The following is a 56,020-nucleotide window of genomic DNA, read 5'->3' as shown; positions in this document are numbered from 1 at the left end:
GTGCACCCATCGTGATCCCCACCCTGCAATGGCGGATCGGCGATCAGATCTACTGGCACGGCTCGTCGGCCAGCCGCACGCAGCGCACGGCGAAAGATGCGCAAGTCTGCGTCACCGTCACCCTGACCGACGCGATGGTGCTGGCGCGTTCAGGGCTGGAGCATTCGGTGAATTTCCGCTCGGTGATGGTGTTTGGTGAGGCCCGCGCCCTGACCGATCCGGCCGAAAAGGCCGAGGCGCTGCGGGTGATGATGGAGCAGATGTTTCCCGGCCGCTGGGATCAGCTGCGCCCGATGACCGCGCAGGAGCTCAAAGCCACCGCGATTCTCTCGCTGCCGTTGACCGAGGCTTCCGCGAAAATCGGCAGCGGCATGCCCACCGACCCACCTGAAGACCTCGCCACCCCGGTCTGGGCGGGCCTGTTGCCGATAGAGTTTAGCATGGGCGCAGCCATTCCCGACCCGAATCTAAGCCCGGATCTGGCGCTGCCTGCCCATGTCAAAAATTACCGCTTCGGAAAGGTGTAGGGTGGGTGAAACCCACCGCTCCGTCTCAACCGCCGCAATAGGCCTGCGCCTGTGCGCCAAACGCCTTGTAACGATCCCAAAACGCATCATCGTTGTCGTTTTTCGACATCCAGACTTTATGCGCCTTCTCGGGGTCTTTGAAGAACGCCACCGCGCGGCGCTGATCCGACCCGCGTAGGGTCATATCGGCAACCTGCTGGATACAGGCGCACAGCTGCCGATTGGCTGCCTTGCGCTCTGACCGGTTGCACGCATTCTCAATTGGCCCCGCACTTGCAATGCTGCTTAGAACCGGAAGCGCCACGGCCAGACTGACCGCCCACAGGATAGATTTTTTCATCGCTCTGCCTCTGCCCGCCCACGACCGGGTTGCCCTCAATCGCGGATCATTATCTGGAATCAGTATGACGGCAAGCGCGGGTTTTTTCAAGAACCTCGCACAAGGCGGCAGACCTTGGGGCAGGGCGGCCCTCCGGCGTCAGGCGGCCAGCAACTGCGCGCTGTTTTTCAGGTGCCGCGCCGCCATGTGGCGGCCATCGCTGCCGCGCACCAAAGGCCGCGCCGGTGACAGACGAAAGCTGTCAAATTGTGCCAGATCGGGGAACAGCTGCATGATTTCCCCCACCGCCGCCTCACCCAAAGCCCGCAGGGTCATCGGCCCGGCATAAAGGCTTTCTGTCGGCGCGCCATTGGCGAACACCACCTCATGCTGATCGCACAGGAAATGCACATAAGTCACCTCGGCCAGATCCTCGGCCACCGCGATGCCCGGCAATCCGACCAGATGCTTCGCCGCCACCAGCACTTCATCGGTGTCAAACATCCGCTGTGCGATTCTCGATCGCACCAGCATCCGGTGTTGCGGCGAGACCAGCAGATCAGCCTGCGGGCAACCCTCGCCCAACGCACCGGCCTGAATACGGATCGGGCGCAACTGCGGCGCATTCTGCAAGCCGGCTCCGCTGACCCGGCGTTGATTGATCCAGCGCAGCACCTGCGCGCCGTGATCCGCCGTTCGCACCAGATCCCCCACCGCAAGGCTTTCGACCGCACGCAACCCCTCGGGCGTGTCGATCAGCGTGCCAAGGCTGAAGCATGGCACCTCAATGTCAAAAATATTGGGCGAGAAAGAGATCGTCGAATTCAGCACAGTGTTCTGCGCAAACGGCAGCGCCGAGTCGATGGTGATCGAGCGCACGCCAACAATGCCATCCCAGTCCGCCACAAAGCTGGCATTCGGCCGCAAGAACAGATCGCCATTCGCCATCTGCACGATGGTGGCTACCTGTTGCTGAAGGCTGCCATCGGGCAATTCAACCGAGACATTGCCGCGAAAGAATGAAGAAACCGTCTGGTTCGTCACCACCCCCGCCGTGCTGGGGCTGTCAAACGAGAATTGGCTGACAAAGCCACCGCTCGGGTTGAACGGTGCGGTGAAAACCTGCGCGCCACCACTGGCCGTGGTTGAACCCGTCACCGCAACCGGCGCAAGCTGACCTGGCCCGAAAGCCGTGTAGCCAGTCATCCCCGCCGCATTCAGTTGCGCCTGCGTCACGTTGCTGGATGGCGACGCATCCACCAAAGGCTGATTTCCAATCCACAACCAATTAACCGTACTCGTTGGCATGTTATCCCCCATACAAAACGCCGGGGGTGGCAGCCCCTGATCAGCGCGCCCCGTGGCAGCGGGGTAGGGGGCGGCATATCGGGCGGTCTGCGGCGCTGTCAAATTGAGCCAAAGTTACGGCAAAACAGCGGAATATCTTGGATGCGGCGCTAAGGTGTTGAAAATATAGGGGAAACAATTCGGGTTATTGTTTCCAATATGGCAACACTACAAAGATGAGCATTCTCAGCGGAAATTCCCCCCTGCCAAACCGCAGCCGCAACGCGCTTTGGCGCGACTTTTGACGAAAGGCCCGCAATGCGGCCCAAGCAAAAGCCCGTGGTCCGTCATCTCAAGGCACCGTTCAACCCTGCTTCCGTGCCGCAAGAATCGACCTCCCCGCTGGGTGAGGCGGGCTGACCTCAGGTGTACCGCTGTTGCTTTGCGGCATTAAAGCGTTACGGCCCAAAAGACTACCAAGCTGGCCCCAACGCCAATTGCACAAGCCCAAGGCCAGACAGCCGTGCGCACCTGTGAACAAATCCTTAACGGACCCCGGCTAACCCATTGAAATTGCATAGCTGACCCCCCTGTCCACGTGTGGACACAGACCCCGCGCCACAACCCCCTTCCCGGCCCCCCCAAACCAAGCTATATCGCGCGCATGACCCAGCTTGATCTCATCCGCAACTTCTCCATCGTGGCCCATATCGACCACGGTAAATCCACCCTCGCCGACCGGCTCATCCAGATGACCGGCACGGTGGCTGCGCGCGATATGAAGGCGCAGATGCTGGACAGCATGGATATCGAGCGCGAGCGCGGCATCACCATCAAGGCCAACACGGTGCGGATCGAATATCCGGCGAAGGATGGCAAGACCTACATCCTGAACCTGATCGACACCCCCGGCCACGTCGATTTCGCCTATGAAGTCAGCCGCTCGATGCGCGCCGTTGAAGGCTCGCTTCTGGTCGTCGATGCCTCCCAAGGTGTGGAAGCCCAGACGCTGGCTAACGTCTACCAAGCCCTCGACGCGGGCCACGAGATCGTCCCGGTCCTGAACAAGATCGACCTGCCGGCAGCCGAGCCCGACCGCATCCGCCAGCAGATCGAAGACGTGATCGGCCTTGATGCGTCCGATGCCGTGCTGATCTCCGCCAAATCCGGCCTCGGCATCCCGGATGTGCTGGAAGCCATCGTCACCCGCCTGCCGCCCCCGAAGGGCGACCGCGACGCGCCCCTGAAAGCCATGCTGGTCGACAGCTGGTATGACGCCTATCTCGGCGTCGTTGTTATGGTGCGCATCATGGACGGCACGATGAAAAAGGGCGACCGCGTCCGCATGATGCAAACCAACGCCGTCTATGGCATCGACAAACTCTCGGTCCTCAAGCCGCAGATGGTCGACATTGCCGAGCTTGGGCCGGGCGAAATCGGCATCTTCACCGCAAGCATCAAACAAGTCCGCGACACCCGCGTCGGCGACACTATCACCCACGAACGCAAAGGCTGCGCCGAGGCACTCCCCGGCTTCAAACCCGCGCAACCCGTGGTGTTCTGCGGCCTTTTCCCGGTCGATGCCGCCGAATTCGAAGCCCTGCGCGACGCGATCGAGAAACTCTCGCTCAACGACGCTTCGTTCAGCACCGAGATGGAAACCTCGGCAGCATTGGGCTTCGGCTTCCGCTGCGGCTTCCTTGGCCTTCTCCACCTCGAAGTCATCCGCGACCGCCTTGAACGCGAATATGACATCGACCTGATCACCACCGCTCCTTCGGTGGTCTTCAAACTCCACATGAAAGACGGCACCGTGCAAGACCTGCACAACCCCGCCGACATGCCCGACCTGACCTATATCGACCATATCGAGGAACCCCGGATCAAAGCCACGATCATGGTTCCCGACGACTACCTCGGCGACGTGCTGAAACTCTGCCAAGACCGTCGCGGCATCCAGATGGACCTGTCTTATGCCGGGTCGCGCGCCATGGTGGTCTACGATCTGCCGCTGGCCGAAGTGGTGTTCGATTTCTACGATCGCCTGAAATCGGTCACCCAGGGCTATGCCTCCTTTGACTATAGCATCTCGGAATATCGTGAAGATTTCCTTGTCAAAATGTCGATTCTTGTCAACGAGGAACCCGTCGACGCGCTGTCGATGATGGTCCACCGTGATCGTGCTGAGATACGCGGCCGCGCCATGGTTGAAAAACTGAAAGACCTGATCCCCCGCCACATGTTCAAAATCCCGATCCAAGCCGCGATTGGCGCCCGCGTGATTGCGCGTGAGACGCTGTCGGCCATGCGCAAAGACGTGACCGCAAAATGCTACGGCGGCGACGCCACCCGGAAGAAGAAGCTGCTAGAGAAGCAGAAGGCTGGCAAGAAGCGGATGCGGCAGTTTGGCAAGGTGGAGATTCCGCAGGAGGCGTTTATTAGCGCTCTAAAAATGGACAGCTAAGCTGTCCAGCTTTAGAGCGGGTGGGCGAAAGAGAATGGAAAATCCATTCGCGTGCCCACACAGTGTTGGAAGATTGCCGTATTTCAACTGATACTAGATTTTAACGCAGTGTGGTTCAAATCTAGTAATCAACTAGATGTTGACTATTTTTCAGGGCCAACAGATAAATATCGGATCTGTTTTTGGCCGTCATTCTGGGGCGCTTTTGTAGCGTTTACTTGCAATCCGCGTTCTAAACCTTGCAAGAAATAATCAAAAACACCGGGATGAATCCACTCCAAAAATTCTGAATTGCTATTGTTACGCAACTTTCTGGATTTTGCAATTTTTGCGACCGTTCGGAAACGACCAACATCAGACGGAAGGCTCAACGCCAACCATTCGCCTAACGCCTCAATGCGATACTCTTCTACGACAGATCGCCGGGCAGCGCTTCTAAGGAAAATACGGAGTGCTAGATTTAACTTGATCGGATCTCTACGGGCGATTTCATATATAGCAACCAGATCTGATTTTCGGAAAGTGTCGAAGCGTGATGCAATCCCTCTAGCCTCAGATTGCATTTCAGTTGAAGATGTCATTGTGGCAACCTCACATCAGAGTTTGCTTGGCTAATGTCGTCAATCAAGTCTAAGTAAACAGATCTACCCATAGCTATGGCGAATTTTTTCGCCGCGTTCGAAATCTGCGCTACACTCGGTCGTCTTGCAATTTCTCTATGAAAGCGTCCAGAACGAGCATTGATAGTCCATGCAAGTGTTTCTTTTTCACCGGTCGAGGTATCGATGTAAATCTCTCCGGCTATACGAGCGCTATCATCCATCATCAGACATGGATGACCGAGCTTCTTATCTAGTGAGACATCCGCGGGCAGGCCCCTTCGCGCACAAAATCCTTTTGGGACAGGCAAACTATTGATTTGTGCAACCTCTTCAGCAGATATCCAAATCTCTCCTCCAGCATCCATGCCCCAGATGAAATTAGCCGACCGTGCCAGCCCGGTGATCGGCAATGACGCTGCCGCATCAAGGAGATCCCCCATGGCTTGCCCTACCTTATCATTCAACACGCAGCGTGACGAAGGGCTGCACTCACGTTCCCATTCATATCGTTCAGTTGCTTTTCTGACTGGTCCAAAATCGTCATCCAAACTCATTTCAATGCCCAATCAGACACACAAAAGTATGTTCAAAGTATGATTGATTGCGCGCGCATGAGCAAGATATTTGAGCTCACCTCGCGCTGGTCGGCTATGAGTGACTGACTTCTATCACTTATCTCGACATCCCGATACGTTGAGATCACGGCAAGAACACTCCGCGCATTGCCGCCCTTCGCACCCGCCAAGCCACGCTCGTTGTCGTTCGACCGCTCACCGCACAAAATCAGGGCAAGCCCTGACCTCCACGCCCCCCCCCTCACAAACCTCCGCAGGTTGTGGTCGCGAACCACTTTACTCGCCTCAAGGGCGCGCTACATTCTTTGAGCGCAACTGCGATGAGAGGTTCATGATAAATCGGCTTCGATACTCTGTGTCCAAGTACTGCCCACGGCCCTTGCAGTCATTGGCCTATAACGTCTTGTATCGGCGACTAGCGCATGAATACGCGCTCGATCCCAATCAGTTTCGAGGCAAAAGTGTGCTGGTGGTCGGCCCGGCCACCTCGGTCTATGATGATCTTCAAGCCTTGGAATCTGGCGGCTTTGACATCATCGTTAAGATGAACAACGCCATTCACACCGAGTTTAACATTGATGCAAGCAACCCGCTGCGCTGCGATGTTTTGTTCCACAGTTTTCGCGGCACCACAAAATCTGTGACTGCCGATGATCTGCGCGCCGCCCATGTAAAGACGATTGTGCACAGAACGTCGAAGCGGCGGGCCTTCCTTGCCACGCTTCGGTTGGAAGAAAAGTTTAGCGCTGTCGCTCAGGTGCGGATCGTTCCCGTGGAAAATTACACCGCCCTGTCAAATCAGCTTGCGGGTCGAGTCGCCAGTACCGGTCTTATCTGCGCTGAATATTTTTTGCGCGCGCCAGTGTCGCGGCTTGCGCTTGTTGGCTTTACGTTTTTCGCCACACGCTATGTGAATGGATATGACGATACGGTTGTCTCCGACGAAATTGCCCTCACCAGAGTTGAAGCCGCTGACTACCATTCCCCAATTCATGAAGCTCGACTTATGCATGAGTTAATAACCGCGGCGCGGGCAGCAGGAAGAAATATCCATGTCAGTGAAAGCATGCAGCGCGCCATGGAGAGTATGCGATTGCGAGATCACCATAAATCTGCGCAGCAATGAAGTATTTGAAAAGGAGTTATAACGAGTAACGGGTAGATTTAAATCGCCACGGTGGCGCTATTCCTATCTTATTGATCGAATTTGGTTCCAACCCACGAAAGCATAAAAGCGGGTTGAAACTTAGCCTAGATGTTCATCATTCCGTTTGAGTTGGACTCAACACGCCCACGAGAGTGTGGTGAATCACCGGTTCCGGCAACCCGGTACGTTCAGGTCGCGGCAGAAATAACCACCTGCGCCGCCGATTACGGCACCCGTCACCGCATTGCCGCCTGTGGCCCCCGCGATCACCGCGCCGCCCGCCGCACCTGCCAAGCCGCGCTCGGCGTCGCTGGCCAAGCAGCCCGATAGTCCGAACGCCGCGATACCGACGAGGATGTAAGATTTGATGGTCATGGAAGCCTCCTATGAAATTGGCTGATGCCTGTTAACGCATCAGCTGCGGCTTCGTTCCCTGACAAAATCAAACGAGGCGAAACGCTGCCGTTAACCTGGTCTTAACCAATCCTGGCCAAACTGAGGCCATGAAAGCCCTCATTCCCCTGCTGATCCTATGCGCCTGTGGCGCGCAACCCGCCCCGGAATTCTTCAATGCCAAGCGCGTTGACGTCACCCGAGATGGCCGCCAATACACTGTTTTCTATACCGAAAAGCGGGTCGAGGTGATCCGGCAAGGCTATGCCAAAAAGGCCGAGCGCGAAGACATCCGCGCGCAGATGATCGCCCTGATCCCCGAGGTGACAGGCTGCACGTTGCGCGAGACCTCGCTTACGGGGGATTCCGGTGAAATGCGCGGCTCTATCCGTTGTCCACGCGCTTGATGATCAACATATAGAACGCGTAACCCCCTGCGACCAAAAACAAAATCCCCCAGCCGGGGCTGTTGTAATAGAATTCCACCAGCCCCCAGAGCATCGGCAACACCGATGTCGCCCACCGCACCCAAGCCTTTGCAAAGAAAGGATCATTCGGGTCTAAGATCTTCATATCACACGCCTTTTTCTACCAACCCCTACAATGCCGCGAAAACCTGTCGCTGCCAAGTCCCTTGCCCGACTCACCGCCACCCCCTAGCCTTGCGGAAAAGGAGCCCGCCATGACCGAAATCTCCGCCAGCTTCCAAGGCCAGACCATCATCACCACCTTTGAGATGACCCCCGCCACCGCCCATGATCTGATCGAGGCGCTGCAATCTGCTTACGACGAATTTATCCGGCATCAACAGGGGTTCATCGGCGCCGGGCTGCATATGAATGACGCGATGACGCGGGTGTGCAACTACTCCAAATGGCAGCGGCGCGAGGATTATCAGGCGATGCTGCGCAGCCCGGAAATGCGCGAGCGGAACCGCGCGATCAATACGCTGTGCAAGGGGTTCGAGCCGGTGATGTATGAGGTGATCGCGGCGTTTTAGCCTGCCTACTTCCGCCGCCGTGCCTTGCCACCGCGCATTCCGGCCCGGCCCCCGGTTGAGCGTCCCGACAGTTTCACAGCCTCTTCAACGGCTTCTTCCACCACCGACTGCCGCGCCAGCGGATCGTCGGCAATGGTCAGTTCCACCGCCTCCAGCCGTTTTACTTCATCTCGCAGGCGCGCGGCCTCTTCGAACTCCAGGTTCTCTGCGGCTTTGCGCATCGCCAGACGCAAGCCGTCCAGATGGCTGGCGAGGTTATGGCCAAGCATCGGGCGGTCGATCTTCGCCGTCACCCGTGCTTGATCGGTGTCGCCCTGGTAGATGCCCAGCAGCACATCCTCGACATTTTTCTTGATCGTGGTGGGCGTGATGCCGTGCAAGGTGTTGTAAGCAATCTGTTTGTCGCGCCGCCGTGTGGTCTCGCCAATCGCGCGCTCCATGCTGCCGGTGATCCGGTCGGCATACATGATCACCCGACCATCCGAATTCCGTGCCGCGCGGCCAATCGTCTGGATCAACGAGGTTTCCGAGCGCAGAAAACCTTCTTTGTCTGCGTCCAAGATCGCCACCAGCCCACATTCCGGGATGTCCAATCCTTCGCGCAGAAGGTTGATGCCAACCAGCACATCAAACGCACCAAGCCGCAAATCCCGAAGGATTTCAATGCGTTCAATGGTGTCGATGTCCGAGTGCATATAGCGGATGCGGATGCCCTGTTCATGGAAATACTCGGTCAGATCCTCGGCCATACGCTTGGTCAAGGTCGTCACCAGCACGCGCAGGCCAAGGGCGGCCACACGGCGGATTTCGTCCAGCAGGTCATCCACCTGCATATCCACCGGGCGAATTTCGATCTGCGGATCGACCAGCCCGGTCGGCCGGATCACCTGTTCAACAAACACGCCGCCGGTTTGCTCCATCTCCCACGCCGCTGGAGTGGCCGACACAAACACTGTTTGCGTGCGCATCGCGTCCCATTCTTCGAACTTCAGCGGGCGGTTGTCCATGCAGGACGGCAGGCGGAAGCCATGTTCTGCCAGTGTCATCTTGCGTCGGAAGTCACCCTTATACATGCCGCCGATCTGCGGCACCGAAACATGAGATTCGTCTGCAAAAACAATAGCATTGTCGGGGATGAACTCGAACAGCGTCGGTGGTGGTTCCCCCGGCGCGCGCCCCGTCAGATAGCGCGAGTAGTTTTCAATGCCGCTGCAAACCCCGGTGGCCTCCAGCATTTCCAGATCGAAGGACGTCCGCTGTTCCAGCCGCTGCGCTTCCAGCAACTTGCCTTGCGACACCATCAAATCCAGCGTCTGCCGCAGCTCTTTCTTGATGCCGATCACCGCCTGATTCATCGTCGGGCGCGGCGTGACGTAGTGCGAATTGGCGTAGATGCGGATTTGCTTGAAACTGTCGGTCTTTGCCCCGGTCAGCGGATCAAACTCGACAATCGCCTCGAGTTCCTCACCAAAGAACGAAAACCGCCATGCCCGGTCTTCAAGGTGGGCCGGCCAAACCTCGACACTATCGCCGCGCACCCGGAAGGTGCCGCGCTGGAACGCCTGATCGTTGCGTTTGTAGGCCTGCGCCACCAACTCGCCCAGCACCTGCCGTTGGTCATAACTTTGCCCAACCAGCAGATCTTGCGTCATCGCCGAGTAGGTTTCCACCGAGCCGATACCGTAGATACACGACACCGAGGCCACGATGATGACATCATCACGCTCCAGCAGGGCACGGGTGGCCGAGTGGCGCATCCGGTCGATCTGCTCGTTGATCTGCGATTCCTTCTCGATGAAGGTATCGGTGCGGGCAACGTAGGCCTCGGGTTGGTAGTAATCGTAGTAGGAAACGAAGTATTCCACCGCATTGTCGGGGAAGAAGGTCTTGAACTCACCGTATAACTGCGCGGCCAAGGTTTTGTTGGGGGCCAGAATGATCGCCGGGCGCTGGGTTTGTTCAATCACCTTCGCCATGGTGAAAGTCTTGCCGGTGCCGGTGGCCCCCAGCAAAACCTGATCATGCTCGCCCGCCAGAACGCCGCGCGACAGTTCTGCAATCGCCGTGGGCTGATCGCCTGCGGCTTCAAACTGGGTTTTCAGCACAAACCGCCGCCCGCCTTCCAGCTTGGGGCGGGTCAGCACCTCGGGGCGCTCAGACAGGGCATTGATGTTGTTATGGGGCACGGTGATTCCCTCCGAAGCACAATCTATTCCGTTTTTGTTCACGGGGAAGAGCTGGGAAAGCAGTTGTTAACCTATCTTTCGCTAAAGTGAAGAATGGCGATGCAATTTTAACGAAAATGCAGATCAAAGATGCACTTTATGGTTGTTTTGAAGGGGAGGCTGCGGCAATCTCACCCTGCAAGCAGCAAACTCAGCTGTCGGTTGGTCGCACCACACACCCCACCTACACCCCTCGCGACCAATCGACAGCCCCTTCCGGGCTTGCGTTTTCCTGTCAATTTCGGAATAAACCTACCTAACGCTTAGGGAGTTTTCATCATGCGCGCCCGCATCTATCAGCCCGCCAAGACAGCCATGCAGTCTGGCACAGCGAAAACCACGGGCTGGGTGCTGGAATTCGCCCCGGCTTCGGCGCGTGAGGTTGACCCGCTGATGGGTTGGACCAGTTCTTCAGACACCCAGGCACAGGTCAAACTGCGCTTTGACAGCCGTGAGGCCGCCGAAGCTTATGCTGTTGCAAACGCTATTGAATTTGATGTGACCGAGCCGCAAAAACGCAAGGCTCTGATCCGCCAGCGCGGCTATGGTGAGAATTTCGCGACCGACCGTCGTGGTGTTTGGACCCACTGACGCCGCAGCAAGCATTACCTGTGTCCAGAACATTTGGGCGTTTTCTCTCCGCTATTTCAAACAAGAAAGGTTCATCGATGCGTTATTCTTCATTCATTGCCCTGCCGCTTAGCCTTTGCGCCAGCCTCGCTTCGGCAGAAGCGACGCCGGAAGGCGCGGCTGCTCTGACCGCCACCTTCCAGAACTACCTTGGCACCACTGAGGGCGTGGTTGCTGTCGCGGTCGATGGCGACTCGTATGTCGTCACCATCGACCCCGCGCCGCTGGTCGCCAAGATCCCGGCCGAGGGGCTGACAGCCACGGTGTCGCCGCTGAACCTGACGCTGACCGATAACGAGGACGGCACTTGGGATTACAGCCTCGATCAGCCGGTGTCGCTGGCCTATACGATGCCCGGTGTAATGAGCACCAAGACCGAATACGGCTCTGTTCAACTGACCGGCGTGTTCGACGAGGCTTTGGGCGATACCTCGGAATACCACTTTGAGATGTCGGATGTTGTTTCCGAGCAGACCCAACCCGATCCGATGGGCGGCGAAATCGTCGTCAAGGCTACGCAAGACAGCATGGTGATGGACGGCACGGCTGTGGCGGCCACGATGGGCGTCGATGGCCAGTTCACCACCGAAACCAGCGGTATTGTCTATGAAATGACGATGCCGATGGGTGAAGGTGCCCCGCCGATCAACCTGACTGCAACAATTGCCGAGGGCAGCGGTTCGGGTGGCATCAAAGGCTACAAACCGCAGGCGCTCTATGGGTTGCTGGCGTGGTTCGTTGCGCATCCCGATGCAGCCTTGATCGAGGCGGACAAGGCCGGGTTGAAAACCCAGCTTCAATCGGCGCTGCCCATCTTTGAAAACCTTGCTGTGACAATGTCTTACAAGGATATCACCGTGGCTTCGCCCGTGGGCGAGTTTGGGCTGGACGAGGCGGCAGTTGTCGTTGACATGAACGGCGCTGTGACAGACGGCAAGTTCCGTGAAGCCTTCACCCTAAGCGGCCTGACCGTGCCCGAAGGTGTGTTGCCGCCCTTCGCAGCACCACTGGTGCCGACCGACCTGACGCTTGATTTTGCGGTGTCGAAGTTCGATCTGGCTGCTGCGGCGAGCCTTGGCCTTGGTCTGCTGGATCTGCCGACGGGCACCCCTCCGGGCCCCGAGTTTGAAGGTCAGATGCTGGCCGCATTGCTGCCCGAAGGTGTGGTGGACATCACCCTCGCACCGGGTGGTGCCACGGCTCCGGCCTATACCTTGGGCTTTGAAGGCGCGATGACCGCTGGACCTGCGATGCCGATGCCGGTTGGCAAGGGCACCGTTACCCTGAAAGGCTTGGAGGAAATCAAAGCTGCGCTGATGGCAAGCCCGCCGGAAATGGGCATGCAAGAAATGGCGCCGATGTTGGACATGGCGCAAGCGATGGCCAAACCCGGTGCCGATGGCGCATTGGTCTGGGAAGTCGAATCCACCGCGACCGGCGGATTGCTGGTCAATGGCACCGACCTGATGGGCGCGCCTCAGTGAGTTTGACGCAATGAGTGTGACCATCACCAAGGAAAGCCCGCTCAACGCGGATCTGGCGCTGCTGATGCAGCGCCACAGCGAAGACATGCACGCCGATACGCCGCCGGAAAGTATCCATATGATGGATGCCTCGGAACTGGCGATCCCCGAGGTGGATTTCTTCGTGCTGCGTGATGGGGGGCAACCCTTGGCGATGGGCGCGTTCAAACGCATCGACGCCAGCCATGCCGAGATCAAATCCATGCATGTGCTGACCGAGGCGCGGGGCAGGGGCCTGTCACGCACCATGCTTGATCATCTCTTGGCCGAAGCCAAAGCCGCTGGCCTGAAACGCCTCTCGCTTGAAACCGGTGTGCAACCCACTTTCGTCGCCGCCCGCGCGCTGTATTACAAAGCCGGGTTTGAGGATTGCCCGCCGTTTGAAGGCTACACGCTGGACCCGAACTCGCTTTACATGACGCGCAGCCTTGCGTAACGGCCCATCCTGCCGCACATAGGCATTCTGCGGCTCCGTAGCTCAACTGGATAGAGCACGGACCTTCTAAGTCTGGGGTTGAGGGTTCAAGTCCTTCCGGAGTCGCCATTTCTCTGCCACAAATCAAACCGCCCGCCGTTTCGCACGGCGGGCGGTTTGATGTTTCAGCCTTGGATTGGCCTTAGTCCTGCCCCTCCAGCCATTCCCGAAACGCCGCCACCACGTCAGCGTCACTATCCACCATATACTGCGGCGCGGGATACGCCCCGTCATGCACGTCGCTGGCAAATGCCGTCATCGCGGCGATCCGCAACTGCTGCAACCGCGCGTGTTCGCTGGCGAAATCGGCGTAGCGTTTGGCATGGCGCGGCACATGGCCACTGGTTTGCCCCAGCACATCATCGCTGAACAGATATTGCGCATGGCCCGCAGGCCCAGCCCCCATCGAGATCAGGAACAGTCCGGTTTTGGCGGCTATCGCTTCGGTGATCGAATGTGGCACCACCTCAATCTCCACCGCGAACGCCCCCGCCGCCTCCAGCGCCTTGCATTGCTGATAGACCAGCTGCGCCGAAGCCAAAGTCTTACCGACCGCCTTAAATCCACCCGTCCATGTCCGCTTCGACGGGATCAACCCAACATGGCCGCAGACCGGCAAACCGTGATCCGCCATCGCCTTCACCGTCTGCAAAGACCCCGAGCAATAAAACCCATCCGCCCCGGCCTTGAACAGCGGAAACGCCCATTTCAGGAAGTCCGCCGTATCGCCGATTTCGTAGAAATTATCCCCCGGAAAGGCGAAAGCATTCGGCGCGGCATCGCGAAACTGCCGGTCCAAAATCATCGCAGGCGGGATCGACAGCAACTCCACTCCGGCCTTTTCGGCAGCCTCTGCTTCCTGCAACGTCTCCACCCGCAGCATGGCGAACTGGTGCTTGCCGCGCGCATCCAGCAAATCCTTGACCGTCAAACGTGCCATCAGGACACCTGAATGAAGACGCGACCGCCCTCAACCTTCACCGGATAGGTTTTCAGATTGATGCACACCGGCGCGCGCTTGGCCTCGCCAGTGCGGTAATCAAACTGACCATTGTGCTTCGGGCATTCGATCACATAATCCATCACCAACCCATCTGCCAAATGCACCTCTTCATGCGTGCATTTGCCCGCCGTCGCGTAAAATTCACCATCCGGCGCATGGTAAATCGCATAGGTCGCCCCAGCATGATCGAAGCGGATCAGATCCTCCGCGTCGATGTCATCAGTGGCACAGGCGTCAATCCATTGGGTCATGTTCTACTCCGCAGCAGTCGGGGCGGCCCCAAGGGCTGCCAGATGAAAGTCTTCACGGTAAGGTTTGGCGGTGGCGGGAAGCTCGCGCTTCAGGAAATAATCCTCATAGGCCAACTGCCGCCGCAGCGCGGGCCACATCTCGCGAAACGCCTGCGCAATCGAAGTATTCGGCGCGGGCAGGTCATGTTTGATCGCGTCATGCAGCCGGGGCAGGGCGTGATACGGCACCATCGGGAACATGTGATGTTCGACGTGATAGTTCATGTTCCAATAGATGAAGCGGCTGACCGGATTCATATACACCGTCCGCGAATTCAGCCGGTGGTCGATCACGTTGTCGGCCAGCCCGCCATGCTGCAACAGCCCGGTCATCACATGATGCCACGCGCCATAGATCCGCGGCAGGCCGATCACCATCAACGGCAGGATCGAGCTCATCCAGAGCGCCAGCGCCAAAGTCGCGCCATAGATCACGGTCGAAATCCGCGCCACCCGCACCACCTTCGGCCATTCGCTTTCCGGCACATAGGTTTTCTCGGTCGGATGCACGCCGATGAAGGCATTATATAGCATCCGCGGGAAGAACGCCGCCACATCCGGCAAACCAAAGAACCCGGCGATCAGCTTGGCAAAAGCCGGAGGCCGCATCACCGCAATCTCGGGGTCACGCCCGACGATATAGGTGTCGGTATGGTGGCGGGCATGGCTCCAGCGCCAGGTCGCCGAGTTGCGCATGATCATGAAACTGGCAATCTCGTAGACCGCATTGTTCATCCACGGGATCTTGAACGCCGTGCCGTGGCTGCATTCATGCCAACGGCTGTCGCTGGCCGAGCCATAAAGCACCCCATAAGCCAGCCAGAACGGTGCCGACCACCACGACGGCCACAGATAAATTCCGATCCCCGCGAAGGCGATCATCAGCCCATACAGCAGCACGGTATCGCGGATCGCAGGCGCGTCACTGCGCTGCATCAGCGCCTTCATTTCTTTGCGTGGCACCTCGGTGTGATACCACTCCGCCGCCGCCAGACCCGTCTCCACCGCCCGCGCGCCGTCCGGCCCCAGCAGCGAATAATCGCGTTTTGTCATGGAAGCTCCCCCTCTCTGACCAGTTCTGCACACTAAATAGAAGATAAATTCTATTTTTTGCCAAGCCAAGCTCTGGCATTTCTCATCATATTTCGTCAGAATGACCGCATGGGTGATGTAAACTCATCAGGAGAATGCGATGAAACGCTTGGGAATGGCAGACTTGGCGCGCGCGGCGGGGGTTTCGATTGCCACGGTAGATCGCGTGCTGAACGGACGCGAACCTGTGCGCGAAGACACCCGCGCCCAGATCATCGCGGCGGCGGAACGCATCGGCCACCCCGCCGCGCGTCGTTTGTCGCCGCGCCCCACCGATCTGCGCGAAATCCGCTTTGGCGTCGTGCTGCACAAGCAGGGGCAGGATTTCTACAAGGCCTTCGCCGAGGCCCTGCACCGCGCCGTCGCACAGGCCCCCGGTGTGCAGGGCCGTCTGGTGCTGGAGTTTTCCAGCAGCCAGGCCCCCGGTGAGATGGCCACCGCCCTGCGCGCGATGGCGGGGCGCTGCGATGTGCTGGCCGCCACCGCCGTTAACCACCCCGAAGTGACGGCGGCGGTTGAGGAGCTTTCCAGCAAAGGCCTCGCGGTGTTTTCGCTGCTGTCAGATTTCGCCCAAGGTGCCCGCGCGGGCTATTTGGGGCTGAATAACCTGAAAGTGGGCCGCACCGCAGGCTGGTTCATGCATCAAACCGCTCGAAAGCCCGGCGTGATGGCGCTGTTTGTCGGTGGCCATCGCTGGCATGGCCACGAGCTGCGCGAGACCGGATTTCGCGGCTACTTGCGCGAATGTGCGCCGCATCTGACGGTTCTCGATACGCTGGTTAACCTTGAGACGCGGCAACTGACCTATGAGGCCACCCTCAACCTGCTGGCCCGTCAACCTGATCTGCGCGGCATCTATGTGGCCGGTGGTGGCATGGAGGGCGCGATTGCCGCCCTGCGCGAGGCCCGCGCGCCGGGCGAAATTGCATTGATCGTGTCGGCCCTCACCCCCGAATCGCGCAGCGGTCTGGCCGAGGGTCTGATCACCCTGACCGTCGATACCCCGCTGGAAAAGCTGTGCCGCGACCTGATGGTGATCATGACCCGCGCTGCCACCGAAGGCCGTGGTCCCGGAGGCTTGCAGCATTTTCTGCCGCCTGATCTGCATGTGTCCGAGTCTATCTGACACCGGCTTTGACCTGACATTTCGTAGCAAAGCGCAAGGCCGCGAAAGTAATCTCGGCAAAACACATCATCTCGCGAACCTCACGGTAGAACTAATGGATGATTTACGGCTTGAAATAGAATATCAATTCTACGACAGTTGCAGAACTGGCCCGAGGAGGGGCCGTGAGTCGAGGAATTTCCAAACATGCTGCCTTTCGCGCTGAACCATATGACCACACCAAAACTGGGCTGGCTGGCCTTTCTTGATCTGGCGCAGTCCTTAGGCTGTGAGGGTGTCGAATTCCGCAATGATTTCCAGACCCCGCTGTTTGATGGTGCAGACCCCGCCGAAGTGGGCAGCGCTGCCAAAGCGCGCGGGTTGCGCATCCTCGCGCTGGCCGAGGTTAAAATGTTCAACGATTGGTCCGATGCCAAACGCGCCGAGGCCGAAGCCCTGATGAAAATCGCCAAGGCTTGCGGCGCCGAAGCCATCAGCCTGATCCCGCGCAATGACAATGTGGCGACCTCACGTGCCGAAAGCCGCCAAGTCACCGAAACCGCCCTGCGCGCCCTGCTGCCGATGCTGCAATCCTACGGTCTTAAGGCCATGGTCGAACCGCTGGGGTTTGAGGTCTGTTCCCTGCGCTACAAAGACATTCTGGCGGAAGTCATCGAAGCCGTCGGCGGCAAAGGCACCTATTTCATCGTGCATGACACCTTCCACCATGCCCTTGCTGGCGGTGGCCCGATCTACCCCGATCTGACTGGAATCGTGCATGTCTCCGGCGTCAAGGACAGCCTCTACGTCAATAACATGCGCGACTCGCACCGGGTTCTGGTTGATGCCGATGACCTGTTGGGCAACGTCGCTCAAATCCGCGCCTTGCGCGCTGCGGGCTACACCGGCGCCATCAGCTATGAGCCTTTCGCCGCATCGGTCCACGATCTGGCTGACCCCAAATCCGCGCTTGCGGCATCTATGGAATTCATCCGCGCGGGCGTTGCTGCCTGACCCGGACAGAATACCGCCCTTGGGAGAGGGCGGTCCGGCCAAAAACGGTGTGCCGGACACCGACTTGTGGAGGAGAGACACATGAAAAAGACCCTTATGACCGCCAGCTTTGTCGCCCTGATGGGCACTTCGGCGATGGCGGATGGCATCGGCGTGTCGATGGCGCTGTTTGACGACAACTTCCTGACCGTTCTGCGCAACGGCATGGATGCCAAAGGCAAGGAACTCGGCGTGTCGCTGCAAATCGAAGACGCGCAGAACGACGTCGCCAAGCAGTTGGACCAGATCAACAACTTCATCGCCTCGGGTGTGACCGCGATCATCGTCAACCCGGTCGACACTTCGGCGACCCAAGCGATGTCGGACGCCGCCGCCGCTGCCAACATTCCGCTGGTCTATGTCAACCGCCAGCCGATCAACGTCGACACGCTGCCCGACAACCAAGCCTTTGTCGCCTCGAATGAGGTCGACTCTGGCACCTTGGAAACCATCGAAGTTTGCGCGCAGTTGAAAGCCGCTGGCAAAGACAAAGCCAATGTGTACGTCATGATGGGCGAGCTTTCCAACCAAGCCGCCGTTCAGCGCACCGCTGACATCCATGACGTGATGGCCGCTGGCAAATGTGTCGTCGAACTGACCATCATCGACGAGCAAACCGCCAACTGGAGCCGCGATCAGGCGCAAACCCTGATGACCAACTGGCTGTCCTCGGGCACCGCGTTTGATGGCGTCATCGCCAACAATGACGAAATGGCAATCGGCGCGATCCAGGCGATGAAAGCCGCCAATATCGACATGGCTACCGTCGTGGTCGGCGGCATTGACGCCACCCAAGACGCGCTGGCGGCGATGCAAGCGGGCGATCTTGATGTGACGGTGTTCCAGGACGCCGCAGGGCAGGGCGCGGGCGCTCTGGATGCGGCAATCAAGCTGTCGAAAGGCGAAGCCGTTGATCGGAAAGTCTATGTGCCGTTCCAACTGGTGACCCCGGCGAACGTCGCCGATTACGCTGCCAAGAACTGATCCCTGACGGGAAAGAAGGGCGATACCGCCAAGGTGTCGCCCTTTGTCCGCATCCGCGCCGGGAAACGCGGGGGACTGTTTTCATCTGACAAACTTGGGGGAGAGAAGCCCGTGGCAGAACCGACGCATGGCCTAGGTGGCCTGAAATACGATCCATCGAAGAAAGCCCGACCGCAAGAATTGAACGTGTTCATCGCGTTTCTGATCATCGTCGTGGCGTTTGAGGTTTTGGGTCGCCTGATCATCGGCGACAGCTTTCTGTTCAACACCCGTGAGGGCACCACAGGCCTGTTCAACACCCAGCGCCTCTCGATCATCATCCTGCAAGTCGCCACCGTCGGCATCATCGCCATCGGCGTGACGCAAGTGATCATCACCGGCGGGATTGACCTGTCTTCCGGCTCGATCGTCGGCGCCAGTGCTATGGTCGCGATGAGTTTCGCGCAAACCGCCCTCGTCAACGGTAACCCCAACCCGAAAGCCATCTTTGGTGATTGGGCGATGGATCTGCCGATCCTCATTCCCATCCTTGTCGGCCTAAGCTGCGGCCTGATCGCAGGCCTGATCAACGGCGCATTGATCGCCTATACCAAAATCCCGCCCTTCATCGCCACGCTTGGCATGATGGTTTCGGCCCGTGGCTTCGCTCGTTGGTGGTCCACCGGCAACCCGATTTCCTTCCCAACCGAAAGCTACAACGCCATCGGTTCTGGCATGCGCCCGGTGTTCGTGTTCATCACCTTGGCCGTACTGTTTCATCTGATCATGACCTACACCAAATACGGCAAGCACAGCTATGCCATTGGTTCCAATGAGCAAGCCACCCGGATGTCGGGCATCAACGTCGACCGTCATAAGGTGCTGGTCTATGTCATCGCCGGGATGCTGGCCTCAGTCGCCGCCATCGTCGTGTCGTCCAAGGGCCAGACCGCACAGGCGAACATGGGGGTGATGTATGAACTCGACGCCATCGCCATGGCAGTGATCGGCGGCATATCCCTGCAAGGCGGGCGCGGCTCGATCATCGGCACGGTGATTGGCGCGCTGATCTTCGGCGTGATCATCTCGGGCTTCACCTTCCTCAGATTGGACGCCTATTACCAAGAGATGGTGAAAGGCGCGATCATCATCGGCGCGGTGGTGCTGGATCAATGGCGGCAAAAAAGCCGGGGGGCACGGGCATGAGCGAATTTATCCTTGAAACCCGTGGCCTGACCAAACGCTACGGCGGCGTGCACGCGCTGGAAGACGCCAATTTCACCCTGCGCCACGGGGAACATGTTGCCGTGGTTGGCGACAATGGCGCGGGCAAATCGACCTTCGTGCGCCAGATCACCGCCGTGGAGCAACGCTCGGCAGGTGATGTGATCTTTGACGGCGCACCCGTGAATTTCGCGGGCCCGCTGCAAGCCCGCGAATCCGGCATTGAAACCGTGTTCCAAACCCTCGCCTTGGCAGACGATCTTGACGTGCCGTCCAACCTGTTTCTCGGTCGCGAGCTGTTCAAGCTGAAACTCGGGCCGTTTTCGATCCTCGACCGCAAGGCGATGCGCGAGAAGACGATGGAGGCGCTGAAGACGACAGCGGTGAAAATCCCCAACGTCGACAACCCGATCCGCAACATGTCGGGCGGTCAGCGCCAATGCGTCTCGATTGCCCGCACAGCGGCGTTTGCGTCGAAACTGGTGATCATGGACGAACCCACCGCGGCTTTGGGCGTGCAGGAAACCGCGCAGGTCGAAAACATCATCCGCGGCTTGAAAGAACGCGGTGTGCCGCTGATCCTTGTCAGCCATAACCTGCGGCAAGTCTTTGATCTGGTGGACCGTATCGTGGTGTTTCGCCGGGGCCGCATCGTCGCGTCTTTGCGCAAGGATGAAACCGACGGCAACGACATCGTCAGCTACATCACCGGCGTCAAAGGCGGCGTTGAGGTTTAAGCCCATCACCCTGCCCGTATAGGGCAGGGCCACCCCTTAAGCCAAAGCCCCCACCACAGGCGGCTTGGCGAAAGGCCGAAACGTTATCGCCACCGCAAAAGCCGCCAACCCCAATGCAAAGCAGGTGATGTAAAGCCCGCCATAGCTGCCGGTGGTGTCAAAAATCCAACCGCCCAACACCGGCCCGGTTGCCATCCCCAAACTGCCCGCCATGCCGATGCCACCCATGATGGTGCCCATCATCTTCATCGGGAAATTCTCGCGCACCAGCACCGAATACAGCGGCATGATCCCGGCATAGATAAAGCCAAACAGCGCCGCTATCGCGTAAAACTGCCCCAGATCGCGGGCAAAGAAATAGCCCAAGGCCCCGAACGCCTGCACCAGCAGCCCCGCCACCAGCACGCGTTTTGCCCCAAACCGATCCCCCATCACGCCAAACCCAATCCGCCCGAACATCCCGGCGATACCTTCGACCGAGTAAATAGACACCGCCGCCAGCGCCGCGATGCCGCAAATCTCGGCATAGCTGACGGTGTGAAAGATCGGCCCTGAATGCGTGGCGCAGCAGAAGAAATTCGTCGCTACCAGTACGACGAACTGCGGCGAGCGCACCGCCCCCCGCACCGTCATCGTCGTGTCCGGCGCATCAAACCCCGTAATCTCGTCTTGCACCGGCGGGCGCTTCAACAGCACAGCCAGCGGCAAAGTCACCGCCGCCACAAGTCCCGCCAAGATCGCCAGCACCGTGCGCCAGTCGTAACTCTGCACCAGCCATGCCGCCAAGGGCGACATGGTGACAGGCGCCATCCCCATCCCCGCCGACACCAGCGACACCGCCAGCGCGCGCTGCGTGGAAAACCATCCCGTCACCGTCGCCATCAGTGGCGCAAAGAACGCAGCCACCGATCCACCGACCAAAACGCCAAAACAAATCTGAAACATCAAAAGTGAGGTCGCTTGCCCCGCCAGCCACAAACTCACCGAGAACAGCGCCGCCCCTGCCATCACCACGGGTCGTGCGCCATAGCGATCCGACAGCGCCCCCCAGATCATCGCCATCGCCGCCATCGCCAGAAACGCAAAGGTCATTGCCGCTGAAATGCCCGTCCGCGACCAACCGGTCGCCTCGACCATCGGTGTCAGCAAAACCGGCAACGAGAACAACGCCCCCATCGCGACGCAACCCATCACCCCGCCCGCCGCCACGATCACCCAGCGATACCCAGAATCCGCCATGCTTCCCCCCGTGCAGGCTGGCTGCGACAACCCGCCGCTTGTCCTGCTCCACATAGTTTGATATCAATATAAAATGCAGCAATCAAGCCTCCCCATCGAAACCGTTCTTCAGATCCGCGATCAATGCCTGTGCCTTGCGGCCCAACGCGCGGCGCGCAAACTGGCCCGCCGTTTTGACCGGTTGTTCGCGCCTTTGGGCCTGACCAATGGCCAGTTTTCGATGCTGGTCGCGCTGAGCGGCCAATGGCAGCCGCGCATGGGCGAGTTGGCCGAGTTTCTGGCGATGGATGCCACCACGATGACCGCCGCCGCAAAAACCTTGGAAAAACGCGGGTTGTTGCAGTTGATCCCCGATCAAACCGATGCCCGCGCACGCCGCCCGGTGCTGACCGAAGCAGGCCGCGTTCTCGTCGGCCAAGCGGCCCCACTCTGGTGTGCCGAGCATGGCAAGCTTCATGCAGAACTGGCCGAAACCCACGCGTCAACTGATCCGAAAGCCTTGGCACAGCTGTTGTCGCAGCTTGGCTGAACAGGCCTTAGCCAGAAACTGGGCTCAGCCAGAAATCTTTTCTGGCTCTACATTTTCCAACGGTGGCTCAATTTGCTCTTCCAGCCCGCCGCGCTCGGCTCCCGGCAACAGCGTCTCAAACGCGGGCTTGCCCAAAATCTCGGCGAATTTCACGATCAGTTTCTGATCGACCTCTGCCGTCAACTCGCGCGCCCGCGCCACATAGGCGGCATTCTCAAAGTTCGGAATCTTCGGATCATAGTGATCGGCCATTGCGCGCATGATCTTCTGATCCGCCACATGATAGACCTGCCGCATCGCCTCGGCCTGCTCGGGCGTCGCGCCCAAAGCCTCGAACGCCGAGCGCCCCATGCGGATCGAACTGTCATAGGTTTCGCGGATAATATCCCGGCACCCCGCCGCCCACAGATCATACACATGGTTCCGATCCACCGCCCGCGCGATCACGTGCAGGTTCGGATAGGAGGCCACCGCATGGCGCACCATTTCAGTGATCTGGTCGCGATCATCAATCGCGATCACCAAAAGCTTGGCCTCGGCAATGCCCGCCGAATGTAGAATATCGGGGCGTGAGGCATCGCCGAAATAGGCCTTCACGCCAAATTTTGCCATCATTTCCAACTGCTTGCTGCTGAAGTCGATCACCGTGGTATGATAGCCCGCAGCCCGCAGCATCCGGTTGACCAAGCCGCCAACCCGGCCAATGCCTGCGATGATGATATGGCTGGGGTCCGTGATCTCGTCGGCCTCGCGCTGCGATGTTTCGGCAAAACGAGGGGCGATCACCTTGTCGTAAAAAATGAACAACCCCGGCGTCAGCAGCATCGACAACGCCACGATCAGCAGCAGCTTGTCAGCAATCTCGGGCGGCAGCACGGCAGACGACACCATCAGTGAGATCAGCACAAAGCCAAACTCCCCCGCCTGCGCCAAGGCCAGCCCGAACAGCCACTTATCTGCCCCCGCCAGTTTGAACACCCGCCCCAGCACCAGCAACACCAGCACTTTGATTGCGATCAGCCCAAAGGTCAGAGCCAAAATCTGCCCCAGATTGCCCCACAGCAGTGCAAAGTTCACCCCCGCGCCGACGGTCATAAAAAACAACCCCAGCAGCAGCGCCTTGAACGGGTCGATGTCGGATTCCAGCTCATGCCGATACTCAGAGTTCGCCAGCACAACCCCCGCCAGGAACGTCCCCAAGGCCGGCGACAACCCCACCAGCGTCATCAGCAGTGCGATGCCAATCACCATCATCAGCGCCGTCGCGGTGAACAACTCATGCAACTGCGCCGAGGCCACAAACCGAAACACCGGCCGCGTCAAATAGCTGCCGCCCAAAATGACGCCAATGATCGCGGCAATGTTGACCAAAGCCACCTGCCAGCCGTTCAGCCCGGCCACCAGCGTGAACGCTTCGGCATGATCGGTCACACTGTGGCCGCCCTGCAACTCCGGCAAAGCCAGCAGCGGGATCAGCGCCAGCATCGGGATCACCGCAATATCCTGCGTCAAAAGCACCGCAAAACTGGCTTGGCCCGCATCGCTTTTCAGCAAGCCCTTTTCACCCAAACTCTGCAAAACAATCGCCGTGGACGACAGCGAAAACACCAAGCCCACCGCCAGCGCCACCGACCAGCTCTGACCCACCGCCATCGCCACCGCCATCACCGCCAGTATGGTCAAGGCCACCTGCCCACCGCCCAAGCCCAAAAGCCGCGCCCGCATGTCCCACAGGTTCTTCGGCTCCAGCTCCAGCCCGACCAGAAACAGCATCATCACCACGCCAAACTCGGCAAAATGCTGGATCGAGATCAGATCCACCTGCAAAATCGCCAACACCGGGCTGATCAAAATCCCCGCGATCAGATAGCCCAGCACCGACCCAAGGCCCAACCGCGCTGCAATCGGCACCGCAAACACCCCGGCGACAAGGAAGATGAAGGCCAGCAACAGAAAATCGGTCATGAACGCATCCTTTGGGGGGTGGCCCGTTCTACGCGAGAATCGTTACCGCAAACAGCCGATTTTTGAGAAAAATCGTGGCCCCGCCACAACGGAGCCACTTGCGCACCGAAGCGGCGGATCGCTGGAGGATCTGCCGCAATATCAGGCGGTCAAACCGTGGTTGGTGCAGGCGCTCCGCCCTCAAACCGATTGCCGTGGCGATAATCGCACGGCGCTTCCTGCATCTGCAAATGCAATGCCGTCCCGGTATAGGGATGCGCCCGCGCCACATCCTCATCAAACTCGATCCCCAAGCCGGGCGCTGTCGGCGGCAGGATATAGCCATCCTCCCATTTCAACGAATGCTTGATCAGCTTCAGATGAAACGCGCCCCCGGTCTGAATGGTCTCTGCCATCAGGATGTTCGGGATCGACACCGCGAAATGCACATTCGCCGCCCATTCCACCGGGCCCGCATACAAATGCGGCGCCATCTCGGCGTTGAACACCTCGGCCATCGCGGCGATTTTCTTCGCCTCCCAAATACCGCCGACACGCCCCAAGGCAGGCTGCAAAATCTTCACCCCACCATGCCGCAACAAAGCGCCAAACTCGGCTTTGGTGGACAACCGCTCGCCGGTCGCCAGCGGCACCCGCACCGACCGCGCCACTTCCGCAAACTCGGCCAGATTATCCGGCGGGATCGGCTCTTCATACCACAACGGATTATACGGTTCGATCGCCACCCCCAACCGGATCGCCCCCGGCGTGGTAAATTGCCCATGCGTGCCAAACAACAGATCCGCCTTGTCGCCCACCGCCTCACGGATTTTCTTGCAGAACTCGACCGAGCGCGAAATATCCGACATCGCAGGCTCATGCCCGCCGCGAATGGTATAGGGGCCCGCCGGGTCAAACTTCACCGCCGTAAAGCCCTGCTGGACACACAAAGCCGCAGCTTCGGCGGCCATATCGGCATTTACCCAGAAATCCGCCGGAATCTCTCCGGGCTGCGGATAGAGATAGGTGTAAGACCGTACCTTCTCATTCATCATCCCGCCGAGCAGTGCCCATACCGGACGATCCCGCGCCTTGCCCAAAATATCCCAGCAGGCAATCTCCAGCCCCGAAAACGCCCCCATCACGGTCGGGTCAGGCCTCTGCGTGAAGCCCGAAGAATAGGCGCGGCGATACATCAACTCGATGTTTTCGGGGTTCTCGCCCAGCATATGCCGCTCGAACACATCATGGATCACCGCATCCATCGCGCGGGGGCCAACGGTCGAGGCATAGCACTCGCCATAGCCAACGATGCCGTTGTCGGTGGTCAGCTTCACAAAGGTCCAATAGCGCCCGCCCCAGCCCGGCGCGGGCGGAGCCACGGTGAAAATCTCCAGATCTCTCAGCTTCATATAAGCCTCCCTGTTTCGGGTCAGGCTAGCCTAGGGTCGCGGCGCTTCGCGCGTTCGCGCGACAAAGATTAGCAAACCCGCGACCATAATTGTCGCAGACAGCAGAAATGGCGCACCCGGAAGGTAAAACGGTGCCGACGCAGAGGTGAAAATCCCAAACACCCACGTCATCACCAAAGGGGCTACAATCATCGCCAAAGCGTTCAGCGATGAGTTCACCCCCTGCAACTCGCCCTGCTGATTTTCCGGCACCGCGCGCGACATCATCGCCTGCAAGCTCGGCCCGGTCACCCCGCCCAAAGCCGCAATCGGCGTGAACACCAGCGCCCAGAAGCCCGAGGTCGCAAGGCCGTAAAACCCATAAGACACCACCTCCAGCCCCATGCCCACCGCCGCCGTGCGCCGCTCGCCCATTCGCCGGATCATCGGGGCCACCAGCAAGGCTTGCGTCAACGCCATGCACACCCCGAACCCCGCCAGCGCAAAGCCGATCCACCGGGCATCCCAGCCAAACGCCGCCTTGCTGTAATAGGCCCAGATCGCTGGCCAGACGTTGAACGTCACCGCATACAGGAAACTGACCAGCAACAGCGGCTTCAACCCCGGCAAGGTGCGGATCGCGCGCAGCGAGGCCAACGGATTGGCGCGCCCCCAAGTAAAGCCGCGCCGATGCGCCAAAGCCAAACTCTCTGGCATCACGAACCAACCAAACACCAGATTGGCGAAGGCCAGACCCGCCGCCGCCCAGAACGGCGCGCGGGTATCAATTCCGGCCAGCAGCCCGCCCAGCATCGGCCCTGCCACAAAGCCAATGCCAAACGCCGCCCCGATCAAGCCAAACCGCTTCGCCCGTGCGTCCGGGGCCGAGATATCCGCCACATAAGCATTCGCCGTCGAATGCGTCGCCGCCGCGACCCCCGCGACAATCCGCGCCGCCAGCAACAGCCAAACCGTATGCGCCAAGGCCATCGCAACATAATCCAGCGCCATTACCGCCAAAGACACCAGCAACACCGGCCGCCGCCCGTATCGGTCCGATAGGTTGCCCACCAAAGGCCCGCACAGAAACTGCATCACCGCAAAAGAGGTCGCAAGCAAGCCACCCCAAAGCGCCGCCTCGCCTAAACCGGAGTGGGTCACTTCCTCCATCAGATCCGGCATCACCGGAAAGATCAGCCCGATGCCGATCGCATCCAGCGCCACCGTGAACAGAATGAACAGCAAACTCAGATTGGCGCGGGCGAACATATGGACCTCAAATCAAACGAACGCCTGACATAAACCAATTCCCTGACAATTCGATTAAAATTGTCATCCTCTGCGCGCAAATATCCCACGGGGGTCTGGGGGTGTGAAACACCCAGTTCAACGCTTCACCCAAAGGCCCGCATCATACCGGCAATCTCCGCCGCCAACCGCTCCGGCATCGCCAAAAACGGCGAATGCCCGCAAGGCAACGCGCTCTGCATCGCAATCCCCCGCGCCATATGTGCCTGAAACGCTGGCGGAATAGCCCGGTCGTCCAGACAGGCAATATACCCCCGAGGCAGCGCCTTAGCCGCCGTCACATCCGCAAGCGCCGTCTCCATCGGCTCCAAAGCCTCAAGGTACAACCGCCCGCTTTCATCCGCACAATCATGAAAAAATAAATCCTTAGCCCGCGCCGGATCAAAGCCAAACACCCCGCGCGCCCGGTCCACCACGAAAGCCCCATCCAAAGGCCGCTGCTCCCAGCCCCGGCGCATCTCTGCCAAAGACCGCTCCGCCTCGGGCATATAGCCGCAGACATAAATCAACCCGCGCACCAAAGGCGACACCGCCGCCCCTGTAATCGCAAACCCGCCCGCCGAATGCCCCACCAACACGCTCGGCACGCGCAACCCTGCCACCAGCGCCTCCACCTGCGCCCCGAGCGAGGTCGCTTCGCCACGCCCCGGCAAATCCACCGCCCGCGCCGTCACGCCCAAGGCAGCCAAAGCCGGGATCACCCGACCCCAAGCCCAAGCGCCGTGGCAGGCACCATGCACCAGCACAACCTCAAACATGACCAATGCTGCGCAAAAACTCGGCAATCACCCCGGCATATTCGGCTGGCTTCTCGACCATCGGCAGATGCCCCGCCCCGCGCATCAGATGCCACCTGCTGCCCAAGATCAAATCCGCCGTCTCGCGCACCAGATCCGGCGGCGTCGTGCCATCCAGCACCCCGGCGATCGCCAACGTCGGCAAGGTCAGCCCCGCCGTCGGCGTATAAAAATCGGTCCCGGCAATCGCACTCGCACAGCCCACCCAGCCGCGCGGATCCGTGCCCTCCAACATCGCCCGCACCCGCGGCATCCCCGCCACCTCGCGCCAGCGCCGCCCAAACATCCGCTCCATCGCCCCCGGCGCATAAGCCGCGAGCCCGTCAGCCTGCACAGAAGCCACCCGCTCGCCCCACATCGCCGCCGAGCCGATCTTGGCGGCGGTATTCGACAACACCATGCCGCGCACCAGATCCAGCCGCTTCACCGCCAGACCCTGCGCCACCAGCCCGCCCAAACTTAAACCAACGACAACCGCATCCCGCATCCCGAAATGCGCCATCATCCGCTCGCCATCGCGGATCAGCGCCCCCATCGCATAGGGCGGCTCTGGCACGTCCGACAGCCCATGCCCGCGCTGATCAAACCGCAAAATCCGGCAACCCGAGGGCAATAGCCCAACCACCTCATCCCAGATCGTCAGGTTCGTCCCCAACGCATGCAACAGCACCACCGCAGGCCCGCCCACCGGCCCCGAGACCTCGGCATTCAACCGGATATCGTCGAGATAGACCAACATCAGCCAAACCGCTCCATCGCGCCCTGAAACACCGCCGGATCGACATTGCCGCCCGAGGCCACCGCAATCACCGTATCCGGCAATCCGTCGTGGAACAAAGCCGCCGCCAGCGCCACAGCACCCCCCGGCTCCAGCACGATGCGCAGGTGCTGAAACGCCAGCACCATCGCCCGCAAAGCCTCATCATCGCTCACCACCAACCCCGGCCCGCACAGCCGCTGCATGATCGGAAAGGTGATCTCGCCCGGCATCGGCGTCACAATCGCATCGCAGAGCGACCCCGCCAATGTTGTATTCCGCAGCCGCGCGCCCGCTGCCAAAGACCGCGCCACATCGTCAAACCCCGCAGGCTCCACGGTGCGCACCCGAAACCGCCCTTCACAGGCCAGCGCGATGCCGCTCGTCAACCCCCCGCCACCGCAACAGGTCAGCACCTCCGCCTCACCGCCAAAGCCGGCCTCAAACTGCGCCACAATCTCCAGCCCAACCGAGCCTTGCCCCGCAATCACCTCCGGCTCGTCATAAGGCTTCACCAGCACCAAGCCGCGCTCGGCAGCCAGTGCCGCGCCAATCGCATCGCGGTCCTCGGTCTCGCGATCATAGAGAACCACCTCCGCGCCATAAGCCCGCGTGTTCTCAATCTTCACGCTCGGCGCATCCGCTGGCATCACGATCACCGCGGGCAAGCCGTGCTGGGCTGCCGCCAAAGCCACCCCCTGCGCATGATTGCCCGAGGAAAACGCAATCACCCCCTTGGCATCCCGCAACGCCGACACCGCCGCCCAGCCGCCACGATACTTGAAGCTGCCGGTCCATTGCAGACACTCTGCCTTTACCAGCACCCGCCGCCCGGCAATGCGGTCCAAGAGCGGCGCATTCAGCAAAGGCGTCAGCCGCGCATGGCCTTCAAGCCGCTTCGCCGCCGCCCGGATCATCTCGATATTCATTTGCCCACCTTCGCGCCACAAGCCGCCAGAAACGCTCCGATCACCGCCAAACTCTCCGGCTCATCCAGAAACGGAATATGCGCCCGATCCGGCACCTGCCCAAAAATCATGTCCGGGCGCCGCTTCTGCATCTCAGCCACCGCCGCCATGCTCAACAGATCCGAGTTCGCCCCCCGGATCAGCGCCAAAGGCAGCCCGACGCAGGCATCAAACAACGGCCAGGCATCGCCCACCGGCCCCTCAAACCCCGCCAGAAAACTCTCGCGCAGCGCCGGATCATAGGTGATCCGCAACCCCTCCGGCCCCTCGGTGTAATGCAGCCGCGCCTCCTCGGCCCACCGCTCGGGCGAGACCACAAACCCCGGCATCGCGCCGGGCAACCGCTCTGCCAGTGCCGCATGGGTTTTCACAAACGGATTGCGCCCGACATAGTCGAAAATCCGCTCCAACCCCTTGCGTTCGATCACTGGCCCAATGTCATTCAAGCACAGCCCGAGCAGCCGATCCTTCGCCAACACCGCCAGCAGCATCCCGATCAACCCACCGCGAGACGTGCCCAACACCGCCGCCCGCTGAACCTCCAAGTGATCCAGCAACTCCAGCGCATCCTTGCCTTCTTGCGGCACGGTGTAGGTTGCAGCCCCCGTCCAAGCACTTGCCCCCCGCCCGCGATAATCCATCCGAATCCAGCGCACGCCCGACACATGCGGGCGCAAATAGTCGAAATCCGCCATCGTCCGCGTCAGCCCCGCCAGACACAGCAGCGGCAAACCTTCGCCCTCATCGCTGTAAGCCAGCTTCGCGCCATCTGAAGTAGTGAAGAAATCGACCATATCAGCCCCCTGTTTGCCGCAACCTGCCACGGGCCGCCACGGTGGGGAAGGGGGCCAGTCATCTTCTGGCGATCTGCCAATGACACCACGCCCGCCGTTCTTGCCCGATTTGTTCCCAAACAAATCGGGGCGCGCCTGCCTGCCCCCGGCAGGCGCGAAATGCGCCAGCCCAGTCAGGCGCGCCCCTATTTCCAACTGTCGGTTTGTGGCACAACACCCCTTGCTCAACGGCTTTCAGCCTAATGAGCAACTCACCGCAAAACTCTGCCCCGCAGAGTTTTCTTTCGGTTCGGCCCCCGCCCAACCAAAAGCCCACGCGACATAGCGCCGCTTGCGGCCCAGCCCGCGCGGCCTTAGACGCTTGACCAAGCTAACAAGGGCGAGATCATGGCCGACACCACCACCGAACAACGCGCAAAGTCCAAAAAAGTCGGTGCCCTGCGCGGCCTCTGGCCTTTCCTGCGCCCGTATCGCCCGATGATGATCACCGCTGGCCTTGCGCTGATCCTCACTGCCTCGGTCAGCCTGATCCTGCCCATGGCCGTCCGTCGCGTGATCGACAACTTCAATGAGGGCGACCTTGGCCTTGTCGACAAATACTTCGGCGCGGCCTTGCTGATCGCCGCCACCTTGGCGCTGGGCACCGGCATCCGCTATTACTTCGTCACCCGTCTGGGCGAGCGTGTCGTCACCGACATCCGCCGCGCCCTGTTTGATCGCGTCATGGGCATGAGCCCCGCGTATTTTGAGAAAATCCTGACAGGCGAAGTGCTTAGCCGCATCACCACCGACACCACCCTGATCCTGTCGGTGATCGGCAGTTCCGTCTCGGTCGCCCTGCGCAACATGCTCACCGTCCTCGGCGGCATGGTGCTGATGAGCCTGACCTCGTTCAAACTGACCGGCCTCGTGCTGCTGATCGTCCCCGCCATCATCATCCCCATCGTCATTCTGGGTCGTCGCCTGCGCAACCAAAGCCGCGAGAACCAAGACTGGATCGCGCAAAGCTCCGGCAAAGCCTCCGAAGCCCTTTCCGCCGTGCAAACCGTGCAAAGCTTCACCCACGAAACCCTGACCCGCGCCGATTTCGCCGCCGTCTCCGAGCAAAGTTTCATCTCCGCCAAAACCCGCATGGCCACCCGCGCCGCGATGACGGTGATCGTGATCTTCCTCGTCTTCGCAGGCGTTGTCGGCGTCCTCTGGATGGGCGCGCGCGATGTCCGCGACGGCACCATGACCCCCGGTCAACTGGTGCAGTTCGTGATCTACGCCGTCCTCGTCGCAGGTGCAGTCGGCTCGCTCTCCGAAATCTGGGGCGAACTCCAACGCGCCGCAGGGGCAACCGAGCGCCTTGTGGAAATGCTCGACGCCACCGACCCCGTCGTCGAACCCGCACGCCCCGCCACCCTGCCAAAACCCGTCAAAGGCGCCATCACCCTAAACAACGTGGCCTTCCACTACCCCGCCCGCCCCAACGCCCCCGCCCTGCACGGCATCTCGCTCCACGTCCAACCTGGCGAAACCGTCGCCCTCGTCGGCCCCTCGGGCGCTGGCAAATCCACCGTCCTGCAACTCTTGATGCGGTTTTACGACCCGCAATCCGGCAGCCTTTCCCTCGACGGCCAAGACCTCAAATCCCTCGCCCGCCAAGATTTCCGCTCTGCCATGGCCCTCGTCCCCCAAGACCCCGTTATCTTCGCCACCTCCGCCTTGGACAACATCCGCTTCGGCCGCCCCGACGCCACCCAAGCCGAGGTCGAAGCCGCCGCAAAAGCCGCCGCCGCCCACGACTTCATCACAGCCCTGCCAAACGGCTACCAAACCTACCTCGGCGAGCGCGGCGTTATGCTGTCGGGCGGCCAGAAACAACGCATCGCCATCGCCCGCGCCATCCTGCGCGACGCCCCCGTCCTGCTGCTCGACGAAGCCACCTCCGCGCTCGACGCTGAATCCGAACGCGCCGTACAAGCCGCCGTCGATCATCTGTCCAAAGGCCGCACCGTCATCGTCGTTGCCCACCGCCTCGCCACCGTCAAACGCGCCGACCGCATCGTCGTGCTCGATCAGGGCCGCATCGCCGCCGTAGGCACCCATGATGAACTCGTCGCCCAGGGCGGTCTCTACGCCCGCCTTGCCAAGCTGCAATTCACCGACGGGGCCGCCTAAGCTTTGACGTTGCGTTTCCGGGCGCGGTTTTCCTTGCTCCGTCCGACAAACTTCCCCATCCTGACCGCATCGAGGCCGCAACAGAATGGCCCGGTATCCGAAGAACAGACGGGGGAGGAACACTATGGGAAGCTTCGCATCACGCGCAGACCTCAAGGCCATTGAGGCTGAATCATCGTGGGAAAACCGCGACATCGCGCATTCGATCTATGATTTTCTGTCGCGCACCCGTGCCAAGCACGGCGCGCGCCCCGCGATCAGCTATCAACTGCTGTCCGGCCCCACCGATGCTGCCAAAACACTGACCTGGGATCAGCTGCACGCAAAAGTCACCCAGGCCGCCAACCTGTTCCGCAGCCTTGGCGTCGGTCCGAATGACGTGGTCGCCTATGTGCTGCCCAACGCTCTCGAAACCGCCGTCACCCTGCTTGCAGGTGCCACCGCAGGCATCGTCAACCCGATCAATCCGCTGCTGGAGCCCGCGCAGATCTCGTCGATCCTGCGCGAAACCGGGGCGAAAGTCGTCGTCACCCTGAAGCCGTTCCCGAAGACCGATCTGGCGCAAAAGGTGGCCGAGGCCGTGGCCCATGCCCCCAGCGTCAAGACCGTGCTGGAAGTCGATCTGAACGGCTATCTCACCCCGCCGAAAAGCTGGATCGTGCCCTTCGTGCGGCCGAAAAATCCGCACAAACACGCGGCCAACGTGCGGAATTTTAACGCCGAATGCGCCCGCCATCCCGGCGACAAACTCAGCTTCGCGGATCGCACCAAAGATCACACCGCCGCCTATTTCCACACCGGTGGCACCACCGGCATGCCCAAGGTCGCCCAGCACCGTGCCTCTGGCATGATCTACAACGGCTGGCTCGGTGGCCGCCTGCTGTTCCGCGAAACCGACATCGTGATGTGCCCGCTGCCGTTGTTCCACGTCTTCGCCGCCTACCCGATCTTGATGTCAATGATCGCATCTGGCGCACATGTGGTATTCCCCACCCCTGCAGGTTACCGGGGCGAGGGCGTGTTCGACAATCTCTGGAAGCTGATCGAACGCTGGCAGGTGACCTATCTTGTCACCGTGCCCACCGCACTTTCCGCCCTGCTGCAACGACCGGTCAACGCCAAGATCGACAGCTTGCGCGGCGCCTTCTCCGGCTCTGCCCCGCTGCCGATCGAGTTGTTCAACCGCTTTGAGAAAATCACCGGGGTGCAAATCGTCGAAGGCTACGGCCTGACCGAATGCACCTGCCTCGTCTCGGTCAATCCGCCCGATGGTGCGAAGAAGATCGGCTCGGTCGGCCTTGCCTTCCCGCATACCGAACTGCGCATCCTGCAAAAAACCCCCGACGGTTTCCGCATCTGCGAGGTCGATGAAGTCGGTGAAATCTGCGTCTCCAACCCCGGCGTCTTCCCCGGCTCCACCTATACCGAGCTGGATAAGAACCGCGATCTGTTTGCCGATGGCATCTTCCTGCGCACCGGCGATCTGGGCCGCGTCGACTCTGATGGCTATCTCTACATCACGGGCCGCGCCAAGGATCTGATCATTCGCGGCGGCCACAACATCGACCCCGCCATCATCGAAGAGGCGCTGATGGGCTGCGAAGGCGTAGGTTTCGTCGGGGCAATTGGTCAGCCCGACGGGCATTCCGGCGAATTGCCCTGCGCCTATGTTGAACTCACCAAAGGCGCGACGCTGACCAGCGCCGATCTGATGGATTACGCGAAAGCCCATATCGCCGAGCGTGCGGCCCAGCCGAAATACATCGAAATCCTGCCAGAACTGCCGAAAACCGCCGTTGGCAAGGTCTTCAAACCCGATCTGCGCCGGCTTGCCATCACCCGCATTTACAATGCGGCCTTGGCCGAGGCTGGCTTGCCCGTCACCGTGCAATCCGTGGTCGAGGACAAGAAGCGCGGTCTGGTCGCCAAACTCGCGGCCACCGGCCCTGCCTCGGCCGAGGCCGTCGGTGCGGTTTTGGGTGTGTTCAGCCAAAGCTGGGATTGGCTGGAAAAGCCCTAAACCCTGCGTTGTAAACCGCAGCCTGCGGCAAGATGACAGCCAAATTCATTTGCGGAACGGCGGATTCTCGCTGATCCTTTTCACAGAAACGTGAGGAGGATCGCGATGAACCTTTGGCAAATCGGCGTTGGTGCGGTGATGTTGGGCCTTGGTCTGGCCCCCAATTGGGCGCAAGCCGAACAACAAACCCTGTTCCAGCACAAAAACTGGATGGTGGCGGTCAATAGCTTTGACGATGGCGGGATTGCCTGTCAGGCGGCGGTGGACGAAGGCTCGGAAAGCTTCACGATCTGGGTGTTTCAGGACCAATCGGTGCGGCTGCAATTCTATTCGACCGATTGGAACTTCACCGAGGGCGAGACGGCGGATCTGCAAGTCGAGATTGACCGGCGCGGCGAATGGAGCCTGTCCAACGCGACCCTGACCGGAAACTCCGCCTTGTTCGATCTGCCCGACAGCGACAAGGGGGTGAAGCTTCTGGTCGAAATCGCGCAGGGCCGCACCGCCCATCTGCGCGATGCAAACGGCGATGCCGTGCGCGATTACTCGTTGGCAGGCTCAAAAGCCTCGATGTCGGCGCTGATCGAATGCGCCGAAGCGATCAAGTAAGAAAAATCCCAAAGGGAGAAAGCGATGGCGGGGTAGGGCGCGCCGCAGCATGAACTTCCTACAATTTGATTAAAATTTGCTTTCACATTGGCTTAAATATTCCACGGGGGTTTGGGGGTGTGAAACCCCCAATTCAACGCCTGCAAATGGCGCAAACATTAAAAATTCCTTAATTCGGCTACCCCAAGCCTCTGAATAAAAACACTAAAAAAAGGTCCCGAGTTGGGACCCTCACAAATCATCGGTATCCATCCAGATCGTCACCGGCCCATCATTGTTCAGGGCCACATCCATATCCGCGCCAAAAATCCCGCGGGCGACGACGATCCCCTCCGCCGCCATCCGCCCGGAAAAATACTCATACAACCGCCGCCCCTCCTCCGGTGCCGCCGCATAAGAAAACCCCGGCCGATTGCCGCGCAAATCCGCAGCCAAGGTGAACTGAGACACCACCAGCGCCGCCCCACCCGCATCCTTCACCGACAGGTTCATCTTGCCGCCCGCATCCTTGAAGATCCGCAGCTTGGCAATCTTCGCCGCCAACTTATCCGCCTGAACCTCCGTATCGCCCTGCATCGCACAGATCAGGATCAGCAACCCCGCGCCAATCTCCCCCACCACCGCGCCATCTACCGAGACAGACGCGCGAGAAACCCGCTGCAGCAGCGCCCTCAAAGCTCACTCGCCCAAGGCGGGTTCGCCCCCGCCCGAGACACCGTCACCGCCGCCGCCCGCGTCCCCAAACTCAGCGCGCTGTCCAGCTCCGCATCCGAAAGCCCCGCCACCCGCGCCTTCGACAACGCCCCCGCCTGATGCAACGCCGCCAAAACCCCGGCGTTAAACGTATCCCCCGCGCCAACAGTATCGACCACCGTCACCTTCTGCGCCGCGACAAACCGATCCTGCGTCGCCGTCACCGCCCGCGCCCCCGCAGCCCCCTCAGTGATGAACACCACCTTCGGCCCCTTCGCCAGAATCCCGCGCGCCAATCCAACCAGATCACCTTCGCCTTCCAGCCAGTGCAGATCCTCATCCGACAGCTTCACAATATCCGCCCGCGCCACCATCCGCTCGATCCGCGCGCGATATTCCACCTCTTTACCTGCAATAAAGCCGGGTCGGATGTTGGGATCAATCATCGTCACACGGCTCGCGGCCTCGCGCGCCTGCAGCGCTTCATAGGTGCTCGCCGCCGGATCATTCACCAATGAAATCCCACCTACAAACACCGCCTCAACCTCATCCCCCAACACGGGCAAATCCGAAAGCGCCAGCATCCGCCCTGCCGTGCCCTCGTCATAAAACGCGTAGGTTGCTTGCCCATTCACCAGCTTGACGAACGCCACCGTGGTCGGGCGATCTGACCGCGCGCATAGTGAAGTATCCACGCCTGACGTGGCCAAAGTATCGGCCAAAATCTCGCCCAGCATGTCGTTCGACACCCCTGAGAAAAACCCCGAAGGCGCGCCCAGCCGCCCCAAAGCCATCGCCGTGTTGAACACCGCCCCGCCCGCGTAGGGCGCGAAAGAAGCCTCACCCAAAGTCGATATGCGCGGCAGCATGTCGATCAGGGCTTCACCACAGGACAGAATCATCACGGCCTCCTTGCGCGTTTGCGCGAGATTACACGACAGGCCCCTGTTAGCGCAAACATACGCTTACACGAAATAGGGTTTCAGATTTTCCCGCACACGCTCCAGCGGGGTCGCCCCATTCAGATCGGGCACAAATTTTTGCCCGGTGATCGCCTCGAACGCCTCAATATAGACTTTCGAAGTCGCCTGAATGATGTCCGCTGGAATTTCCGGGATGTCATCGACATAAGGATCACAGCGCGCGCCGACCCAAGACCGGATCACATCCTTGTCGAAACTCGGCGGCCGCGACCCCGCCTCAAACGCCGCTTGATAGCCTGAGGCGATCCAATATCGGCTGGAATCCGGCGTATGAATCTCGTCGGCAATCAGGATATTGCCATCGGCGTCCAGCCCGAACTCATACTTGGTATCCACCAAGATCAATCCACGCTCTGCCGCCATCTTCTGCCCGCGCGCGAACAAGGCCAGCGCCTTGGCCGACACATCCGCCCATTGCGCGGCGGTCAACAGCCCTTGCGAAACAATGTCTTGCGCCGTCAAAGGCTCGTCATGCCCACCGTCAAACGCCTTCGAGGTCGGGGTGATGATCGGCGCAGGCAACACCTGATTGTCGCGCAAACCATCGGGCAGCACATGGCCATACATCGCCCGCGCGCCCTTTTTGTATTGCGTCAGCACCGAGGTCGAAGTCGTCCCCGCCAGATAGCCGCGCACCACCACTTCCACCGGAAGGATTGTGACAAGCTTGCCGATCACCACATTCGGGTCGGGGTAGGCCAGCACATGATTGGGGCAAATATCGGCAGTATGGTCAAACCAGAACCGCGCCATCTGGGTCAGCACCTGGCCCTTGAACGGGATCGCCGCCAAAATCCGGTCAAACGCCGAAATCCGGTCGGACGAGATCAAAATCCGCCGCGCAGGTTGGTCCGCCGTCGCCGGCAGATCGTAGCAATCGCGGACCTTGCCGAAATAGGGGTTTGGCAATTCGGCGATGCGGGCATGGTGAAGAACGCGGGAAAGATCGGTCACGGATTGGCCCCCAAGATGCCCAGAACTGCTGTTTCGCCTATCGCGCGCAAGGTGCCGAGAGTCAACCAGCCCACCATCAGATCAGTTCATCCAATCCGGCCGCGACAGTCCAAAGATCGACGGATCGTAAAGATAAGCCGCCCCTGCCGCCAGAATAACCGCGCCCAGCACCGCAAACGCGATCTTCCATGCGCTATAGGGCCGCTCGCCTTGCACTTCGCCAGTCTGGCCGTTCACCAAAAACCGATAGCTTTTGCCGCCGTATTTATAGGCCGCCATCCAGATCGGCAGCAGGACATGCTTGAATTTTTCGGCGCTGTAATCGGTATCAACCGAGTCTACCCGTTGCTCGTCGCCGCCAATGTCGCGGCGCACATCGCCCTCGATCACCCCGGCCATCACAGCTTTCGCGCTGCCCCAGCCATCCGCCAAACCAACCGTATAGCCCTCGGCCTGAAAGCCCGCGAGGTAATCGGCGGAATAGGGCTGCAGTTTCCCCAAATCCCACGGCGTCAGATCATTGCCCAACCTTGCGGGCAGGCTACTGGAGGCCATCACCAACACATCGTCGAAATCCCGCGACACCCGGCCCGAGGCCGCATGCCAGCGCGTCTTGCGCACCTGTTGCTGCCGCCGCTCGGTCTTGCCGTTGACGGTGACATTCACCCATTGGGTTTCGTAGTAATACTCGCCGCGCTGACCGCGATAGCGGCTGTCGGTATCGGCGTCAAAGGTCCAGAACGGCGCGTAGATCCCCGCCATTGCCCGACCCGCCCGGGTGTATTCCAGCAGCGAGTTCGGCGCGAACCACAGGCTGCCCAGCCAGCCTTTCAAGGCGGTGCGCGCTTGGCTTTCCGTTAGCTCAAACGGCACCAAAGCCTGCGGTTTGATCCGGCGATGACTGCCAGTATCGACCACCACGGGCGTCGCACAGAACGGGCATTGGGTGGCGTGATTGGCACCCTGAAACTCCACCACAGCGCCGCATTTCGGGCAAGAGGTAGAGCGCACCTCGTCGCTGGCGGCATCCGGCAGGTCATCCGATAGACCCTTGGCAAGATCGTGTTCAGCCAAAGCCTTCGCCTTCTGGCGCGGGGCTTTGGCGGGGATGGCTTGGACAAAGCCGCAATGGTCACATTTCAACTCGGTCTGAACCGGCGCATAGCGCAGGTCGGCCCCGCACTGCGCACAGGGCCAGTGATTTGCTTCCGTCACGGCCATCAAAGATCACCCAGCCGGAGGCGGTGGCGGCACCATCGCGAACAGCTTGGCAAGCTCAGTATCGCCCGCAGCCTTCCAGCCATCCTGCCCCGCCGTCCACACCTGCGAGGTGCGGCTGATCGCGCCAGATGCTGCCATGCTGGCCAGTTCGCTTTCCGAAAACGGCCCCTTGGTCGCGCCATTTTCAGCGACATGCCAAGCCTTGCCCGCAGTCGGTGGTGGCGGCGGTGGAGCGGCAGCCGCAGGCGCAGCCCCCCAAGGCCCCGCCCCGCTGGCCATGTTCATCCCCATGCCCGCCGCCATGCCAGCGCCCACCATCGCGCCCACGCCGCTGTTGGGCTGCGCCATGCCCTCAGCCGCATTAAACTGCATGTATTTGTTCAAATCACCCGCCACGCCCATCGAGGTGCGCTTGTCGAGCACCTTCTCGACTTCTTCCGGCAAGCTGATATTTTCGATGTAGAATTCCGGGATCGACAGCCCGTATTCGGTGATCTTCGGCGCAATCGCTGTGGCGATCAGCTTGCCCAGATCGGCGGTATTCGCCGCCATATCCAGCACGGGTATCCCCGATTTCGCCAGCACCTGACTGGCTTCCTGCACGATCACATTGCGGATTTGCAGGCTGATCTCATCCGAGGTGAACTCGCCGTCGGTGCCGACGATCTCACGCAGGAATACCGCAGGGTCCGCCACCCGCATCGAATAAGTGCCAAAGGCGCGCAGCCGCACCGGGCCAAATTCCGGGTCGCGGCACATGATCGGGTTCTTGGTGCCCCATTTCTGATCGTTGAACCGCGTGGTGTTGATGAAATAGATCTCGGATTTGAACGGGGAATCGAAGCCGTGATCCCAGTGCTGCAAGGTCGTCATGATCGGCATGTTGTTGGTTTCCAACATATACATGCCCGGCCCGAACACATCGGCCAGCTGGCCCTCATGCACAAACACCGCCGCCTGACCTTCGCGCACCGTCAGCTTGGCGCCATATTTGATCGCGTTGCCATGCCGCTCGAACCGCCACACCATCGTGTCGCGGGTGTCATCCAGCCAGGTGATGACATCGACAAATTCGCCCTTCAGAAATCCGAAAACCATGACTTACTCCTCATTGCCCGCAAGGGCGTAGCTGTCCCCGCCCATCAGACGGCGGCTGAGCGTTTCCACGATGGGCCGCACTTCGGCTTCCGACATGCCGGGTCGCAGCGCGGGATTATACAACATGCGCAACATCATCTCGTCTTGCGTGGTCAGCAGGGCGAATTCTTCATCATCGTTGAAGATCGAGGGCCGGGCTTTCGGGCTGTCATTCGGCAGACCCAGGGCTTGCGCGATCTCTTCATGGATACATGACAAACGCAGCAAATCGGGATGCTCGGCCCTGATCACCGCAAACGCGCCATTGTAGACCCCAGAACCCCCCGACGACTGCGCATAGACGATGCAATAGGTCGAGCGCGGCATCGCCGTGACCCCGTTGATATCATTTGCCGTGAGCCCCGGCATAGCGGCTTGAAGCACGGGCCCCAGGGCCTGCCGCTCATCTTCCGAGACAATGTAGACCCAGAAATTCGGGCGGTTGTCGTCCAGCCGGATCGGATGCCCGGTCAAACCTTGCAGCCGTTGCAAGAACGACCCCACCCGCGCGGTATCCGTTGCCCGCGTGTTCGCCGCAACCGAGGCTCCAAACCGCAGGCCAACCCGCACCGGCGCCTGCCAGCGCCGCAAGTGGCTGACCGTCTGCCGCTGCACCGTGCCGCCCGTCGTGCGGTCATATTCGTCGTAAAGCGCCACGCGCAGGAAATTATCCGCCAGCATCCGGTCGGTATAGGGTGTGTCCGTGCCTCCGCCATCGGTGCGCAACAGACCTTGGCCCAGCAAGCCGCGTTGCACTTCGGCATAATACGCCCGCGCCGCCGCACTGGCGGGCGTTTCGGGCGCAGCCACGGGCTCGGGCATCGCCACCCCGATCGGGCGATGCGCGGGCTTCACCCCCGGCGGCGGAGCTTCAGCGCAGCCCAACAGCGTCAGCACGGCCACAAGGCCGGACCAACGATTCAATGAGAAGGGCAGCGCCTGCACCATGATCAGACGGCGCCGCCGATGTTTGCGCCCGAGCCGGTGTTGCGGGCCTTGGCCGAAGCCAACGTGTCGCGCAGCTCGCCTTCCATCTTCACCAGTTCGATCTCTGCCGCAGCCCGCCGCGCCTTGCCCTCGTCGGCAATCGCCAGACTTTCCTCGATGGTCGCCACAAGGGTCGCATTGGCGTTCTGCACCGCCTCAATATCAAACACCCCACGCTCCATCTCGGTCCGCACGATCTTGTTGGCTTCTTGCAGATTGTTGGCGTTGGCGGTCAGCAGATCATTGGTCAGATCATTGGCATCTCTGATCGCTTCTGCCGCTTCCTTGCTGCGCTGGATCGTCACTGCCTGCGCCAGTTGGGTTTCCCACAAAGGCACGGTGTTCATCAGGGTGGAGTTGATCTTGCCGACCAGCGACTTGTCGTTTTCCTGCACCAGTCGGATCGAAGGCAGCGATTGCATCGTCACCTGACGCGTCAGTTTCAGATCATAGACCCGCCGTTCCAGATCATCCCGCGCCGCACGCAGATCGCGCAACTCCTGCGCCCGGATCATCTGATCTGCTTCCGCTGCCGCCTTCACCGCCGCTTCCCGCGCCGGAATATCATTGGCGTCCAGCTCTTTCAGCTTCGCCTCACCCGCCGCGATATAGAGGCCGAGTTCGTTGTAGAAGGTCAGCGTCTTGCCATAGAGAATATCCAGGCTCTTGATATCCTTCAGCAAAGCCGTCTCATGCACCAACAGGTTCTGCGTCACCTTGTCGATCTGGCCCTGCACTTCTTCATAACGCGCGACAAATTCTGCCAAGGGCGCGGCATGACCGGTCAACCATTCCCACCAGCTTTGCTTGCGATTCACATCCAGTTCTTCACCGGAAAAGCCGCGAATGGTGGTAACAATCTCGCGCAGGGAATCCCCCGCAGGCCCGACATCCTTATTCTTCACGCCTTGCAGCATTTCCTGCGAAATCACCTGCAATTCCGCCTGAGCACCTGACCCAAACGAGATGATCGACTGCGTGTTGGTCATGTCCAACTCGGCCATCCGCTTGCGAATATCTTCGGCAACCGGGGCAGGGGCCGCCTCCAGCGCCACGATCTCACGGCCCGGTTCGGGCAGGATCACAGCGGTGACTTTTTCAACTTCGGCCAGCGAGGTGGCAGCGGCAGCGCGGATATCTTCGGTCATGGCTCTCACTCGTTCAAAGCGCCGTGGCGCGGATTGCAGAAAAATCAGGTTTCCAGTTTCAGGCGGTCGCGTAACACCTGAATTTCAACGTCCAGATCGGTGTGGCTACCCTGTAGCAGGCTTTCGGTGCGGCTGGCGAAGGTGGTTTCCAACTCGCCAAGCAGGGTCTCATAATCCGCGCGGATTTTCGGATCGCGGGCTTGTGCATAGGCATCGGCGAACTTCACCGTCGCATCGCGCGCGCCCATCAGATACACCGACAGATACTTCCGCGCCGCCGTCAAATCCCCCGGATCGCTTTCAACCGAGCGGAACAGCCCGCGCGCAATCCCGGAAAACTTCGCCACCCGTGCCTCAAGCGCGCCGTCCTTGGCGCGCAGGATCGCATCCTTCATCCCCGCCAGCAGCGCCTCGGCCTCATCCACCGCTTTCGCCACCCGCTCAACCTGAAAGCTGTCGACGCCCTCCATGCCCTTGTCGCGCATCGGGTCGAAGCCAAACGCGCCAACGTGCAGGATCATCCCGGCCAGCCCCAGCAAAATCGCATAAATCATCGGCTGCGCCACCAAGGCCCCCACACACAGGCCGACGCCCATCAGCACCGCGCCAAACGCCTTGCGCGGTATCGCCGGACGCCGCGCCACCTTGCGCGCGTCATAAGCGTCGTTCGCAATCACGCCCTGCTGGGTCAGCCACGCCGACAACAGCAAAATCCCGCAAGCCGCCAAGCCCATGATCAGCGCGCGCGGTTCGCCCTTGAACGCCAAAGCCGCAAACAAAAACGGCGGCAGAAACAGCGCCCGTGTCCGCCCAGCCGCCTTGGACCGCACGGGGTTCCCCGGCGCAGCCGCAACCCCCGGCCCAGCCTCGTTGCGCGAATTGCCCGGAGAATACTTGCCGCCGAACCGCTCTGCCATCACCGCGCTCCCATCATTGCGCCCCGCTGATGGCAACATAGACCATCAGCGCCAGCAACAGCATAAACGCGCCCGATTCCAAACCCTTGGCAGACATCACGCCTCCATCCCGCACATCGGGAACCCCTAGACTATAGGCACAGCCGTCCCATCCTGCCAGAGGGCACAAACGGGGAATTATAGCGGCTATGCACCGCGCTTTGGCCGCCCCCCCGCAGGCTTCGGTCCCGTGGGCGCCCCCCGCGTCGGGCTCGCCCGCTTCACCACAGGCTTGGCGGGCCGCAAAGCCCCACCCTCGGCCTTCTTCACCGCAGTCCCGAAGGTGCGCGGCTTGCCAGTCTCAGTCTCGGCCTTCTTCGCCGCCGTGCCAAAGCTGCGCGGCTTGACAGCCTCACCCCAAGCCTCGGACAACTGCTTCAGCCCTTCGCCCGATTTCAACCGCCGCCCCGAACTCGCGCCTTCTGCCTTGCCGGTCGTCGTCCGGGACGCAGGCCGCGGCGCGCGGGTCCGCTTCGGCGCATCCTCATCCACCGTCGCCCCTTGGCCCAGCTGATCGCGCAGCACCTTGCCTTTAACTTCCTCAACCTCACCCGGCTGCAAATCGTTCAGGCGGAACGGCCCGTAACTCACCCGGATCAAACGGTTCACCGTCAGGTTGATCGCTGCCATCGCGCGGCGAATTTCGCGGTTCTTGCCCTCGCGCAGCCCCACCGTCAGCCAGGCATTCGCACCCTGAATCCGGTCGATCACCACGATCATCGGCTGAAACCGCTCACCCTCCACCACGATGCCCTTGCGCAACGGCTCCAGATCCGGGTCCACCGGATTGCCATTCACCCGCACGCGATATTTCCGCAGCCAGCCGGTCGAGGGCAGTTCCAACCGCCGCTTCAACGCGCCGTCATTGGTCAAAAGCAACAAGCCTTCCGAGTTCAGATCCAGCCGCCCCACCGACATCACCCGCGGTAATTCGGCGGGCAGATTGTCAAACACTGTCTCGCGGCCCTTCTCGTCGGACTCGGACGTGACCAGCCCCTCAGGCTTGTAATACAGCCACAACCGCGCCTGCTCGGGTTCGCCAACCACCACGCCGCGCACGACGATCTTGTCCTTCGAGGTCACATTCAACGCAGGCGAGGTGATCACCTTGCCATTGACCGAAACCTCACCCAACTCGATCATCCGCTCGGCTTCCCGCCGCGAAGCGACACCAGCCCGAGACAAAACCTTGGCAATCCGGTCGCCCTCCGGCGTCCCCGCCGCAGGCTTGGCGGCCACCGCAGACTTCCGCTCCACCGCCTTACCCTCAGCCCTTGGCCCCTCAACCTTGGGGCCAGCGATTTTCGGGGCAGATTTCGGGGGATTTGTATTCTCGGCCATAGTCTCATATCCTTCAACGGGCTCAGCGCGCGGCATGCGGGCGATGCGGCTAAAGTATTCTCTCAACCGCCAAGGGGCAAGCGCCAAGGGGTAATCGGGTGTTCAAAACCTTCATGGACGCCGCCTTGGACCAAGCCCGCATGGCAGCCCAACGCGGCGAAGTCCCCATCGGGGCCGTCGTCGTCAAAGACGGCCAAATCATCGCCGCCGCCGGAAACCGCACCCGCGAACTCAACGACCCCACCGCCCATGCCGAAGTTCTCGCCATTCGCGCAGCCTGCCGCCTCGCAAATTCCGAGCGTCTCCCCGGCTATGACCTCTACGTCACCTTGGAACCCTGCCCAATCTGCGCAGGCACCATCTCTGCCGCCCGCATTGCCCGCCTTTACTACGGCGCGGCGGACCCCAAATCCGGCGGCACGATCCACGGCGCGCGCGTGTTCAGCCATCCGCAATGCCACCACATCCCCGAAATCTACGACGGCATCGGTGCCGCCGAATCTGAGGCCCTGCTGAAAACCTTCTTCGCGAGAAAACGCTAACTATCTAAAAACTATATAAAATTTCTTTCATACTGGCTTAAATATTCCACGGGGGTCCGGGGTTTGAGACCCCCGGTGGCTGGCCAAACTCGCTCCCTGTGACGCCAAGGCCACAACCGCCCGCTCATATCACGCCCGCGTGATCATCGCGTTTTGAAATCCCACCCATCCGTGCCATAAGCCGCGCACCACGCACAGCTAAGGGAGGCGTCACATGTTGAATTTCACGAACACCGCCGCCGCATCAGCTGCTGCTTGGCGATGCGCTGGCGGATCATTCTATCGCGGCTAACGCCGGATACCCCTGACTCCCCCGCGCTTCAGGCCAAGGCCTGACCCCAGCCCCACCCTAGACGGCCCAATCTGGCTCGGCGTCTCGATGCCGTGCACGTTCGGGCCCCAAATCTGACCTCAAATATAGGACCAGACCGTGCAGACGGCTGGTGATGTGCCGAAATGAATGCCACCCCGAACACCGGGCGCATAGCCCTGCTGCCCACCTTGCAAGAGTTGATCGACCAGCATGGCCCGTGGCCGACGCTGCTTGCGCTGCTGAAAGCCTTGCGGCAACGGCCAGCCAAGCCTCCGCCAGCCACCATGCTGTCGGACCACCTGCGGCGCGACATCGGCCTGCCCGATCTGCCGCCCGCCCGCCCGCTCACGCTGCCGCGCTAAGCCGCAGCGTTACGCCTCGGTGCGCCCCACTTCATCGGGGCGCACCAGTTCAAACGGCGCTGTCACCACCGCGTAATCCATATAGCCCAACCGCGCCGCAGGCCGTACCAAGGCCAGATCAAACCGGCCATCCCGCAGATATTCCTCGCGGATATGCACTCCCACAACCTCACCCACCGCCATCCAGTTCTCTCCGGCCAGTTGCAGCAGATGTACCAAACGGCACTCCAACGTCGCCGGAGCCAGCGCCACCCGCGGGCAGTCAATGGTCACACATTCGGCTTTCTCGACCCCCGCCAGCGCAAACTCATCCACCCCGCGCGCGACAGTTTCCGAACTGGCGTTCATCTGAGCCATCATGCTTTCCGCCACCACATTCACCGCAAACACCCCGCTGTCGCGCAGATTGCTGATCGAATCCTTCAAGCCACCCGCGAACATCACCTGCATCGGCGCATCATTCACCGCGTTGAAAAACGAATAGGGCGCAAGGTTGTCGCCCAAAGGCCCGCGCGTTGAAATCCAGCCGATCGGGCGCGGTGCCACAATCGCCTTGAACGGATTGTGCGGCAGCCCGCCATTTCGCGGCCCCACTTTCGGCTCATAAAACATCAACTTCCCCTTCAGGTTTGATCCTGCCCCAAACGCATGTTACCCGCGTTTCCAGATGATTCTGGAAGGGCCTGCCGGTGTATCAGCTTGAAGAAGAAGTCGAGGATGATTGGTGGGAAGTCGAGGCGCTTTATGATCTGTGCTTTTCCCCCGGCCGCACCGCTTTGTCTTCCTACCGCCTGCGCGATGGCGTCCCCACCGTCGCTGCCCTCTGCCTGACCCTGCGCGATGAAGACGGCACTTTGGCCGCCGCCATCCGCTATTGGCCCGCTGAAATTGACGAAGGTAATGGGGAAGACGGCGAGGATGTGCTGCTCTTGGGCCCCATCGCCGTCCACCCCACCCGGCAAAGCGAGGGCCTCGGCGGTCTTCTGATTAACGAAAGTCTGGTTGAGGCCCGCCGTTTGGGGTGGGAGCGGGTGCTGCTGGTCGGCGACGCCCCCTATTACTCGCGCTTCGGTTTCAAAAAGCTGGAAGGCGTGGTGATGCCGCCGCCCACCAACCCCGACCGCGTGCTGGGGTTAGAGCTGAAAAAGGGCGCATGGGTCGGCATCAAAGGCCATGTCATCAAGGCCAGTGGGGCGACCTTGCCGCAAGCCTGAACACCGCTCTTGCCGAAGGCGGTCAAACGCCCCACATTACCGCTATGACCCAACTTCCCGCCCTGCGCGCGCCCTCGGCGCAACCCGAAATCGCCGAACTCGCGCGCGCCTACAAGCGCGCCAACGGGCCGTTGATCACGCTGGTCAACAAGCTTGGCGGCGGGCTTGAAAAGCAGATGGAGATCATCCCAAGCGCCCTGCGCAGCCAGATCGAACAGGTGGTGATCCGCGCGCTGACCGCCGCACACGGGTTTGCCGGCCTCGCCGATCAAGGCCCGAAGATGGGCGGGCGGGCCAGCACCTTCGCCGCGATGGCGACCGGAGCCGCAGGCGGGGCAGGCGGCTTGCTGACCTCGATCGCCGAACTTCCCGTCACCATCACCCTGATCCTGCACAGCATTCGGGCCGAGGCGATCCGCGCCGGATTTGATCCCACCGAACCCGGCATCCGCGCCGCCTGTCTTGAGGTCTTCGCCGCAGGCACCCCCTTGCAAGACGACGATGGCGTCAACGCCGCATTCCTGTCCGCGCGGATGACCCTGACCGGCCCCGCCATCCAGAAGCTGATCGCCACCGTCGCCCCGCGCCTTGCCGCCACAATGGGCCAAAAACTCGCCGCGCAAGCCGTGCCGGTGCTGGGGGCGATTTCTGGTGCCGCCCTGAACGCGGCTTTCCTGAATTACTACCGCGAAATGGCCCGCATCCGCTTTGCGCTGATGCGTCTGGCAGAAACCCAGGGCGGCGAAGCCGTGGTCGCGGCTTTCGCCAAAGCCATCGAGCCGCCGAAGATCACCAAAGCCTGACGTCACGGAGACCGACATGGACATATTTCCCGGCGGCTGCCTTTGCGGCCAGTTGCGCATCACCGCCACAGGCCAACCCTACCGCGTCGGCCTGTGCCACTGCCTCGATTGCCGCAAACACCACGGCGCGGTGTTCCACGCCTCGGCCATCTTCCCCGAGACCGCCGTGACGATCACCGGAGAATCCCGCGCCTACAAGAACCGCAACTTCTGCCCCACCTGCGGCTCTCCGGTATTCGCCCGCAGCGGCGATGAGGTTGAAGTCTACCTTGGCACGCTGGACGCCCCGAACCAATTCACCCCCACCTACGAACTCTGGACCGACCGCCGCGAGGCATGGCTGCCAGAATTCCCGCTGAAACATTACGAGCTGGATCGGCTAAGCATTGGGCGCACCGAAACCTAAGCCGCACCCATTCAGACAAAGCCTCCGCCCGGAATTAAGGCGCTTTAGCGCCGCCGAGCAGCGCCTGACCGCCCCCTCGGGCGGGCGCTTTTGCGCGGTCCCGCCTAGAACATCTGTGGGATTGGCTGAACCATAAACCGCCTAGAACAACGGATGCCGCGCCCACCCGGCGGTCAGGCGCTGCCCTGTGGTGCGCGGTGCAATCATTGAATTGCGCCCTCGGGATTTTAAGATTCAGTCACTGATCCGTAACTCAATTTGCGCTCCATCTGGCAAGTCCTTTACGGCTAGGGCCATGTTACCCGAAAGATCAATCAGTTCTCTCAAACGAACAGTCTGAATGTTTGTGGCTTCATACTGCCCACCAAGCGCACTCGGAATTACGAGGTAGTAAACGCAACCCGCTGCCACGGTGCCGAGCTTTCGTCGAGCCAATTCGACAAGCTCAGACATCTCCCAATCCAGCTTAAAACATTCACTTTGAATGAGTTGGGAGAATTCGCCAGCATCCTTTGCTACAACTTCGCACGTCAGTTCTTCGGGACATATCCGCCAAAAAGACCCATCTTCGTGCTCCATGAGCAAATTCCCGAATTCATTTTTCCCGACAATTTTAATGGCCTTCAGACCAGTCCAACCCCAATGCTCATTTATTTCGCTCAGCAAATCCATTGACCCACTCAAACTGTTTGTTGGGTGCAAATACTCATTAAGCTGCCACCTTGTTCAATGCCTATCACCCGCAAGCCCGACGCTCCGTAAAGCCCCTCACTCCCCCACACTCTCCAAATACGCCATCAGCGCGGGCCGCACAGTCTCGGCCCCGTCACTCCGCGCGCGGTCAATCACCGCCCGCGCCTCGGCCAGATCCACCCGCCGCAGCAACGCCTTCACCGGGCCAATCGACGCCGGACGCATCGACAAATTCCGCAGCCCAATCGCCGCGAACGCCACCGCCTCGACAGGCCGCCCCGCATCCTCGCCGCAGAACGACAGCTTGGTCCCCGCCGCCGCACAGCGCGCCACGATAAACTGCAAAAACGTCAGGAACGATGCGTTCAGCGAGTCATAGCGTTTGCGCACTCGTTCATTCTCGCGGTCCGCCGCGAAGAAAAACTGTTTCAGATCATTGCCACCGATCGAGATGAAATCCGCCATCTCAAAGAACGCATCCGGTGCATAGGCCAGACTTGGCGTCTCCAGCATGGCACCCACTTCCAGCGCGGCGGGCACAGCATGGCCCAAAGATTTCTCACGGTGCAATTCACGCAGCACATGCGCGCGGGCCTCGACGAACTCGGCATGTTCCGACACGAACGGAAACATCACCGCCAGCGGCCGTCCCGCCGTCGCCCGGATCAGCGCCTGCAATTGCATGCGCAGCACACCCGGCTTATCCAACCCCACCCGGATCGCCCGCCAGCCCATCGCCGGATTGGGTTCATCCTGCGGTTTCATATAGGGCAGCACCTTGTCGGACCCGATATCCAGCGTGCGAAACACCACTGGCAGCCCCTTGGCCGCCTCCAACACCCGCGCGTAAAGCGCCGCCAACTCATCGCGCCGGGGCATGTAATTGCGCACCAGAAATTGCAATTCAGTGCGGAACAACCCGACGCCTTCGGCTCCAGACCCCACCAGCGACGGCAAATCCGCCATCAGCCCCGCGTTCATATGCAGCGCAATCGTCACGCCATCTTTCGTCGTCGCGGGCAGGTCGCGCAGAGAGGCATAGCGCTCTTGCGCCTTGGCCTGCATCGCCATCGTGCCCCGGAACGACCGCGCCACGGCGTCTTCAGGCCGCAAATGCACAAGGCCCTGATCGCCATCGACCAGGATCGGATCGCCGTTCAGCGCCTCATTGGTGATGCGCTCGGCATGGATCACCATCGGGATCATCAGCGCCCGCGCCACAATCGCCGCGTGGCTGCCAACCGAGCCTTCCTCCAGCACAACGCCCTTCAGCTTGCGGCCATATTCCAGCAGTTCCGCAGGCCCGATGTTGCGCGCGATCAGCACCGGGTTTTCCGGCATTTCCGCCCCGGTATCCTTGCCTTGCCCGGTCAGGATGCGCAGCAAGCGGTTCGAGAGGTCATCCAGATCCTGCAACCGCTCGCGCAGATAGGCATCCGGCACCTGACTTAAGCGTGACCGCGCCGCCGATTGCTCTTTCTCCACCGCCGCTTCGGCAGACAGACCCGAGGAAATATCCTCCTCCATCCGGCGCAACCAGCCGCGCGAATGCGCAAACATCCGGTAGGCTTCCAGCACGGCTTTCTGATCTTTGTCCAAACTTTCCGCCGCCAGCAGATCATCCACCGACACCCGCAGCACGCCCACAGCCTCGCGGATGCGGTCAATCTCGGTCAACGGATCATCGGCCACCGGATTGGTGACAACCACGCGCGGTTCGTGCAGCCAGACCCGGCCCTCGGACGCGCCCTCCTGCCCGCTGGCGCCGCGAAACAGCACCGGCTGTTTGTGCAACGCCCCCATGCCGCCGCCGCCCTCGCCCGAGAACGCCCCCAGCTCGGTCATCTCGGCCAGCACCATGGCGACGACTTCCAGCGCGTAGATCTCATCTTCCGAATAGGCCCGCGCCAGCTTGGATTGCACCACCAGCACGCCCAGCTTTTCGCCGACCCGCTGAATCGGCACACCAAGGAAGGCGGAATACAGCTCTTCCCCGGTTTCCGGCATAAAGCGAAAACCTTTTTCAGACGGCGCATCAGCGGTGTTCACCGGCAGCCCGGTCCGCGCCACGCGGCCAACCAGACCCTCGCCCAGCTTCATCCGCGTCTTGTGCACGGCCGCCTTGCGCAGACCTTCGGTCGCGCACAGCTCCAGCGTTTCGGGGTCGCGAAACAGATAGATCGAGCACACTTCGGTGCCGATGCTGTCCGCGATCAGATGCGTGATCTGGTCAAGCCGATCCTGCCCCTTCGCCTTGGTGCTGAGCACGTCGCGCAGGCGGCGGAGAAGTTTTCGGCTGTCACTGTCGCTGCGCTCTGCTGGCATACTGTCAATCCGATCAAACCTAATCCGCCCTCTATAGGCGAGTTGTGCAACAAAAGGGAGTGGTCAAACCGCCGCCATGCTGCAGTTTCTCCGCTCTTGCGCAAAATCCGCCCGAAGCTGCGGCCACCGCAGCAAAATTGCGCGCAATGGCAGCGGTTTCACGGCCATGTGACAACAGGTGATCGCTGCAGGCGGCTCTGCGCCGACCCCGGCCCTCGACACCCCAGCGCGCGCATGGCAGGTAAGGCGCATGTCTAAGCTGACCCGCCTTTTTCTGCTGCTGATTGTGTTGGCGCTGCTGCCTTTGGGCAGTTTTGCGGCCAAGTTTGGCACCGCCCCGCACGCCCGCGTTGTGATCAGCGCGCAGCTTGACGATGCCGCCGTGGCCCCCGCGCCGACCAGCAAAACCTTCGCCGCGACCCTCAAACGCTGCAAAGGTCCGGCCTTGCCCGGATCGCCCTGCAACCCGGCGCTGGCGCTCTGGCCTGCTGAGACCACGCTCGCCTTCAGCGGCCCCGCCAGCATTTTGCGCCCAGCCTCCTGGCCGCCAAAGATCGGGCATCGCCCGCCGCTGCCGCTCGGTCCGCCCCGGCTTGGCTGAACGCCACCGCCGCTGAATGCGGCCCCGTTAAGCCCGCCTTTTTTGCCGATAAGGAAATCCCATGTTGACCAGACGCGCCTTTATGGCTGCGGCTTCTGCCGCTTCGCTTTCCGCCTGCGCCGCCAAACCGCCAGAAGCGGTGGTGCCCCCACCGCCGCCGCCAATGCCCGCCCGCTACGGCGCAATCCTGACCGAACCCCATCCGGTTCCCGCCGTGCCCGCTGGCGTGGTCGATGAGAAACTCTGGCGGCAAGAGGTCGAGAACCCGTTCCCCGCCGAGGCCCCTGGCACCATCATCGTCGATCCCGATGCCGCCTACCTGCACCTTGTCACCGAGTCGGGGCGTGCTTTGCGCTACGGTGTCAGCGTCGGCGCTGCGGGTTATGGTTGGAACGGGACCGCGCGCATGCAGTTCCGCCGCAAATGGCCGATCTGGAAAGCCCCGGACTCGATGATCGAACGCCGCCCGGAACTCGCGCCCTATTCCGTCGCCAACGGCGGCATGCCGCCCGGCCCCGGCAACCCCTTGGGCGCGCGCGCGCTTTATCTGTTCCAGAACGGACAGGACACGCTCTACCGCATCCACGGTGCCTGCGAGCCGAAATACCTTGGCAAATCGGTATCTTCGGGCTGCATTCGTATGCTTGATCAAGACGCGATCGACCTGCACGACCGGGTGCAGGACGGTTGCAAGGTTGTGGTGCTGGCCTCGCTGGGACAATCGACCTTTGAAGTGCCATATTAAGCCGCGCAAACACAAAGGGCAGCCCAACGGCTGCCCCGATCCGTTCCCTTGATCTGTAGATCTGGCGCGCTGGCATGGCGTGACCGATGCGACGTAGCGCACAAGGTCTTGCGAGAGCTGGCTTGCTTCAAAGGGGGAGTGTTGAGAGCGGGCTTGCAAATTGCTGGCTGGCTGTCTTGAAACTCAGATAGTGAATCCGTGCCGCTGACACAAGTCATTTTCACAAAAAATCATGTAAAAACAAATAGTTGACAGATTTTGTCGGATGTATTCTGCCAAGGGTTTTCGTCGGGAAATGTGATCCGCTGCGGTGGCAGCCCTCACCAAGCCTTGAAAAATGCTGCAATCTTAGGTGCTTAAAGCAGCTCTGATCGCGCCACACTTGCCGAACTCGCCGCATCCTGTAATCCTTGGGCGATGAACGACGCCCTCAACCTTGCAGGCCGCCTCCTGATCGCTTTGCTGTTCCTTGGCGGTGCAGCGCAAAAACTCGGCGATCCCACCCCGGTCTCCGAGATGATCGCCTCCATCGGCCTGCCCATTTGGCTGGTCTGGCCCATCGCGGCCTTCAACCTGATCGCCGCCCTCGGTCTGATCTTCGGCCCCAACGTCCGCGCTTGGGCGCTGATCCTCGCGGCCTATTGCCTCTTCACCAGCTACTTCCACTACCAGCTACGCGCCGACCCGTGGCAGATCACCATCATGGTGAAAAACTGGTCCATCGCAGGCGGCTTGCTGATCCTCGCCGCGCAAGGGCCGGGGCGCTATGCGTGGCGGGGCGGGGGCTAAAGCGGTTTGCGTTTTGTCTGATGCAACATCAACGCAAATCGCTCTGCTAGCGCCCGATCTCTGCCATCAGTCCAGGCCACTCCACCAGCAAGGCCTCCCGCGTCAGATTGCCCGGCGAGCCCTCGCTGCGCTCCCGCGCCTGCGTCAGCCGCACGAACACCAGCCGCTCACGGTCGCGCTCTGCCCAGCCGACAAACCAGCCCCAGCCGCGCGCATAGTCAAAACTGCGATCCGCACGGCGCGGATAGGCGGTTCCGGTCTTGCCGCACACCGCCCAGCCTTCGACCTTCGCGCACTCCACGATCTCCCGCGCCTGCGCCATCGCGGCAGGGCTGGCAGGCAAACCGTCCGTCACCAAAGCGCGCAGAAAAGCCGCCTGCTCACGCGGAGAAATCAGCAAGGAAGACGCGATCCACGCCCGCTCCAGCCCGTTTTCCTGCCCCGCATCGCCTGAGAAATCCGCATTGCCATAGCCAAAGCCTTGCGCATACCGCGTCAACACCTCGGCCCCCAAAGCCCGCGTGATCCGCTGCGAATACCACACCACCGAATAGCGCATCCAATCGGTTGGATCGGTGTCGCGCATCCATTTCGCCCCGCCCCACTTCGGGTCGCCTTGCTGATAGGCCAGCACGGGCTGCGTCGCATCCAGCAGAAACCCCGCGTCATACCCCATCACCGCCAGCGCAATCTTGAAGGTCGAGGCAGGTGTGATCCGCGTTTCGCAATCGCCCGCCTCGCGTGAAGTCGCACCGCTATCAGCCGTGACAATCAGCGTGCAAACCATCTCAGGCGCGGCCGCAGCCACAGAAGGCACCGCCATCAGCAGGCCCAAACCCAGCCTAATCCCGGCCAAGACACTCCGCAAACCCACCGCTTTCACCATCGCTGCAATCCTTACCTAACCCTTAACGCCAAAGATCAACCAATTGATAACAAACAAAACATAATCCGGTCCCAACGCGGGACCACATAGAAAAACGCCGGGCAGCCAAGCCACCCGGCGTCAAATCCTCAGCCCGAAAGAAGCCCTCAGACCTTCTCAAGCTCAAAAGCATCATGCAGCGCCTGCACCGCCAGCTCCATATATTTTCGGTCGATCAGAACCGAGATCTTGATCTCAGAGGTCGCGATCACCTTGATATTGACGTTCTCTTTCGACAACGCCTTGAACATCGTCGCAGCCACCCCGGCATGAGACCGCATCCCGATCCCCACCACGGAAATCTTGGCAACATCACTGTCCACCACGATGCCATCGTAAGTGATCGTCCCGGCAGCCACCGCATCCTCCATCGCCTTCTGGGCGCGGGCCACCTGATTGGTCGGGCAAGAGAACGTCATATCGGTGGTCGCGCCCTTGACGCTGCCGACCTCAACTTCCGAGATGTTCTGCACGATCATATCGACGTTGACGCCCGCCTCGGCCAGCGGCCCAAAGATCGCCGCCGCGATGCCGGGTCGATCCTCGACCCGCACCAGCGTCACCTTGGCTTCATCGCGCGAATAGGCCACGCCAGACACTACTTTCGATTCCATGATCTCATCCTCGTCGCAGACCAGCGTTCCAGAGTTCTCATCGGTATCCTCAAACGAGGACAACACCCGCAGCCGCACCTTATACCGCATCGCCAACTCGACCGAGCGGGTTTGCAGCACCTTCGCGCCCAAGGATGCGAGCTCCAGCATCTCTTCAAACGCGATCTTGTCCAGCTTGCGGGCTTTGTTGGTGATGCGCGGGTCAGTCGTATAGACCCCGTCCACATCCGTATAAATATCGCACCGCTCCGCCCCGAACGCCGCCGCAAAGGCCACGGCGGTGGTATCAGATCCACCACGGCCCAAGGTGGTCACGCGGCCTTCTGCCGACACGCCCTGAAAGCCTGCCACGACAGCAACCTTGAAGCCCTCGGCAAATTTCGCGTCGATATTCTCGCGCGGGATCGAGATAAACCGCGCCGAGCTGTGCGCCGAGGTGGTGTTGATCGGCACCTGCCAACCCTGCCACGATCGTGCCGCCACGCCCATTTCCTGCAACCGCAGCGCCATCAGCCCCGCTGTCACATTCTCACCGCTCGACACCACCGCATCATATTCGCGGGCGTCATACAGCTTTGAGGTGCCCTCGACATAGGCCACCATCTTGTTGGTCTCGCCCGACATCGCCGAGACGATGACGATCACGTCGTGGCCGCGCATCACCTCGCGCCGGACCTTTTCGGCGGCATTCCTGATGCGGTCGAGATCGGCCACCGAGGTGCCGCCGAATTTCATCACCAGCCGGGACAGGGCGCGAGCTCCGCTTCAGAGGGAAGGCTGCGCCTAATAGCGACGAGTCCGCCTTGGGGCAATGTCTGCCTCCTCAAGGTGGGAAACCGCCGCCATGCGGCAAGATGGCGCCCGCCGGCCTGGGATGTGGGCAGCTTTGCATCCCCATGGTTGCGTCGCGGGACATGGGGGTGGAAAAGAGCGCGCATGACCGCTGTAGCCGCTGCCTCGCCCACGTCTTCCGTCGACCCGGAAGAAGTCGAGCGCTTCTCCCGCATCGCCGCCGAATGGTGGGACCCGAAGGGCAAGTTCGCGCCGCTTCACAAGTTCAATCCGGTGCGCCTGTCCTTCATCCGCAATGAGGCCTTGGCGCGCTTCCAGCG

57 protein-coding genes and 1 tRNA gene (1 of these 58 cut by a window edge) are annotated in these 56,020 nt (G+C 60.8%); 26 read left to right on the top strand and 32 right to left on the bottom strand.

The features are described from left to right. Positions 1-527: the 3' portion of a pyridoxamine 5'-phosphate oxidase family protein gene (locus tag U1A24_RS05880; RefSeq protein ID WP_322321040.1), read on the top strand. It extends 133 nt beyond the left edge of the window; only the last 527 of its 660 coding nucleotides appear in the window; its start codon lies off the left edge, out of view; it ends in the stop codon at positions 525-527. A 25-nt stretch (positions 528-552) separates the two neighbouring features. Here U1A24_RS05880 and U1A24_RS05875 read toward each other — a convergent pair whose 3' ends face one another. Together U1A24_RS05875 and U1A24_RS05870 are read right to left on the bottom strand one after the other, a co-directional pair. After that, positions 553-867, bottom strand: coding sequence for a hypothetical protein (locus tag U1A24_RS05875; protein ID WP_322321039.1), 315 nt, complete (start codon positions 865-867; stop codon positions 553-555). Positions 868-1,005: 138 nt separating this feature from the next. Further along, entirely contained in the window at positions 1,006-2,154 is a 1,149-nt protein-coding gene (locus U1A24_RS05870; RefSeq protein WP_322321038.1) for a Hint domain-containing protein, read from the bottom strand. A gap of 643 nt (positions 2,155-2,797) precedes the next feature. Between U1A24_RS05870 and lepA the strand changes: the two genes are divergently transcribed. After that, positions 2,798-4,597 carry a translation elongation factor 4 gene (lepA, locus tag U1A24_RS05865; protein ID WP_322321037.1) on the top strand — a complete coding sequence of 600 codons (1,800 nt, stop codon included), beginning with the start codon at positions 2,798-2,800 and terminating at the stop codon, positions 4,595-4,597. Positions 4,598-4,740: 143 nt separating this feature from the next. Here the strand turns inward: lepA and U1A24_RS05860 are convergent, their stop codons facing one another. Next, the gene (locus tag U1A24_RS05860; protein ID WP_322321036.1) at positions 4,741-5,178 is read right to left on the bottom strand and encodes a hypothetical protein; all 438 of its coding nucleotides are present in this window, start codon (positions 5,176-5,178) and stop codon (positions 4,741-4,743) included. Beyond that, complete coding sequence (locus U1A24_RS05855) at positions 5,175-5,753, bottom strand: hypothetical protein (protein WP_322321035.1); 579 nt, start codon at positions 5,751-5,753, stop codon at positions 5,175-5,177. The genes U1A24_RS05860 and U1A24_RS05855 overlap by 4 nt, the downstream gene beginning before the upstream one ends. Before the next feature lie 400 nt (positions 5,754-6,153). Between U1A24_RS05855 and U1A24_RS05850 the strand changes: the two genes are divergently transcribed. Next, positions 6,154-6,900, top strand: coding sequence for a hypothetical protein (locus tag U1A24_RS05850; RefSeq protein ID WP_322321034.1), 747 nt, complete (start codon positions 6,154-6,156; stop codon positions 6,898-6,900). A gap of 183 nt (positions 6,901-7,083) precedes the next feature. Here the strand turns inward: U1A24_RS05850 and U1A24_RS05845 are convergent, their stop codons facing one another. Next, the gene (locus U1A24_RS05845) at positions 7,084-7,296 is read right to left on the bottom strand and encodes a hypothetical protein (RefSeq protein WP_322321033.1); all 213 of its coding nucleotides are present in this window, start codon (positions 7,294-7,296) and stop codon (positions 7,084-7,086) included. 128 nt (positions 7,297-7,424) lie between these two features. On the opposite strand from U1A24_RS05845, the gene U1A24_RS05840 reads away from it, so the two are divergent. After that, complete coding sequence (locus U1A24_RS05840) at positions 7,425-7,721, top strand: hypothetical protein (RefSeq protein WP_322321032.1); 297 nt, start codon at positions 7,425-7,427, stop codon at positions 7,719-7,721. On the opposite strand, the gene U1A24_RS05835 is transcribed toward U1A24_RS05840, so the two are convergent. Then, on the bottom strand, positions 7,699-7,887 hold the full coding sequence (locus U1A24_RS05835) for a hypothetical protein (RefSeq protein ID WP_322321031.1): 189 nt from the start codon (positions 7,885-7,887) through the stop codon (positions 7,699-7,701). The two genes, U1A24_RS05840 and U1A24_RS05835, sit on opposite strands and share 23 nt — an antisense overlap. 109 nt (positions 7,888-7,996) lie before the next feature. On the opposite strand from U1A24_RS05835, the gene U1A24_RS05830 reads away from it, so the two are divergent. Then, positions 7,997-8,314, top strand: a complete 318-nt coding sequence (locus U1A24_RS05830) for an antibiotic biosynthesis monooxygenase family protein (RefSeq protein ID WP_322321030.1) — start codon at positions 7,997-7,999, stop codon at positions 8,312-8,314. Positions 8,315-8,319: 5 nt separating this feature from the next. On the opposite strand, the gene uvrB is transcribed toward U1A24_RS05830, so the two are convergent. Beyond that, entirely contained in the window at positions 8,320-10,500 is a 2,181-nt protein-coding gene (gene uvrB / locus U1A24_RS05825) for an excinuclease ABC subunit UvrB (protein ID WP_322321029.1), read from the bottom strand. A 318-nt stretch (positions 10,501-10,818) separates the two neighbouring features. Here uvrB and U1A24_RS05820 point away from each other — a divergent pair, with 318 nt between their 5' ends. The 4 genes from U1A24_RS05820 to U1A24_RS05805 all read left to right on the top strand — a co-directional run bounded on the left by U1A24_RS05820 (position 10,819) and on the right by U1A24_RS05805 (position 13,236). Further along, entirely contained in the window at positions 10,819-11,130 is a 312-nt protein-coding gene (locus U1A24_RS05820; protein WP_322321028.1) for an ETC complex I subunit, read from the top strand. 77 nt (positions 11,131-11,207) lie between these two features. Then, positions 11,208-12,653, top strand: coding sequence for a hypothetical protein (locus U1A24_RS05815; RefSeq protein WP_322321027.1), 1,446 nt, complete (start codon positions 11,208-11,210; stop codon positions 12,651-12,653). 10 nt (positions 12,654-12,663) lie between these two features. Beyond that, positions 12,664-13,128 (top strand): GNAT family N-acetyltransferase, encoded by a 465-nt coding sequence (locus U1A24_RS05810; protein WP_416173462.1) that lies wholly within the window; start codon positions 12,664-12,666, stop codon positions 13,126-13,128. A gap of 31 nt (positions 13,129-13,159) precedes the next feature. Further along, positions 13,160-13,236, top strand: a tRNA-Arg gene (locus U1A24_RS05805). A 73-nt stretch (positions 13,237-13,309) separates the two neighbouring features. Here the strand turns inward: U1A24_RS05805 and U1A24_RS05800 are convergent. The 3 genes from U1A24_RS05800 to U1A24_RS05790 are packed head-to-tail and all read right to left on the bottom strand — an operon-like array spanning position 13,310 to position 15,513. Further along, positions 13,310-14,107 carry a 3-methyl-2-oxobutanoate hydroxymethyltransferase gene (locus U1A24_RS05800; RefSeq protein ID WP_322321026.1) on the bottom strand — a complete coding sequence of 266 codons (798 nt, stop codon included), beginning with the start codon at positions 14,105-14,107 and terminating at the stop codon, positions 13,310-13,312. Further along, positions 14,107-14,421 (bottom strand): MocE family 2Fe-2S type ferredoxin, encoded by a 315-nt coding sequence (locus U1A24_RS05795; RefSeq protein WP_322321025.1) that lies wholly within the window; start codon positions 14,419-14,421, stop codon positions 14,107-14,109. The genes U1A24_RS05800 and U1A24_RS05795 overlap by 1 nt, the downstream gene beginning before the upstream one ends. Before the next feature lie 3 nt (positions 14,422-14,424). Beyond that, positions 14,425-15,513 carry a fatty acid desaturase family protein gene (locus U1A24_RS05790; RefSeq protein ID WP_322321024.1) on the bottom strand — a complete coding sequence of 363 codons (1,089 nt, stop codon included), beginning with the start codon at positions 15,511-15,513 and terminating at the stop codon, positions 14,425-14,427. A gap of 139 nt (positions 15,514-15,652) precedes the next feature. Between U1A24_RS05790 and U1A24_RS05785 the strand changes: the two genes are divergently transcribed. The 5 genes from U1A24_RS05785 to U1A24_RS05765 all read left to right on the top strand — a co-directional run bounded on the left by U1A24_RS05785 (position 15,653) and on the right by U1A24_RS05765 (position 20,634). After that, entirely contained in the window at positions 15,653-16,678 is a 1,026-nt protein-coding gene (locus U1A24_RS05785) for a LacI family DNA-binding transcriptional regulator (RefSeq protein ID WP_322321023.1), read from the top strand. Positions 16,679-16,888: 210 nt separating this feature from the next. Continuing rightward, positions 16,889-17,671, top strand: a complete 783-nt coding sequence (locus U1A24_RS05780; RefSeq protein WP_322321022.1) for a TIM barrel protein — start codon at positions 16,889-16,891, stop codon at positions 17,669-17,671. Positions 17,672-17,752: 81 nt separating this feature from the next. Continuing rightward, complete coding sequence (locus U1A24_RS05775) at positions 17,753-18,694, top strand: sugar ABC transporter substrate-binding protein (protein ID WP_322321021.1); 942 nt, start codon at positions 17,753-17,755, stop codon at positions 18,692-18,694. A gap of 111 nt (positions 18,695-18,805) precedes the next feature. Further along, positions 18,806-19,879, top strand: coding sequence for an ABC transporter permease (locus U1A24_RS05770; RefSeq protein WP_322321020.1), 1,074 nt, complete (start codon positions 18,806-18,808; stop codon positions 19,877-19,879). Then, complete coding sequence (locus U1A24_RS05765; protein WP_322321019.1) at positions 19,876-20,634, top strand: ATP-binding cassette domain-containing protein; 759 nt, start codon at positions 19,876-19,878, stop codon at positions 20,632-20,634. The genes U1A24_RS05770 and U1A24_RS05765 overlap by 4 nt, the downstream gene beginning before the upstream one ends. Positions 20,635-20,670: 36 nt before the next feature. Here U1A24_RS05765 and U1A24_RS05760 read toward each other — a convergent pair whose 3' ends face one another. Continuing rightward, positions 20,671-21,873 (bottom strand): MFS transporter, encoded by a 1,203-nt coding sequence (locus U1A24_RS05760; RefSeq protein ID WP_322321018.1) that lies wholly within the window; start codon positions 21,871-21,873, stop codon positions 20,671-20,673. Between the two features lie 73 nt (positions 21,874-21,946). On the opposite strand from U1A24_RS05760, the gene U1A24_RS05755 reads away from it, so the two are divergent. Continuing rightward, the gene (locus U1A24_RS05755; protein WP_322321017.1) at positions 21,947-22,402 is read left to right on the top strand and encodes a MarR family winged helix-turn-helix transcriptional regulator; all 456 of its coding nucleotides are present in this window, start codon (positions 21,947-21,949) and stop codon (positions 22,400-22,402) included. A gap of 24 nt (positions 22,403-22,426) precedes the next feature. Here U1A24_RS05755 and U1A24_RS05750 read toward each other — a convergent pair whose 3' ends face one another. From U1A24_RS05750 to U1A24_RS05720, 7 genes are all read right to left on the bottom strand, one after another. After that, positions 22,427-24,367, bottom strand: coding sequence for a cation:proton antiporter (locus U1A24_RS05750; RefSeq protein ID WP_322321016.1), 1,941 nt, complete (start codon positions 24,365-24,367; stop codon positions 22,427-22,429). A 149-nt stretch (positions 24,368-24,516) separates the two neighbouring features. Next, the gene (locus U1A24_RS05745) at positions 24,517-25,758 is read right to left on the bottom strand and encodes a mandelate racemase/muconate lactonizing enzyme family protein (RefSeq protein WP_322321015.1); all 1,242 of its coding nucleotides are present in this window, start codon (positions 25,756-25,758) and stop codon (positions 24,517-24,519) included. 30 nt (positions 25,759-25,788) lie between these two features. After that, the gene (locus tag U1A24_RS05740) at positions 25,789-27,006 is read right to left on the bottom strand and encodes a TCR/Tet family MFS transporter (protein ID WP_322321014.1); all 1,218 of its coding nucleotides are present in this window, start codon (positions 27,004-27,006) and stop codon (positions 25,789-25,791) included. Positions 27,007-27,131: 125 nt separating this feature from the next. Next, positions 27,132-27,803 carry an alpha/beta hydrolase gene (locus U1A24_RS05735; RefSeq protein WP_322321013.1) on the bottom strand — a complete coding sequence of 224 codons (672 nt, stop codon included), beginning with the start codon at positions 27,801-27,803 and terminating at the stop codon, positions 27,132-27,134. Continuing rightward, positions 27,796-28,584, bottom strand: coding sequence for an alpha/beta fold hydrolase (locus tag U1A24_RS05730; protein WP_322321049.1), 789 nt, complete (start codon positions 28,582-28,584; stop codon positions 27,796-27,798). Before U1A24_RS05730 ends, U1A24_RS05735 begins: the two co-directional genes overlap by 8 nt. Further along, the gene (locus U1A24_RS05725; protein ID WP_322321012.1) at positions 28,581-29,528 is read right to left on the bottom strand and encodes a threonine/serine dehydratase; all 948 of its coding nucleotides are present in this window, start codon (positions 29,526-29,528) and stop codon (positions 28,581-28,583) included. The genes U1A24_RS05730 and U1A24_RS05725 overlap by 4 nt, the downstream gene beginning before the upstream one ends. Next, a complete protein-coding gene (locus U1A24_RS05720) occupies positions 29,525-30,361 on the bottom strand; it encodes an alpha/beta hydrolase (RefSeq protein ID WP_322321011.1) in 837 nt (278 codons plus the stop codon). Before U1A24_RS05720 ends, U1A24_RS05725 begins: the two co-directional genes overlap by 4 nt. 387 nt (positions 30,362-30,748) lie before the next feature. Here U1A24_RS05720 and U1A24_RS05715 point away from each other — a divergent pair, with 387 nt between their 5' ends. The 3 genes from U1A24_RS05715 to U1A24_RS05705 all read left to right on the top strand — a co-directional run bounded on the left by U1A24_RS05715 (position 30,749) and on the right by U1A24_RS05705 (position 35,156). Beyond that, entirely contained in the window at positions 30,749-32,527 is a 1,779-nt protein-coding gene (locus U1A24_RS05715; RefSeq protein WP_322321010.1) for an ABC transporter transmembrane domain-containing protein, read from the top strand. A 124-nt stretch (positions 32,528-32,651) separates the two neighbouring features. Continuing rightward, positions 32,652-34,547 carry an acyl-CoA synthetase gene (locus tag U1A24_RS05710; protein WP_322321009.1) on the top strand — a complete coding sequence of 632 codons (1,896 nt, stop codon included), beginning with the start codon at positions 32,652-32,654 and terminating at the stop codon, positions 34,545-34,547. Positions 34,548-34,652: 105 nt separating this feature from the next. Then, positions 34,653-35,156 (top strand): hypothetical protein, encoded by a 504-nt coding sequence (locus tag U1A24_RS05705; RefSeq protein WP_322321008.1) that lies wholly within the window; start codon positions 34,653-34,655, stop codon positions 35,154-35,156. A 231-nt stretch (positions 35,157-35,387) separates the two neighbouring features. On the opposite strand, the gene dtd is transcribed toward U1A24_RS05705, so the two are convergent. From dtd to U1A24_RS05660, 9 genes are all read right to left on the bottom strand, one after another. Next, positions 35,388-35,831, bottom strand: a complete 444-nt coding sequence (gene dtd / locus U1A24_RS05700) for a D-aminoacyl-tRNA deacylase (RefSeq protein ID WP_322321007.1) — start codon at positions 35,829-35,831, stop codon at positions 35,388-35,390. After that, positions 35,828-36,751 carry a carbohydrate kinase gene (locus tag U1A24_RS05695; protein ID WP_322321006.1) on the bottom strand — a complete coding sequence of 308 codons (924 nt, stop codon included), beginning with the start codon at positions 36,749-36,751 and terminating at the stop codon, positions 35,828-35,830. Before U1A24_RS05695 ends, dtd begins: the two co-directional genes overlap by 4 nt. A 63-nt stretch (positions 36,752-36,814) precedes the next feature. Beyond that, on the bottom strand, positions 36,815-37,786 hold the full coding sequence (locus U1A24_RS05690) for a phosphoribosylaminoimidazolesuccinocarboxamide synthase (protein WP_322321005.1): 972 nt from the start codon (positions 37,784-37,786) through the stop codon (positions 36,815-36,817). Between the two features lie 81 nt (positions 37,787-37,867). Next, positions 37,868-39,007 carry a primosomal protein N' (replication factor Y) - superfamily II helicase gene (locus tag U1A24_RS05685; protein WP_416173461.1) on the bottom strand — a complete coding sequence of 380 codons (1,140 nt, stop codon included), beginning with the start codon at positions 39,005-39,007 and terminating at the stop codon, positions 37,868-37,870. A 6-nt stretch (positions 39,008-39,013) separates the two neighbouring features. After that, the gene (locus tag U1A24_RS05680) at positions 39,014-40,105 is read right to left on the bottom strand and encodes an SPFH domain-containing protein (RefSeq protein WP_322321004.1); all 1,092 of its coding nucleotides are present in this window, start codon (positions 40,103-40,105) and stop codon (positions 39,014-39,016) included. Positions 40,106-40,108: 3 nt separating this feature from the next. Next, the gene (locus U1A24_RS05675) at positions 40,109-41,068 is read right to left on the bottom strand and encodes a DUF2927 domain-containing protein (protein WP_322321003.1); all 960 of its coding nucleotides are present in this window, start codon (positions 41,066-41,068) and stop codon (positions 40,109-40,111) included. Between the two features lie 26 nt (positions 41,069-41,094). After that, the gene (locus tag U1A24_RS05670) at positions 41,095-42,279 is read right to left on the bottom strand and encodes a toxic anion resistance protein (protein ID WP_322321002.1); all 1,185 of its coding nucleotides are present in this window, start codon (positions 42,277-42,279) and stop codon (positions 41,095-41,097) included. A 44-nt stretch (positions 42,280-42,323) separates the two neighbouring features. Further along, entirely contained in the window at positions 42,324-43,196 is an 873-nt protein-coding gene (locus U1A24_RS05665; RefSeq protein ID WP_322321001.1) for a 5-bromo-4-chloroindolyl phosphate hydrolysis family protein, read from the bottom strand. 186 nt (positions 43,197-43,382) lie between these two features. Further along, positions 43,383-44,576 carry a pseudouridine synthase gene (locus tag U1A24_RS05660; protein WP_322321000.1) on the bottom strand — a complete coding sequence of 398 codons (1,194 nt, stop codon included), beginning with the start codon at positions 44,574-44,576 and terminating at the stop codon, positions 43,383-43,385. 113 nt (positions 44,577-44,689) lie between these two features. Here U1A24_RS05660 and U1A24_RS05655 point away from each other — a divergent pair, with 113 nt between their 5' ends. Together U1A24_RS05655 and U1A24_RS05650 are read left to right on the top strand one after the other, a co-directional pair. Then, the gene (locus tag U1A24_RS05655; protein ID WP_322321047.1) at positions 44,690-45,118 is read left to right on the top strand and encodes a nucleoside deaminase; all 429 of its coding nucleotides are present in this window, start codon (positions 44,690-44,692) and stop codon (positions 45,116-45,118) included. A 456-nt stretch (positions 45,119-45,574) separates the two neighbouring features. Then, entirely contained in the window at positions 45,575-45,793 is a 219-nt protein-coding gene (locus tag U1A24_RS05650; RefSeq protein WP_322320999.1) for a hypothetical protein, read from the top strand. A gap of 9 nt (positions 45,794-45,802) precedes the next feature. On the opposite strand, the gene U1A24_RS05645 is transcribed toward U1A24_RS05650, so the two are convergent. Then, positions 45,803-46,405, bottom strand: coding sequence for a flavin reductase family protein (locus tag U1A24_RS05645; protein WP_322320998.1), 603 nt, complete (start codon positions 46,403-46,405; stop codon positions 45,803-45,805). Positions 46,406-46,482: 77 nt separating this feature from the next. Here U1A24_RS05645 and U1A24_RS05640 point away from each other — a divergent pair, with 77 nt between their 5' ends. Genes U1A24_RS05640 through U1A24_RS05630 form a run of 3 tightly spaced genes read left to right on the top strand, consistent with a single transcriptional unit; the run spans position 46,483 to position 48,216 of the window. Beyond that, positions 46,483-47,007 carry an N-acetyltransferase gene (locus U1A24_RS05640; protein WP_322320997.1) on the top strand — a complete coding sequence of 175 codons (525 nt, stop codon included), beginning with the start codon at positions 46,483-46,485 and terminating at the stop codon, positions 47,005-47,007. Between the two features lie 44 nt (positions 47,008-47,051). Then, on the top strand, positions 47,052-47,810 hold the full coding sequence (locus tag U1A24_RS05635) for an EcsC family protein (RefSeq protein ID WP_322320996.1): 759 nt from the start codon (positions 47,052-47,054) through the stop codon (positions 47,808-47,810). 16 nt (positions 47,811-47,826) lie between these two features. After that, positions 47,827-48,216: a GFA family protein gene (locus U1A24_RS05630; protein WP_322320995.1), complete on the top strand. Its 390-nt coding sequence runs from the start codon at positions 47,827-47,829 to the stop codon at positions 48,214-48,216. 234 nt (positions 48,217-48,450) lie between these two features. Here U1A24_RS05630 and U1A24_RS05625 read toward each other — a convergent pair whose 3' ends face one another. Together U1A24_RS05625 and ptsP are read right to left on the bottom strand one after the other, a co-directional pair. Beyond that, a complete protein-coding gene (locus U1A24_RS05625) occupies positions 48,451-48,888 on the bottom strand; it encodes a T6SS immunity protein Tdi1 domain-containing protein (protein ID WP_322320994.1) in 438 nt (145 codons plus the stop codon). Between the two features lie 96 nt (positions 48,889-48,984). Then, entirely contained in the window at positions 48,985-51,234 is a 2,250-nt protein-coding gene (gene ptsP, locus U1A24_RS05620) for a phosphoenolpyruvate--protein phosphotransferase (protein ID WP_322320993.1), read from the bottom strand. A gap of 250 nt (positions 51,235-51,484) precedes the next feature. Here ptsP and U1A24_RS05615 point away from each other — a divergent pair, with 250 nt between their 5' ends. The 3 genes from U1A24_RS05615 (at position 51,485) to U1A24_RS05605 (ending at position 53,369) form a co-directional block, all read left to right on the top strand. Then, complete coding sequence (locus U1A24_RS05615) at positions 51,485-51,835, top strand: hypothetical protein (RefSeq protein ID WP_322320992.1); 351 nt, start codon at positions 51,485-51,487, stop codon at positions 51,833-51,835. 61 nt (positions 51,836-51,896) lie between these two features. Further along, a complete protein-coding gene (locus U1A24_RS05610; RefSeq protein WP_322320991.1) occupies positions 51,897-52,580 on the top strand; it encodes a L,D-transpeptidase in 684 nt (227 codons plus the stop codon). A gap of 417 nt (positions 52,581-52,997) precedes the next feature. After that, positions 52,998-53,369 (top strand): DoxX family protein, encoded by a 372-nt coding sequence (locus U1A24_RS05605; protein WP_322320990.1) that lies wholly within the window; start codon positions 52,998-53,000, stop codon positions 53,367-53,369. A 46-nt stretch (positions 53,370-53,415) separates the two neighbouring features. Here U1A24_RS05605 and blaOXA read toward each other — a convergent pair whose 3' ends face one another. Beyond that, positions 53,416-54,192 carry a class D beta-lactamase gene (gene blaOXA, locus U1A24_RS05600; protein WP_416136300.1) on the bottom strand — a complete coding sequence of 259 codons (777 nt, stop codon included), beginning with the start codon at positions 54,190-54,192 and terminating at the stop codon, positions 53,416-53,418. Between the two features lie 209 nt (positions 54,193-54,401). Continuing rightward, the gene (locus U1A24_RS05595; protein ID WP_322321046.1) at positions 54,402-55,658 is read right to left on the bottom strand and encodes an aspartate kinase; all 1,257 of its coding nucleotides are present in this window, start codon (positions 55,656-55,658) and stop codon (positions 54,402-54,404) included. Positions 55,659-56,020 lie beyond the last annotated feature (362 nt).

It is taken from the genome of Cypionkella sp. (assembly GCF_034376685.1).
In the GTDB taxonomy this organism is placed as follows: domain Bacteria; phylum Pseudomonadota; class Alphaproteobacteria; order Rhodobacterales; family Rhodobacteraceae; genus Cypionkella.
This window is presented reverse-complemented; position numbering and strand designations above follow the sequence as displayed.

Coding starts and splice junctions, on each gene's coding strand:
- U1A24_RS05875 (WP_322321039.1), bottom strand. CDS start 867: ATGAAAAAATCTATCCTGTGGGCGGTCAGTCTGGCCGTGGCGCTTCCG.
- U1A24_RS05870 (WP_322321038.1), bottom strand. CDS start 2,154: ATGCCAACGAGTACGGTTAATTGGTTGTGGATTGGAAATCAGCCTTTG.
- lepA (WP_322321037.1), top strand. CDS start 2,798: ATGACCCAGCTTGATCTCATCCGCAACTTCTCCATCGTGGCCCATATC.
- U1A24_RS05860 (WP_322321036.1), bottom strand. CDS start 5,178: ATGACATCTTCAACTGAAATGCAATCTGAGGCTAGAGGGATTGCATCA.
- U1A24_RS05855 (WP_322321035.1), bottom strand. CDS start 5,753: ATGAGTTTGGATGACGATTTTGGACCAGTCAGAAAAGCAACTGAACGA.
- U1A24_RS05845 (WP_322321033.1), bottom strand. CDS start 7,296: ATGACCATCAAATCTTACATCCTCGTCGGTATCGCGGCGTTCGGACTA.
- U1A24_RS05840 (WP_322321032.1), top strand. CDS start 7,425: ATGAAAGCCCTCATTCCCCTGCTGATCCTATGCGCCTGTGGCGCGCAA.
- U1A24_RS05835 (WP_322321031.1), bottom strand. CDS start 7,887: ATGAAGATCTTAGACCCGAATGATCCTTTCTTTGCAAAGGCTTGGGTG.
- U1A24_RS05830 (WP_322321030.1), top strand. CDS start 7,997: ATGACCGAAATCTCCGCCAGCTTCCAAGGCCAGACCATCATCACCACC.
- U1A24_RS05820 (WP_322321028.1), top strand. CDS start 10,819: ATGCGCGCCCGCATCTATCAGCCCGCCAAGACAGCCATGCAGTCTGGC.
- U1A24_RS05815 (WP_322321027.1), top strand. CDS start 11,208: ATGCGTTATTCTTCATTCATTGCCCTGCCGCTTAGCCTTTGCGCCAGC.
- U1A24_RS05810 (WP_416173462.1), top strand. CDS start 12,664: ATGAGTGTGACCATCACCAAGGAAAGCCCGCTCAACGCGGATCTGGCG.
- U1A24_RS05800 (WP_322321026.1), bottom strand. CDS start 14,107: ATGGCACGTTTGACGGTCAAGGATTTGCTGGATGCGCGCGGCAAGCAC.
- U1A24_RS05795 (WP_322321025.1), bottom strand. CDS start 14,421: ATGACCCAATGGATTGACGCCTGTGCCACTGATGACATCGACGCGGAG.
- U1A24_RS05790 (WP_322321024.1), bottom strand. CDS start 15,513: ATGACAAAACGCGATTATTCGCTGCTGGGGCCGGACGGCGCGCGGGCG.
- U1A24_RS05785 (WP_322321023.1), top strand. CDS start 15,653: ATGAAACGCTTGGGAATGGCAGACTTGGCGCGCGCGGCGGGGGTTTCG.
- U1A24_RS05780 (WP_322321022.1), top strand. CDS start 16,889: ATGACCACACCAAAACTGGGCTGGCTGGCCTTTCTTGATCTGGCGCAG.
- U1A24_RS05775 (WP_322321021.1), top strand. CDS start 17,753: ATGAAAAAGACCCTTATGACCGCCAGCTTTGTCGCCCTGATGGGCACT.
- U1A24_RS05765 (WP_322321019.1), top strand. CDS start 19,876: ATGAGCGAATTTATCCTTGAAACCCGTGGCCTGACCAAACGCTACGGC.
- U1A24_RS05760 (WP_322321018.1), bottom strand. CDS start 21,873: ATGGCGGATTCTGGGTATCGCTGGGTGATCGTGGCGGCGGGCGGGGTG.
- U1A24_RS05755 (WP_322321017.1), top strand. CDS start 21,947: ATGCAGCAATCAAGCCTCCCCATCGAAACCGTTCTTCAGATCCGCGAT.
- U1A24_RS05750 (WP_322321016.1), bottom strand. CDS start 24,367: ATGACCGATTTTCTGTTGCTGGCCTTCATCTTCCTTGTCGCCGGGGTG.
- U1A24_RS05745 (WP_322321015.1), bottom strand. CDS start 25,758: ATGAAGCTGAGAGATCTGGAGATTTTCACCGTGGCTCCGCCCGCGCCG.
- U1A24_RS05740 (WP_322321014.1), bottom strand. CDS start 27,006: ATGTTCGCCCGCGCCAATCTGAGTTTGCTGTTCATTCTGTTCACGGTG.
- U1A24_RS05735 (WP_322321013.1), bottom strand. CDS start 27,803: ATGTTTGAGGTTGTGCTGGTGCATGGTGCCTGCCACGGCGCTTGGGCT.
- U1A24_RS05725 (WP_322321012.1), bottom strand. CDS start 29,528: ATGAATATCGAGATGATCCGGGCGGCGGCGAAGCGGCTTGAAGGCCAT.
- U1A24_RS05720 (WP_322321011.1), bottom strand. CDS start 30,361: ATGGTCGATTTCTTCACTACTTCAGATGGCGCGAAGCTGGCTTACAGC.
- U1A24_RS05715 (WP_322321010.1), top strand. CDS start 30,749: ATGGCCGACACCACCACCGAACAACGCGCAAAGTCCAAAAAAGTCGGT.
- U1A24_RS05710 (WP_322321009.1), top strand. CDS start 32,652: ATGGGAAGCTTCGCATCACGCGCAGACCTCAAGGCCATTGAGGCTGAA.
- U1A24_RS05705 (WP_322321008.1), top strand. CDS start 34,653: ATGAACCTTTGGCAAATCGGCGTTGGTGCGGTGATGTTGGGCCTTGGT.
- U1A24_RS05695 (WP_322321006.1), bottom strand. CDS start 36,751: ATGATTCTGTCCTGTGGTGAAGCCCTGATCGACATGCTGCCGCGCATA.
- U1A24_RS05685 (WP_416173461.1), bottom strand. CDS start 39,007: ATGGCCGTGACGGAAGCAAATCACTGGCCCTGTGCGCAGTGCGGGGCC.
- U1A24_RS05680 (WP_322321004.1), bottom strand. CDS start 40,105: ATGGTTTTCGGATTTCTGAAGGGCGAATTTGTCGATGTCATCACCTGG.
- U1A24_RS05670 (WP_322321002.1), bottom strand. CDS start 42,279: ATGACCGAAGATATCCGCGCTGCCGCTGCCACCTCGCTGGCCGAAGTT.
- U1A24_RS05665 (WP_322321001.1), bottom strand. CDS start 43,196: ATGGCAGAGCGGTTCGGCGGCAAGTATTCTCCGGGCAATTCGCGCAAC.
- U1A24_RS05660 (WP_322321000.1), bottom strand. CDS start 44,576: ATGGCCGAGAATACAAATCCCCCGAAATCTGCCCCGAAAATCGCTGGC.
- U1A24_RS05655 (WP_322321047.1), top strand. CDS start 44,690: ATGGACGCCGCCTTGGACCAAGCCCGCATGGCAGCCCAACGCGGCGAA.
- U1A24_RS05650 (WP_322320999.1), top strand. CDS start 45,575: ATGAATGCCACCCCGAACACCGGGCGCATAGCCCTGCTGCCCACCTTG.
- U1A24_RS05645 (WP_322320998.1), bottom strand. CDS start 46,405: ATGTTTTATGAGCCGAAAGTGGGGCCGCGAAATGGCGGGCTGCCGCAC.
- U1A24_RS05635 (WP_322320996.1), top strand. CDS start 47,052: ATGACCCAACTTCCCGCCCTGCGCGCGCCCTCGGCGCAACCCGAAATC.
- U1A24_RS05630 (WP_322320995.1), top strand. CDS start 47,827: ATGGACATATTTCCCGGCGGCTGCCTTTGCGGCCAGTTGCGCATCACC.
- U1A24_RS05625 (WP_322320994.1), bottom strand. CDS start 48,888: ATGGATTTGCTGAGCGAAATAAATGAGCATTGGGGTTGGACTGGTCTG.
- ptsP (WP_322320993.1), bottom strand. CDS start 51,234: ATGCCAGCAGAGCGCAGCGACAGTGACAGCCGAAAACTTCTCCGCCGC.
- U1A24_RS05615 (WP_322320992.1), top strand. CDS start 51,485: ATGTCTAAGCTGACCCGCCTTTTTCTGCTGCTGATTGTGTTGGCGCTG.
- U1A24_RS05610 (WP_322320991.1), top strand. CDS start 51,897: ATGTTGACCAGACGCGCCTTTATGGCTGCGGCTTCTGCCGCTTCGCTT.
- U1A24_RS05605 (WP_322320990.1), top strand. CDS start 52,998: ATGAACGACGCCCTCAACCTTGCAGGCCGCCTCCTGATCGCTTTGCTG.
- blaOXA (WP_416136300.1), bottom strand. CDS start 54,192: ATGGCGGTGCCTTCTGTGGCTGCGGCCGCGCCTGAGATGGTTTGCACG.